Raw genomic sequence first — 57,091 nt, 5'->3', positions numbered from 1 at the left:
TAGCGTCAAAAAACGCACCACGTTCAAGCGTCTGCAGCAGCTTATGGCTGCCAAGCAGTGGGACGAGTTCGATCGTTTGCTCGACGGCAAACTCACCAGCATGCTGTACCCACGCTACAACCGCGACTACCTGCGCCTGAACTCCTATCTGCTGCGCGAGGACCACGAGCGTGCCAGCGAGATGTTCGACCTGCTGCTGGGGCTCAACCTCCCCAAGATGCAGCGCGTCGACCTGGTGATCAAAGCCTTTAACTACTATGTTGGCCAGGAGGACCGCAAAAAGTCCAAGGAGTTGCTGCACGAGATCAAGGGCTTTGAGGGCGGTCAGGCCGAGGCAGTTGCGCACGAGTGCCAGCTGATGTACGACACGATGATCCTCAAGCGCCACAACGACATTCCCGAGCTGGAGCGCATGCTCGAGGATGTCGGCGACGACCCGGTCAAGCGCTGCCGCTTGGAGTATCTGTTGGCTCTGCAGTACAAGAACAAGGGCGACGAAGCCAAGTTCCAGGAGTTCCTGGAGAAGTCGGGGCAACACTCGATGGCCGTCAACGCGTAACGGACGGCTTGTGCTAGACTTCTAGTCTCACGGGGGCGTGGCGGAATTGGCATACGCAGGAGACTTAAAATCTCTCGCCGCAAGGATTGTGGGTTCGAGTCCCACCGCCCCTACCATATGGAGCTTTCGAGCCCGTGTCCCCAAGGGATGCGGGCTCACTTCTTTTAGATGCCGGTGGGACTCGAACCCGCGAGGGGGGGGGCGAGCGTCAAGCGGACGCGCAGCGTCCGCAGCGAGCCGGCGAGGGCGCCAGCAGGCGTCCGAAGCCGGTGCGGATTTGCGCAGCAAATACGCAGACGTCCCACCGCCCCTACCATTTGGTTTTTACGAGCCCGCGTCCCCCAGGGATGCGGGCTCGTTTCTTTTACACGCCGGCGGGGCTCTAAGTTGCGGTGGAATAGATCCTGTTTATACCGTTTACCAGCTTATTTAGGAACTATTTCACCGCAACTCAGAGGAAGACGGTTAAAGAGCACTCAGGCTCGGGGTCCAGCCGATGGTGGGGGTCGCGCCGTCGAGGGTCTCGTTGATGGTGGCGGCCATACCGGCGAGCAGGCTGTTCTCGCTTACGGTGAGCGTCTTGTAGCCGCCGGCACGCATGAGTTCGCGGATCACCACGGCGCCAGCCAAGATCACGCCCGCGCGTTTGGGCTGTACACCCGGTAGCGCGGCGATGCCTTCCGCGTCCAACACAGACATGCGCTCGATAGCGGCCGAGATCTGCTCCAGCGACAGCTCGCGTAGGTGAACAAAGCTCGAATCGTACGGTTCCAGCTCGTGGACCAGAGCCACCAGCGTAGTCACCGTGCCACCCACCGCGACCAGACGCTCGGCGCGCTCAAAGTCGCTGGGCAGGCCTTCAAAATAGGCGGCGAACTGCTCGCCTGCCCACGCGGCAGCGGCAGCAAGCTCGCCGCGTGCGGGTGGCAGCGTCGAGAAAAACCGCTCCGTCACGCGGCGGCAGCCAATGTCCAGCGAGCGCGTCCCTTCTAGCGCAAAGACGCCACGCTCCGGCGCATAGACGCCCGTCGCGAGCTCCGTGGATCCGCCGCCCGAATCGGCAACAATGATGCGCTCGCCGGCAAAGTCGTGCGCCACGCCAAAAAACGTCAGGCGTGCCTCGACCTCGCCCGGAATCACCTGTGGCTCAAGCCCCAGATCGCGCAGGCCGTCCAGCAGCAGTGCTGCGTTGGACGCATCACGCGCGGCGCTCGTGCAGGTGGTGCAGATGCACGCGGCCCCAAAGGCACGAGCCTCGTCCACAAACATGCGGCACGCAGCGAGCACGCGCTCAACGGCCGCCTCGCAAAAGCGGCCCGTCGCGTCCACGCCCTCACCCAGATCGGTAATCTCGGTATGCTTGGACGATTCCACGATTGCCCCGCCCTCGACCTGGGCCAACACCAGTCGCGACGACACCGTTCCCAGGTCGATCGCGGCCACCTTATAGCGTTTGCAATTTGTCATTGCGAGCTCCCCTCCGGGCGCTATTTGCCGTTGGACACGACCGTCTGACCCTCGACGCCGTTAAACCCAAACAGCATGTCGAGCGCTTGGATGTACCACGGCGCGTCCTTACCGACTTCTTCGATTTCCTTGGCCACTTCGCTGGCCTTCTTGGCGTTTGAGGACTTTTTGCTCGACGAGGCATCCGAATCGTCGTCCAGGCCCTGCACTTCAATCCTCTTCTCGCCGGGCATCACCAGGCCCAGGTCCTCGGATGCCGCGTCCTTGATACCCTCCTCCGAGAGCAGCTTGTCGACGCTTTTTTGCAGGTCGTCGTTATATTGCTCGCGAATCTCGACCTGCTTGGCCAAGATGTCGCTCGAGCGTTTTGCCACATACAGGTCGCGCACGGGGAAATACAGGCTCACAAGCGCCAGGGCGACGACAATGCCAACAAACAGCCCCCGCTGGGGACCGTGGGTAAAGTCGTAGATTGCCTTGACCACCGCGTTATCGTTGGCGTAATGCATGAAGTCCGAGCCCGAAAGACGGTTCGAGGGCCTACTCGGCTTTTCATGCGTTTGAGCCGAGGAACGCTGAGCATGCTCCGAGTGCGCCGGGCGCACCGAACGTAGCGGGCGGTCCGTCGACGTATTCACTTGAGCACGGGAGTGTGAGGTACTTGTCGGGCGCTGCGTGGAGCGGTCGGCGCCGGCGTAGGCGGACCCACCGAGCTGCACCGTGCGCGCACGGCGAGGCGACGGCTCACGCGAACCGGCGGAATAGTACCTGTTGTCGTAAATCTGATCCATGTGCGCCTTGTGCGGTTGAGGTTTGTTTGCGCTAAGTATTCTAGTTATAGCACGAGCGCCCACGCCGCCTTCGCCAGCCTTTGCTCGACATAAAAAAGGCGCTGAGTCATATGGCCCAGCGCCCAATGGTGCTCAACAGCGCCCGGCTGGAGCAAGGCAAATCCGAGTCTTCCCCGCCCCCGCGACCTCCGCGTGCCTAGCGAATGTTGTAGAACGCGGCCTTGCCGGCGTAGCGCGCACTGCCCTCGAGCTCGTCCTCGATGCGGATGAGCTGGTTGTACTTGGCGATGCGATCGCTGCGGCACGGGGCGCCCGACTTGATCTGGCCGGCGTTGACGCCCACGACCAGGTCGGCGATCGTGGAGTCCTCGGTCTCGCCGGAGCGGTGACTCACGATGCAGGCGTAGCCGGCCTCCTTGGCGGTCTCGATGGCCTCGAGCGACTCGGTGAGCGTACCGATCTGGTTGACCTTGACCAGGATCGCGTTGGCGGCACCAAGCTCGATGCCCTTCTTGAGGCGCTCGGTGTTGGTGACGAACAGGTCGTCGCCTACGAGCTGCACCTTATTGCCAATGCGGCGGGTAAGCTCGACCCAGCCGTCCCAGTCCTCCTCGGCCATGCCGTCCTCGATGGAGATGATGGGATAAGTGTCGACGAGCTTCTCCCAGTAATCGACCATCTGGGCGCTCGTGTACTCAACGCCCTCGCCCTTGAGCTCGTACATACCGGTCTCAGCGTTGTAGAACTCGGTGGACGCCGGATCCATGGCGTACATAAAGTCGACGCCGGGCTTAAAGCCAGCCTTCTCGACGGCCTTGGTGATGTACTCGAACGGCTCGGCATTGGTCTTAAGGTTGGGGGCAAAGCCGCCCTCGTCGCCCACGCCGCCGCCCAGGCCGGCCTCGTGCAGCACGCCCTTGAGGGTGTGGTAGACCTCGGCGCACCAACGCAGGCCCTCTGCAAAGCTCGGGGCGCCCACCGGCATGATCATGAACTCCTGGAAGTCGACGTTATTGTCGGCATGCACGCCGCCGTTGAGGATGTTCATCATGGGCGTGGGCAGCAGATGGGCGTTGACGCCGCCCAGGTACTGGTACAGTGACAGGCCCGCCGACTCGGCAGCGGCGCGGGCGACGGCCAGCGACACGCCCAGGATGGCGTTGGCACCGAGCTTGGTCTTGTTGGGGGTACCGTCCGCGGCAATCAGCGCGGCATCGACGGCGCGCTGGTCGAAGGCGTCGAGGCCCACGACGGCGTTAGCGCACTCGTTGTTGACGTGCTCGACGGCCTGCAAAACACCCTTGCCCAGGTAGCGGCCCTTGTCGCCATCGCGCAGCTCGCAGGCCTCAAAGGCTCCGGTCGAAGCACCCGAAGGCACCATTGCGCGGCCAAAGCTGCCGTCCTCGAGCACGACCTCGACCTCGACGGTGGGATTGCCGCGGCTGTCGAGCACCTCGCGACCGTAGACGTCCAAAATATCGCTCATGTTGTCTCCCTCTCACTTGGAAACGGGTTGAATGCTTGGCGACGCGGCTTGCACGCTGTAGAGGCGCGCAGGTTCATAAGTTAGCCTTGTCGCACTTTTTGCATTATGCCCTAAGTTAGCCGAGGGATACACTTGATTTTCGAAAAATTTAGCGGGAACGGTGAGGCGTGTCAGCCCGTCGTTCCCGCAGTCTTACTCCCCTGCCTTTGCTGCGTCCCACAGGTCGTTGAGCCCATGGGTCGAAAGCTCGGCAAGATCAACGTGGGCATCGGCCGCCATCTGTTCCATCGCAGCCCAGCGACGGCGAAACTTGGCCGTGCTCGCGCGCAGGGCGCTCTCGGCGTCGATACCCTCCTTGCGCGCGACGTTGACCAGGGCAAAGAGCAGATCGCCAAACTCCATTTCGCGCTCGGGCGAGCCAGGGGCCTCGGCCTCAAACTCGGCACGCTCCTCGGCAACCTCGTCCCACACGTCCTGGACCGTCTCCCACTCAAAGCCCACGGCAGCCGCCTTGCGTGACACCTTCTGCGCCTGCATCAACGCCGGCAGATGCGTGGGCACGCCATCGAGCAGACCCTCGGGCGCGGCCTCGCCCGCCGCCACGGCCTTGTCCTTGGCGGCTTTCTCGGCAAGCTTGACCTCGTCCCAAATCTTGAGCACCTCGTCGGAGCTCTCGGCATCCGCATCGCCAAACACGTGCGGGTGGCGGCGAATGAGCTTGGCGTCGATATCGCGCGCCACGTCGGCCAGCGTAAACTCGCCGGCGTCGGCAGCAATCTGCGCATGCAGCACGACCTGCATGAGCACGTCACCCAGTTCCTCGCGCAGGTGAACCGCGTCGTCCGCCTCGATGCAGTCGAGCGCCTCGTAGGCCTCCTCGATCATGTTCTTGCCGATGCTGCGGTGCGTCTGCTCGCGGTCCCACGGGCAGCCATCGGGCTGACGCAGACGCCAGATGGTCTGCACCAGATGCTGCAGCTCGGCCGACGCGTCTATCAGCGTGGACAGATCGCGCGAGCCCTCGGCATTTTGCTGAGCCATATGCTGCGCCATGGTTAGTCCTCCTCCAGGATCACGTGGCGGAACGCTCCGCCCTCGTAGATGCCGTAGCTATGCGTGCCGTCCTTGGGGATGCTCACGCTGCCGGGGTTGAAGAGCCACAGGCCCGGGTGCGCGGCGCTTTCCTCGTTGACCTTGATGTGCGTGTGGCCGTAGACGAGCGCGGAGCCCTCGGGCAACGCGGGCGCGTGGTCGACGCTGTTGTGCATGCCGGCGCCAAAGACATGGCCGTGCGTCAGGAACAGCTCGCGGCCGGTCTCGTCGAACAGCGTGGCGTAGTCGGCCATGACGGGGAAGTCGAGCACCATCTGGTCGACCTCGGCGTCGCAGTTGCCGCGCACCGCGATGATGCGGTCGGCCAGGGCGTTGAGCAGCGGGATAACGCGCTTGGGAGCGTAATCGCGTGGCAGGTCGTTGCGTGGACCGTGGTAGAGCAGGTCGCCCAGCAGCACGACGCGGTCAGGCTGCTCGGACTCGATGGCGGCGCAGAGGCGCTCGGCCCAGTATGCCGAGCCGTGGATGTCGGAGGCGATGAGGTATTTCATGGGGAGATCCTTTCGAATGGGGTTGATATGGCTAGGCGCAGGATGTCGCCACCAGCCGCGTTATTCAAATCGCAGTGCCGCGCTCTGGGCCGCCCGCATCACGCGCTGGAGCGGCACATTATGCTCGCGAGCGAGACGGGCGCAGTCCTCGTACTCGGGCGCTGCACGCTCGCTGCCGTCGGGCAGGGTGGCCACTTTAACGGACACCTCGCCCCATGGCGTCGTTACGCGCTCAAAGCGGCGTGGCAGGCAAACGCGCTCCATGACCTGGCGACGAATGCCGTTGGTCGTGGTTTCCAAAAAGATAATCGTCTGCAGGCGCTCGATATCCTCGTGAGCACAGATTACCTGTAGCTGCCAGCTGGGGCGGCCTTTCTTGCAATAGAGGGGCAGCCAATGCACCTCGCGCGCACCCGCCCCGCGCAGACGGTCGGCGGCGTAGGCGAGCACCTCGGGCGACGCATCGTCGATGTCGCATTCCAGCTTGACGATGGTCTCGGGCGCATCGGTCTCGCGAAACAGCGGAGATGTGCTATCGCATTGCATACGGTCCGGATCCTTTCCGCGCGGGCTCGTTTTGTCCACCCAAACGCTAACACATCGCGGGCGGCGCGAATGTGGCGGAGCGCGATGAACGCGATTTTCCCTGGCCGCAAGAAACCGACACTCCAGCGCGCTCATCGCAGCGGGGATCGCGCCGTTACAATGGAGCGGATTCGCTTGACGCTAAGGAGCCGCCATGTCTGCCTGCCCGCTGATCGATTGCCACACCCACACCTCGTTTTCGGATGGCCATGCCTCGTTTGAGGACAACGTCTGCACTGCTGCCGCCGCCGGCTGCCGCGTCATGGTCTCGACTGACCATCTCACCCTGCCCGCCAGCATGGACGCCAACTGCGAAATGCAGGTTGTCGAGGGCGACTTACCGGCACATCGCCTGGCATTTGAGGACGCCCGCAAGCTCGCCGCGCAGATCGCGCCGGAACTCGAGCTTATCTATGGCTTTGAATGCGACTGGTACGAAGGTTGCGAGCCTTTGGTTGAGCGCTGGTCCGCGGGTGCCATAGTGCGCTTGGGCAGCGTGCACTGGATCGGCAACCCCGGCGATATCATGGCCGGTGCCGCGGGTACGGCGGGAACGGAAAACGTCGCGCGCCCCGATACGCCCGACTCACGCTGCGGCTGGATCGACGACGACACCAACCTGCATGTTTGGGAAAACTTAGGCGTGCGCGGCGTGTGGGAGCGCTACGTCGACGACTGGTGCCATGCTTGCGAAAGCTCACTCAACTTTGATGTGATGGCTCACCCCGACCTGGTCATGCGTTTTTCGAAGGAAGGCTTTGCGCCCGATTTTGACCCGGCGCCGTTTTGGGAGCAGATGGCCGAATGCGCCCACGATACGGGTCGCCGCATTGAGGTCTCGACGGCCGCATCGCGCAAGGGCCTCGACGACTATTACCCCTCGACGGGGCTGTTGCGTTGCTTCGCCCACGCCGAGGTACCCATCGCCTTTGGCTCGGACGCGCACCGCGCCTGCGACATCTGCTGGAATATCCGCGAAGCGCAAGCCCACGCCTACGACTGCGGCTATCGAACCTTCGACATCCCCCACCCTACCGGCGAATGGGAGTCCACGCCCCTCGCCTAAGACTAGTGACGGCGGGCGTTGAGTTCGCCGGCCAGTTCGTCGAGGGTGATGCCGTAGCGCTCGAGCGTCACGAGCAGGTGGTAGATCAGGTCGCCAGCCTCGTAGCGGATGTGATCGTGATCGTTATCCTTGCAGGCCATGATCACCTCGCTCGCCTCCTCGGCAAGCTTCTTGAGCAGCTCGTCCTCGACGTCGGTCAGCAGACGCGCGGTATAGCTCTCCTGCGGCGATGCATCACGACGACCGTGAATCACCTCGGCCAGACTTGTCAGCGTCTCTCCGATATTTCCATCCTGAACGTTTGCGGTGCGCACACCCATAGTTCAATCCTTTCTGGTGGCCGAGCGTCTAATCGAGCGCCCGCCCTACGCGAGTTTCTTAAAGAAGCAGGTACGGTTGCCGGTATGGCAGGCCGGACCCGGCGAGTCGACCTTGACCAGCAGCGTATCGCTATCGCAGTCGGCCCAGAGCTCCTTGACCTCCTGCATATTGCCGCTCGTCGCGCCCTTGTTCCAGAGCTCCTGACGGCTACGGCTCCAAAACCACGTGGTACCGGTCTTGAGCGTCAGCCCCACCGATTCCTCGTTCATCCAAGCAACCATAAGCACCTCGCCGGTGTCATACTGCTGAACCACACAAGGAATCAGCCCCTTGGCGTCGTATGTAAGCTTTGAAGGATCGGCTATCTCTTCCATTTCACTCCCCAAATTCAAACTTCGCAGGTCGGCGAGGGTTGTCCAGGTGCCCGAGATTCCGAGCGACAAGCCCGACGACGTGTACTTAAGTACGCGAGGAGGGTTGGAGCCGGAAGGTCGGGTGCCTGGGCAAGCCGCAGCATTAGAAGTCCAGCCTCACAGGAATACCTTGAGAGGCCATATACTCTTTGACTTCGCGAATGCTGAAGGTTCCAAAGTGAAAGACGCTCGCCGCCAGCACGGCATCGGCCTCGCCCTCAATCACACCCTCGGCAAAATGCTCGAGCGTACCCACACCGCCGCTCGCGATGACGGGAATCGGCACCGCACGCGCCACGGCGCGGGTGAGCGCCAGGTCAAAGCCGGACTTGGTGCCGTCGCGATCCATACTGGTCAGCAAGATCTCGCCGGCGCCGCGAAGAGCCGCTTCCTCGGCCCACGCCACCGCGTCGATACCCGTGGCGTTGCGGCCGCCCGCCGTGAAGACCTCCCACTTGTCGGCACCCGGCTCTCCGGGCAAACCGACGCGCTTGGCATCGATCGCCACGACCACGGCCTGACTGCCAAAAGCCGCGGCAGCCTGGCTAATCAGCGACGGGTCACGCACGGCCGCCGAGTTGAGCGACACCTTGTCGGCACCGGCGGCAACCATGGTCCGCATGCCCACCAAGTCGCGAAAGCCGCCGCCCACGGTATAGGGAATGGCGAGCTCCTCGGCCGCATGCGCCGCCATCTCGATGGTCGTCACACGGTTGTCACTCGTCGCGGTAATGTCCAAAAATACGACCTCGTCCGCACCTTCGCGGTCGTAGGCGCGCGCCAGCTCCACCGGATCGCCCGCATCGCGCAAGCTCACAAAGTTGACGCCCTTGACCACACGGCCGTCCTTGACGTCCAGGCAGGGAATCACACGTTTGGTAAGCATGGACTACTCCTCCCCTCGGGCGGCGGCCAGCGCCTGTACCAGCGTAAAGTTGCCCTCGTAGAGCGCGCGACCGGTAATAGCACCTTCAATCGCGCCCTCACCCACTGCGGCCAGCGCACGGATGTCGTCGAGCGTCGAGATGCCACCCGATGCCACGACGGGAAAGCCCGCGACCTCGGCCACATGGCGATACGCCGCCACATCGATGCCCGTCTGCATGCCGTCACGCGCGATGTCGGTGTAGACCAGGTGCTTAAAACCCAGCTCGGTGAGCTGTGCCACGGCATCGTCGAGTGCCACGCCCGCGCCATCACGCCAGCCGTTCACCTTGACCTGGCCGTCGTATGCGGCAATGTCGGCCACCAACAGCTCGCCAAAACCTTTGGCTGCCACCTCGGCAAAACCCGGCTCGGTCACCAGCACGGTGCCCAGCGCAATGCGGCGCGCACCGTAGCCGGCCAACTCGTCGATGCGCGCGAGCGAGCGGACGCCGCCGCCCACGTCCACGGACAGACCGTTGACGCCGCAGATGGCCTTAATCGCCGCCGAGTTGGCAGCGCATGTGTCCTCGTCCTCGCCAAAGGCAGCGGACAGGTCGACGACGTGCACCCAGCTTGCGCCCTGCTCGGCAAACGAGCGAGCAACGGCCACGGGGTCGTCGGAATATACCTTGCAGCGGCTGCGGTCGCCACGCTCCAGGCGCACGACCTTGCCGCCGATCAGATCGATTGCGGGAAACAGGATCATCGGCCAGCCTTCTCGACGATGTTGACGAAGTTCTTAAGGATGCGCTGACCCAGCGCGGAGGATTTCTCGGGATGGAACTGGCAGCCCCACACGTTGCCATGGCGCACGATGCACGGGAAGCTCCGCGTATAGTGCGTGCGCGCCAGCACATCGGCGGCATCGGCGTCGTCGGCCACCGCGTAGCTGTGGGTAAAGTACATGTTGGCACCCTCGGCAAAACCAGCAAGCAGCGGATCGGCCGCGCCGGCGGGCGTCATGTGCACCTGGTCCCAGCCCACGTGCGGCACCTTCAGGCGGCTCGACTCCAAGCGCGTGCACGAACCGCGCATAATGCCCTGGCCATCGACCCAGGGGCCGCCGGCCTGCTCGGAGGCATCGTCGTCCGCCGGCACACCCTCGTCGCCGCGCTCAAAAAATAGCTGAAGGCCCAGGCAGATGCCGAGCAGCGGAGTTCCGGCGGCAACGGCGTCGAGCACGGCCGCCGCCTCGCCGCTTTGGCGCATAAAGACAATCGCGTCATAGAACGCGCCCACGCCCGGGATGACCAGGCCGTCGGCGTTGCGGATCTGCTCCGGATCGTCCGATGTGCAGGCGGCGGCACCGGCGCGCGCAAGCCCGCGCACAACGCTCGACAAGTTGCCCTTGTGGTAGTCGACCACCACAATCTTCGGTTCGCCCACGCGACCCTCCCTTTTCCCATCATCCAAAACCACCACAAAGGGGACAGGCACCTTCGTGGTGGTTTTTACCCTTGTGGCGGTTACAGTGAACCCTTGGTGCTGGGGATGCCCTGCACGCGAGGGTCCAGCTCACAGGCTTGGCGCATCGTGCGGCCCACGGCCTTAAAGGCGGCCTCGATAATGTGATGCGAGTTGCCGCCCGCCAGCTCGCGCACGTGCAGCGTAAGTTTGGCATCGCGCGCAAAGGCATAGAAGAACTCAACAGCCAGCTCGGTATCGAAGCTGCCCACACGCTCGGTCGGCACGGGCAGCTCGCAGTAGGCCTGGCCGCGACCCGAAATGTCCACGGCGGCCATCACGAGCGTCTCGTCCATGGCGATCGCCGCATCGGCAAAGCGCGTAATACCCGCTTTGCCGCCCAGCGCCCGGCAAAACGCCTCGCCCAGCACAATGCCCGTGTCCTCGACGGTATGGTGCGCATCGACTTCCACATCGCCTACCGCATGCACCGTCAAATCGAACAGGCCATGGCGGCCAAAGGCGTTGAGCATGTGGTCGAAAAACGGCACGCCGGTCGAGATATCGCACGTACCGGTTCCATCCAGGTCGAGTTTGACGACAATGTCGGTCTCCCCCGTCTTGCGGGTCACCTCGGCATAACGGCCCATCTACATCTCCTCCTTCACCAGCACGGCAAACGCAGCCAGTACCTCATCGTTTTCCTGCGGCGTGCCCACGGTAATGCGCAGACAGTCCGCAAGCCCTGGCGCATAGCTAAAGTCGCGCACCAAAATCGAATACTCGTCGCGTAGGCGCTCGCGCACGCGCGTGGCATGCGGCGTACGCACGAGCACAAAGTTCGCCGCGCTCGGCCATGCCTCCACGGGCAGGCCCTCGGTAGCCATCGCGCGCAGGGCGCACAGCTCGCGCTCGCGCTCGGATGCGGCCTGTGCCACCACGGGCGTGTACGCATCGCGGGCACGCACGCAGGCAAGCGCCGCCGCCTGGCTCAGCACGTTGACCGAATAGATCTGGCGAATCGCCGCGAACACGTCGATGACCTCGGACGCCGCGATCACGTAGCCCAGACGCGTGCCGGCAGCGCCAAACGCCTTGGACAGCGTATGTAAAATCACCAGGTTGGGATGCTCGGCGATAAGGCCCTGCGCCGTGGTGGCCGCGCCAAACGAATCGTCGGCAAACTCAACGTAGGCCTCGTCGACCATCACCATGCCGGGGCACGCATCGCACAGCGCCGCGATAAAGTCGAGCGGCGCCACGTCGCCCGTGGGGTTATTGGGCGAGGTCACGATTGCCAGGTTGCACTCGGGCACTGCTGCGAGCACAGCCGCTTGGTCGAGCTCAAAGGTCGCCGGGTCGCGCCACACGTCACGCACCTCGGTCTGGCAGAGCGACGCAAAGAACGCGTACTCGCTAAAGCACGGCGGGCAGTTGAGCAGGGTCCGTCCCGCGCCGCCAAACGCCAACAGGTAGTTATAGAGCAGCTCGTCGCCGCCGTTTCCCACGCAGACATTCTCGCGCGCCACGCCATGCCAGGCAGCAAGCTCGTCGCGCAGGTCGTTCGACATGGGATCGGGATAGCGATTGAGCGGTGTGGCAGCCAGGGCAGCGTCGACCGCCTCGCGCACGCCGGTCGGCACGGGATAGGTGTTCTCGTTGGCCGAAAGGTTGATGCGCGTAGGCGTAAAGTTGGGATCGTAGGGCTCAATACCGGCCAGGTAAGGCTGGACGAGCTCCTTCATGTGGGGCGTCAGCTCGGCCATATTAGGCCTCCTTACCAGTCGCGCCAACGCCATCCGCGCCCGCAGCCGCCAGGTCAACGCCCTCGGCAACCGTCGCCACGGCGTCGCCCGGCCAGGCGACCTTGGTCAGGTCGGCCGCGGCCAGAGACTCGGCGCTCACGGCATCCTCGCCCTGCTCCAACACGCGGCGGCGCAGTGCGGCCGAAAGCGCGTGTGCCCACAGACCCTCGGCCTCGGCCAGGCGCTGCGTAGCGGGAGCATCGGAAAGCAAGCCCTCGGGCGTATAGCAAATGACACTCGAGCGCTTGACGAACTCCTCCACCGAAAGCGGGTTGGAGAACATAGCCGTACCGCCGGTCGGCAGCGTGTGATTGGGGCCGGCAACGTAATCGCCGAGCGGCTCGGAGCTCCAAGCGCCCACAAAGATGGCGCCGGCGTTGCGAATGCCGCCGAGCAGGCCCATCGCGTCCTTGCAGTGCAGCTCAAGGTGCTCGGGCGCCACGGTGTTCACCGCTTCGACGGCGGCAGCCATGTCGGCGGCCACCACGATGGTGCCCTCATTGTCGAGTGAGGCGCGCGTGATCTCGGTGCGTGGCGACTGCGCGACCAGAATATCGATACCCGCCTCGACCTCGCGCGCAAACTGCTCGTCGCAGGTCACCAGATAGCAGGCGGCCAGCGGATCGTGCTCGGCCTGGGCCATCAGGTCTGCCGCGACCACCATGGGCTTGGCCGTGGCATCGGCCAGCACGCAGACCTCGGACGGGCCAGCGACCATGTCGATTCCCACGTCGCCCGAGACAATCTGCTTGGCAGCGGCAACAAAAGCGTTGCCCGGACCGGTGATTTTATCGACACGCGGAATGCTCTCGGTACCGTACGCCAGCGCGGCCACGGCCTGGGCGCCGCCCACCATATAGATTTCGTCCACGCCGCCGAGTTTTGCCGCGGCGAGCGTGTAGGGGCTGATCAGGCCGTCTTTTTGCGGCGGGGTCACCATGACCACGCGCTTGACGCCGGCGACCTTGGCGGGAATGGCGTTCATGAGCACCGTGGAGGGATACTGCGCGCGACCGCCCGGCACGTAGATGCCGGCCGCCGCGAGCGGGGTCACCTTAACGCCGAGCATCGTGCCGTCCGGGCGCGTGGTAAACCAGCTCTGCTCGACCTCGCGCTGGTGGAATTCGCGAATCTGACGCGCGGCCTTTTCGAGCGCCGCGACAAAAGCGGGATCGAGGCCTTCGAACGCGGCATCAATCTGCTCTTGCGGCAGACGGAAGCCCTGCAGCTCAACGCCGTCAAAACGCTGACAGTATTCGCGCACCGCGGCATCGCCGTTGGCACGCACGTTTGCTACGATATCGCGGGCGGCGTCGACGATGTTTTGCGGCAGCACGCCCTTACGGTTGAGCTGGTTGGTAACGAGGCGCTCACCGGGAGCAAGCTTGATGGTCTTCATATCGGTATCCCCTATCGGTCGAGGTCTTGTTCAAAAAAACGAGAGACCGGGCGGCGGCGTCAGTCGGCCCGCAGCCCGGACGTTGAGGCGCCCGTGCGCGCTCGCGCTATTGTGCCGAGCCCGCGACGGGCTCAAAATGCTTGTCCTTCACGGCGACCGCCAGGCGATCGGCCAGGTTGCGAACGCGCGGATCCAGGCGCGCGGCACCCGGGTTGACGAAGAAGCGGGCCGTGCAGTCCATAATGCGGCCGGTGATGACCAGGTCGTTGTCGCGCAGCGTGGCACCCGTGGCGGTAATGTCCACGATGCGGTCGGTCATGCCAACGATGGGGCCCAACTCAATATTGCCGTGCAGCGAAACGATGTCGGCATTCACGCCGCGCTCGGCATACCAGGCACTCGCGATGCGCGGGTACTTGGTGGCCACGCGAAGAGAACCGCGGCGGGCATAGTTGCGCTCGGCCCGGCCAGCGCGCCATGCGGGCTCCGCCTCGATAAAGGTGCACAGGCCGTAGCCCAGATCGACCAGCTGCAGCAGGTTGAGGTCGGCCTCGATAAGCGAGTCCCAACCGCAGATGCCGCAGTCGGCGCCGCCGCAGCCCACAAAGGCGGGCGCGTCGCTGGGGCGCACAATGACAAACTCGATATCGCCGACCGTACCCTTGCCGGCACGCGTGTCGCGACCGCGCACAATCAGGTGACGGCCGGGGTCACGCAGCTCAGAGACGTCCAGCCCCGTTGCCTCGAGCACGTCAAGGGTGTCGGCCTTAAGCGAGCCCTTGGGCACGGCGATACGCAGCGGACCCTCGGCGCCACGGTCCGCGGCGTGATCGCCGTCGGAAGCGGCATCCTCGGCCGAGGTGCGCGCGGCCTCCAGGCGCTCGAGCGAAAAGGCGAAGCCCGCCGCCGGCACCTCGATACCGTCGCCAAATGCGCCGGTAAAGATGGAGTCATAGCGTCCGCCCGAACCGACCGGATCGGGCAGTCCGCCGGCATAAGCCTTAAAGACCAGGCCCGTGTAGTAATCGAAAGAGTTCATGATAGAGAAGTCAAACGACAGCACCTGGGCGTCCTCGGGTGCCAGGCCCTCGACCAGGGCACGCAGCTCGCGCGTCAGCGGCGCGACGATACCGGCAGCCTCCAGCAGCGCGTCCACGCGGTCGAGCACCTCGGCACCGCCGTGCAGACGCGGCAGCTCGCTAATGGCGGCCTTGACGGCATCGGACTCGGTGCTTGCCGCCACGCGGGCATCGAGGCCCACAAAGTCGTTGGCGTGCACGCAGCGCAGGGCCTCAGAGGCCAGCTCGCGATCCTCGCACGCCGCGAGCAGTTCCTTAAACGGACGCACGCTACCCGCGATAATGCGCGCATCGGGCAGTGCCAGCTTACGCACGGCCTCGGCCACGAGCGAGACGATTTCGACATCGCCCGCGGTATCGCCCGCACCGATAAGCTCAAAGCCCAGCTGTGTAAACTGACGCGAGCCACCGGCATTGCGCTGGCACTCGCGAACCACCGGCGCCTCGTAGCGAAGGCGTAGGGGCAGGTCGGCCGCGCGCATGCGGGTCGAAACCAGACGCACGATCGGCAATGTGTTGTCGGGACGGACCACCAGCAGGCGGCCATCATCGTCAAAGAGCTTAAACGGCGTGTCCGCAATGCGGCCGCCCTCCTCGAGCGAACCCTTGTCCTCGAGCAGTGGCGTCTCGACCGGAAGGTAATGATGCTCCCTAAAGCAGCCCTTCACCGTCAGCGCAATCTCCTCGCGCGCCTGAGCCTCCTCGGGCAATATGTCCCGGAATCCCCACGGTGTGGCCGTCATCTGGTGAGCCTCCTCATGCTGTGTTTCATATAGAGCAGAAGACCGGCATAGCTCCGCCGGTCTTCTGGGTACTTTAGCATACTAGAGTGTTTGCGGGGAGAATCGTCCTCCTCGGCTCACACCGTATTCATTTGGAAACATAGGGCAAGCGGTTAGCAGCAGTCTCTTGTCACAACGCAAAAAGGGCGCCCGCGCAATTGCGGACGCCCTTGTGCAGGATCGAGATATCAACCAGCCAAGATATCGGACCCGTGACCAGCTCTTAGTAGTCGAACTGGTGGTAGTAGCGGCGGTACTTGAGGTTGTGCTTGGTGACCAGCTCGTAGTTGCGCGAGAGGCGGTCGGTGGTCAGCACGGACAGGATCCACGGCGACACGATGACGCGGAAGTCGTCGTCCAGGCCCGGGATCGCGTACTCGGCGGTGTCGATGATGACGTAGTCCTCGTCGCCGGTCACGCCGCTGGTGAGGAAGGCGCGGACGCGCTCGTCGAGGGCGCGGCACTCGTCCTCTCCCATGAACAGGAACACCGGGACGCCGGGCTCGAGCAGCTCGAGCGTGCCGTGGAAGAAGTCGTGCGAGGTGATGTGGCGGATGCGCTTCCACTGCATCTCCTCGAGCAGGCACATGGAGTACAGGATGGTCTCGCCCCACAGCGCGCCCGAGCCGATGAACATGGTGTAGTCGGCCAGCGCGTACTTCCTGGCGAGCTCCTCGGCGCGCGGCTCGAAGCGCTTGCGGATGTCGAGCATGTCCTTCCAGACGTCCTTCGTCTGCTCGATGAACAGGTCGAACTTGGGGAAGCAGCCGCGGCGGTTGAGCAGGCGCAGGCCGAAGCAGTCGGCGAGGTAGTAGCCCTTCTCGCAGCCGCCGGCGCCGTGGTCGGAGGCCATCATGACGCAGTTCTCGGCGCCCACGGCCTGCCCGATCTTGCCCTCGGGGTTGGTCATGGCGAAGACGCGCACGCCCATCTCCCTCATCTTGCCGACGGCCTCGAGCACCTCGGGGGTGGTGCCGGACTCGGAGGCGGTCAGCACGACGGATTTGTCGGTCATGCGCTTGTGGCCCATGACGTTCCACTCGGCGGCGTGGATCAGGTAGACCTCGAGGTCGCGGTCGCCGAACTTGTTCATGAGGTACTCGAGCTGCATGAACTCGTCCCAGGTGCCGCCGACGCCCATCAGGAAGACGGCGTCGTAGCCCTCCTCGTGCACGCGGTCGGCCAGGGCGGTCATCTTCTTGCCGGCCTCGTAGACGTTCCTGCCGTCCTCGAGGTAGCCCTCCTGGTCGAAGTGCATGATCTCGATCTTCTCGGTCTCCTTCATGTGTGTCCTCCCATCACATGTGCGCAATTCTATACATCGCGCTTCTTGCTGATACCAATTATAGCCATACGATTGCTTGTTATTTAATACCAATCCAAACTCACGGGAATTTGCGGCGAACGGTCGGTTTCCTCGCCCGAGTGGTATTACAACGCCAATAGTTGTCTATTTCGAGCGCTACTGCCAACGGGCGCTCCACAACTCGCCAGCTATAAAAGCGTTGCGCCAGACCCGCCCAAGCGTTTCCGGCGCAACCGCGCAGTTTAGTTATTCGGCTTCCATCTCCGCTGTCACACGGCGATACATCTCGATAACCTGAGTCGTCGCCTTGGACGGATCCTGATAGTAGCGGCCATCACACGTCTCGGCCGAGACATAGCCCGTATAGCCGTGGCGCATGAGTGCCTCGAGGTCGGCACGCATATCACGCTCGCCGTCGCCCCAGGCAAGATGCGTCGTGCCACCGCCCACATCTACAAAGTGGGTGTGAACGATCTTGTCGCCCAAAACCTCAAAGTAGCCGTCGATTGTGTCGCCGGCAACTTCCATGGCGCCAAAGTCGATACAGGCCTTCAGGTTGGGACGATCGACCGCCTCGAGGATGCGCGCGACATCCTGTGCGGTGTTGACCAACACGGACTCCGACGGCTGCAGGGCCTCGAGCGCGACGCGAATACCGCACGTATCGGCGTAGTCGCACACCGAGCGCAGCATGGCAACGCTGCGGGCCCAGGCGTCCTCAGCCGGCTCGTCCAGATAGGCCCAACCACTCGTCACCAGAATCTGCGGCACGCCCAACTCAACGGCAACGTCGATCACATTCTTAAAGTACGAGAGGATGCGTTTTTGGCCCGCCTCACCGCGCACCGCGACGTTCCACGGCTTGGGGTTGTTCTGCTCGGGGCACACGCACACGATCTTGATACCGTATTGGGCGGCAAGATCGCGAATCTTATCCACCGAATCGTGCTCATGGCAATCCACATACAGGTGCATCGAGCCGGTCCACAGCTCGATATTGCGATAGCCGGCCTCACCTGCAGCCTTAAAAAACGTCTCGATGCTGTAGTAACGATGGTTGATGTTCATGAGCGAAAGCTCGGGTACGACCATAGCCCTCCCCTTTCGTACGGAGTTTTAAAAAACAGGGGGCCGCCGCAGATGCGACAAGCCCCCCAAAGATCGACGCAACCGTTAGACGCGATGGAAGCGCGATTCGAACATATTAGGCAAGCACGCCAAAGTAAGCGCCGATGATGCCCACGACCATGGTGCAGAGGATCAGGACCATCGGGTTGATCTTCTTGGAGAGCAGCCAGTAGTAGAGCCAGAAGGCGGCCATACCGAGCATACCGGGCATGATGCCGTCCAGGATGTCCTGGAGAGTCTGGGCGGAGTCGCCCTGACCGATGGCGATGGGCAACGAAGCCCAGAACATGTCCTTGCTCATGGCGCCGACGACCATAACGCCGACAATGCCGACGCAGGCCATGATCTTTTGCATCAGGCCGGTCTTCTGAGCCTCGTCGAGGAAGCCAATGCCTAGCTCATAACCCTTGATAGCGCCAAAGATACGAATCAGGAACGCCGGGATGTTGTAGACGAGCAGGAAGGCGATGGGGCCAAAGACGTTGCCGGCCTGGCACAGGCTGATGCCCACGGCAGCGGCGACGACGCGCAGGGTGGACAGGAAGAAGGAGTCACCCAGGCCGGAAAGCGGACCCATGAGGGCGGCCTTGATGTCGTTGACGCTCTCGGGCTCAACCTCGCCACGAGCGACCTTTTCTTCCATGGCCATCGCGATGCCACCCACGAAGGGAGCGAGCTGCGGGGTGATGTTGAAGAATGCGCTGTGACGGTGCAAGGCCTCGGCGTAATCATCGGGACGGCCGGCATAGATCTTCTTGAGCATGTTGGCGACCATCAGGCAGAAGGCAATGTTCATCTGCTTGTAGTAGGTCCAGGAGAATTCCATGCCCAGGGCGCCGGTGTTCACGGCGCTCTTAATGAGGTCGGAGCGAGTAATCTGGTTCTCGGAATTAGAAGTCATCGTCCTCATCCCCTTCCACAGAAAGCTGGGACTGGGCGCCACCAAGGCCCAGCAGGTCGTACTTGTCGATGCCGATGATGATTGCGATCAGGGCGACGCCGAGGACGGGCACGTTGGCATAGGAGCACAGCAGGAAGCCCAGGAAGTAGAACGGCACGAGCTGCTTGGTAAGCACCAGACGGCCGAGCATGGCGAAGCCCATGGCAGGCAGGATGTTGGCTGCGACGCCAAAGCCATCGAGGACGAACGTCGGGATGAAGTCGAGCAGGCCCTGAACGGCGTCGGCACCCAGATAGAAGGAGACCGAGCACAGGATAAAGGCCAGGACGACAATCACGAGACCGATAATCCAGTGCATAGCGTAGATACCCTTGAGGTTACCCTTGCTGGCAAAGACGTCGGCACGGTCGACCAGAAGGGGCATACCGGCGTTGACGACGTTCTTAATGGCCAGGCACAGAGTGGCGATGGGCATCGCGAGCGCGATAGCGGCCTCGGTGCTCTGACCCAGCTGAATAGCGAAGGCGCAGGCGAGCACACCGCCAATACACTCATCGGGCGGCACGTAAGCGCCGATGGAGATTGAACCCATGAAGAGCAGCTCGAGGCTCGCACCGATGGCGAGGCCGGACTGCAGGTCCCCGAGGACTATGCCGACGAGCGGGCACAGAACGATCGGGCGGAACGCATAGAGCGTACCGAGCTGATAATCGAGCTTACCGAAGGCAGCGATAAGTCCGATGAGGATCGCTTGAACAAGCATTGTTCCTCCCTTTGATCCCTCTTGGATCCGCGCGGCGATTCCCGACTTGTCAGCGCGCCCTTTTCCATGCCGACAATCGCCTAGACAGATCCAGCTTGTACCGGTGTGCTGTTAACACCTAAACCGGTGCAAATGATTTGATACCAATTATATAGTCATGAGAAAACTATTTAATACCAATCGCTCAACGGGCGTGTGCTCCCGGTGAACGGTAGATGGGGGTAACGGGTAAAGCGTTTATCCGGTACGCCCACGAATAGGGGCGGCGCCGTGCGCGCCGCCCGTGGTTCCCAATTAGAGGGCGCTTAGGGCATCGACCTTGGGGTCGTCGGCCAGAGCGCGAATCTCGACCTCGACACCACGGCCGACGAGCTCACGAATGTCCTCTTCTTCGGCAGCAGTCACAAAGATCTGGCGGGAGATCTTACGGGCATCGGGACGCTGCTCGTCCTTGGACTTGGTGTTGCCCAGGTTGATGGAGGTGATCTGCGGGCAGCCGTCGACAAGCTGCTTGGCCTCGGCGATGCTGGCGACGCAGATGATCATCTTGTACTTATCGGTAACACCGGAGTTGATGGCCTCGATGGCGTGCTCCATGTCCTTGATGACGAGCTTGACGTTGGCCGGCTTTCCCATCTTGAGCGTAGTCTTCCAGACGGGATCGTTGGCAACCTTGTCGCCAACGCAGAAGATGCAGTCAGAGCCCAAGCCCTGGACCCAAGAGACGGCCACCTGGCCATGAAGCAGACGATGGTCGACGCGAAGCAGTTGAATCATGATTGACCCCCAAAGGTCTCATGCCGGAAACCCGGCCCCATTAATAGCAGGCGGTGACTAGAACTCTTCCTCGTCATCCGCATCGGTCAGCAGGTCGTTGACAAACTTGACGCGCGTGTCGTCAGCCGCGAGGATCTCGCGGATAACCTGATCGGCGGGAGCCTCCTGGTCCGAAAAGAGCAGCTGGATCAGCAGCGGCAGATTCATGTTGGCAACCAGGTAGGTGTTGGGGCGCGTCTGGACGATCTTGGTGAACTCGTTGTTGACGCTGCCGCCAAACAGGTCGGTGCACACGATTACGTCGTCGGCGGGGTCGAAGGTCGCCAGGAGCTTGGCGGCCTCCTCGGCGACGTCGGTGCGGCCGTCGACAAACATCGACAGGTCGTGGACGTTATCGCGCGCGCCCGAGAGCAGCTCGGTGCTCTCCTTGATGCCGGTCGCAAAATGCGCGTGGCTGGCGAAGATGTATTGCCTCATTGCGGTTTCCCCCAAATGAAATTAGTAGTCGAACTGGTGGTAGTAGCGGCGGTACTTGAGGTTGTGCTTGGTGACCAGCTCGTAGTTGCGCGAGAGGCGGTCGGTGGTCAGCACGGACAGGATCCACGGCGACACGATGACGCGGAAGTCGTCGTCCAGGCCCGGGATCGCGTACTCGGCGGTGTCGATGATGACGTAGTCCTCGTCGCCGGTCACGCCGCTGGTGAGGAAGGCGCGGACGCGCTCGTCGAGGGCGCGGCACTCGTCCTCTCCCATGAACAGGAACACCGGGACGCCGGGCTCGAGCAGCTCGAGCGTGCCGTGGAAGAAGTCGTGCGAGGTGATGTGGCGGATGCGCTTCCACTGCATCTCCTCGAGCAGGCACATGGAGTACAGGATGGTCTCGCCCCACAGCGCGCCCGAGCCGATGAACATGGTGTAGTCGGCCAGCGCGTACTTCCTGGCGAGCTCCTCGGCGCGCGGCTCGAAGCGCTTGCGGATGTCGAGCATGTCCTTCCAGACGTCCTTCGTCTGCTCGATGAACAGGTCGAACTTGGGGAAGCAGCCGCGGCGGTTGAGCAGGCGCAGGCCGAAGCAGTCGGCGAGGTAGTAGCCCTTCTCGCAGCCGCCGGCGCCGTGGTCGGAGGCCATCATGACGCAGTTCTCGGCGCCCACGGCCTGCCCGATCTTGCCCTCGGGGTTGGTCATGGCGAAGACGCGCACGCCCATCTCCCTCATCTTGCCGACGGCCTCGAGCACCTCGGGGGTGGTGCCGGACTCGGAGGCGGTCAGCACGACGGATTTGTCGGTCATGCGCTTGTGGCCCATGACGTTCCACTCGGCGGCGTGGATCAGGTAGACCTCGAGGTCGCGGTCGCCGAACTTGTTCATGAGGTACTCGAGCTGCATGAACTCGTCCCAGGTGCCGCCGACGCCCATCAGGAAGACGGCGTCGTAGCCCTCCTCGTGCACGCGGTCGGCCAGGGCGGTCATCTTCTTGCCGGCCTCGTAGACGTTCCTGCCGTCCTCGAGGTAGCCCTCCTGGTCGAAGTGCATGATCTCGATCTTCTCGGTCTCCTTCATTCCCGCTCCTTTCACGAGCAGTTTGAATTGTCGCACGGAATGGACGGGCTTGCCGCCCCGTCGCACCGCTTAACCTTGTGGACATCTTGGCCCCAAGCTCAACAATTCAAAGGTTCTTAATACCAGTGAACGATTACAGGTTAGCCGTTTTTAATACCGATTTTTTGATTTCGTCCTCCCCTCTCGGTAGACGGTCAGTTTTTGCCGCTCATCGGTCAAGCGACATATATCCGTAAAAACGAGCGCCCCCGCCGTGCGCAGGGACGCTCTAGACGCTAGTAGTTGTAGGTATATCCGCCGGCATCGCCGCGGTTAAAAGACTTGGCATGCTCAATCGCCTGCCCACTCGAGTCATAGGTCAGGCATTCCAGTACGAGCGCCAGATCGCCCGGCTCAAGATTGAGCAAACTCGCATCGCGTGCGCCCAGCGCTTCAATATCGAGTTTCTCAATCGACTTGTCCGGCTTGCGCCCCAACATGTCATAGGTCTCAAACAGGCTGAAGACCGAAATGTCCACGTCTTCGATGCCCGGAAACAGCGGACACGGAATCAGCGTCATCTCGATCGATACGGGCTCACCATCAATGCAGTTGAGACGGCGCACCGAGTAAAGCAGATCGTCCTCGGCGATGCCAAACAGGTCGGCGTAATACGGGCCGGCGTAGCGTTTGGAGCGCGCCAGGATGCGCACCGACGGCGTCGCGCCCGACGCCAGAACCGACTGACGGAAGCCTCCCTTGCGTTCGTGCTCGTCAAACCACTTGTGTCCCACAAAGGCGCCTTTGCCCTGCACGCGACGAATCTGGCCACTTTTGACCAGCTCGTCCATGGCGCTTCGGATTGTCAGGCGCGTCGTGCCAAACTCCTCGGCCAGCTCGTTTTCGGACGGAATCATCGAGCCCGTCGGGTAGTCGCCGCGCTCGATTCGCTCCGCAATGCAGCGGCGAATTTGCTTGTAAACCGGCAAGTCTTCTACTGCATCAGCCATTCGACACCCACCTTCGTCGCAACGCCGTCTGCCTCGCCGTTATCGGCAAAACGATACTTGGTCGGCTGAATCACGGACTTGCAATACTCGACAAAGCCATCGGTCTCGTCGCGCTCGTGCGAAGCCTTGTAAAACACCGGCGTGCCCTCCTGAGCGCCCAGTAACTTGGCCTCGTCGGCGTTCAGACGGCTGATGGAAATATGCTCCTTGCCGTGCGCCACATGGACATTCCCCTCTTTGAGCAAAACGTCGTAGAGGCTCTCCTGCTCAAAATCATGATCGGGAAGCGAGGGGCACAAAGACAGATTGACGTAAGCCGTCTCGATCGATGCCGGAGAACCGTTGACCACACGCACACGCCGAATGCAGAAGAGCGGCATGCCCAGGTCAATCTGGGCTTTTTGGGCAAGATCGATATCGGCATACACGACCTTGGACCAAACCAGGCGTGCGGTCGACTTTGAGCCAACCCTCTCCACCGCCTGCGTATAGTTCCATGTTTCCTGAAAGATGTTCAGCGGTTTGGGAGGACACACATAGGTGCCCGAACCGCGGCGGCTTTCCAAAGTTCCGCACGAAATAAGGCGCGTGATCGCAGCACGCAACGCCGTGCGCGACACGCCCAGCTCTTCACAGAGCACACGCTCGGCGGGCAGCCGGTCGCCACTCTGCAGGTCATAATGTTTGATATACCAAAGAATGCCCTCAAAGGCGCGATCTTTGGGCGGAATCGCATATGGTTCACTCGACATGGGCAAGACTCCTCAACCGCTTGATGCTGCAGGAATCATTGCTCCGGACGCCCCATGGCGTCGAAGGCTTCTTTGATCTGCTCCGCAACGTTCCGATACGACCGATATAGGCCGGAGTCTCGCTTGACTTCGCCCGCGGTCACCGGAATCTCAAGCTTCGAAATCTCATCCTTGCCGGTTTGCACGACAACGATGACACCCATACCAAGGCACATATTACGCTTGGCAGCGTTGTTTTTGGTAGCCTGAGCTGGATTAATCAAAATCTGCTGAGCCAGTTCGCGTTTGCTGAGCTCCGGCACATCCTCGGGATTTCCGGTCTCGGCAATCTCGCACTGCAGCACATCCGCATAGTCAAAAATCTTCGGCTCGCCGCCGCGCTGATGCACGGCCCACTTGCGGCGCGTGGCATCCTGGTAGATAGCCGGCAAAAACGTAAACCGCGGTGGGTCCAAAATCGTATCCGTGATGGTAAACACATCGGGATCAAAGGCATCCTGCGGGTTTTTCTTCTTGAACAGCCCCATATCAGCCTCCCGTACTAGCATTAAACAACTTAAGCTGAATATAGCACCAATTTCAAGCCGCTGCCTTACCCTATCGGTGCGCGGCGTCTAAGGCTCGCCCAGCGGAAGAGTTAACGGACGAGGGCCGGGGTGCCTGCCGGCAAATAGCGGACACTCCGCATGCAATCTATGCAAACAAACAAGTACGCTTAGCTACATTCGGTAAGTTCGAGCACGCTGCCCTTAACGATAAGTGCCGGCTCCAGGACGACCTCTTCGGCACGCCTACCGCCCCTACCGGCAAGACGCTTGGACATGCAGCCAAAAGCATGCTCCGCAAGGACACCAGGATCCTGCTCAATCGCGGTCAGCGCCGGCTCAAAGAGAACGTCGGCCGCCGAGTTGTCATAGCTTACGACCGAAATATCGCACGGGATGCTCTTCCCCATCTCGTGCAGGCGCTTGAGCAGACCGAGGGCAATGTTATCCGAGCTTGCGAACACGGCGGTGGCATCAGTTGCGAGCACCGCCTCCGAGGCCTCGTAGGCACTCGGAATGTAGTACTCGCTCTCAAACTCCAAACGCGCGTCGATAGGCAAGCCAACCTCGCGCAGTGCGCGCTCATAGCCGGCAAGTCGTTTGCGACCCGTATTGGAGCGGCGTGCGTTAACCAGACAGGCAATACGGCGGTGGCCCTGCTCAATCAGATAGCGGGTGGCCATGTAGCCACCCATCTCGTGGTCGAACATCACCTTGTCGCACTCGAGCCCCTCAATGGCACGGTCGACCATCACGGCAGGGATGGGCAGATGGCTCACCTCCTCGCGCAGGGCACGATCGTCGGAGAACTCGTCACCCACTACCAGAAAGACGCCGTCGACGCCGCGCGTCACCAGCTGGCGCAGCAGTTCCAAATCGTCATCGGCGCTTCCACCCGAGCTGGTAATGAAGAGCGCATAGCCGTCCTCTCGGCAGCGCTTTTCCAAGCTGCCGGCGAGTGAGGCAAAAAAGCGGCTCTCGATGTTAGGGACGATAAGGCCCAGCGTGCGCGACTCGCGCATGACCAGACTACGCGCAATCTGATTAGGAACATAGTGGTTGCGCGCCGCGACCTCCTTGATGAGTTTGCGGTTTTCTTCCGAGATGCGACAGGGCCGATTATTGAGAACAAGCGAGACCGACGAGGGGGAAAGCCCCACCTCCTGGGCGATCTGCTTGAGGGTGACTTTGTTGGCCATCTCGCTCCTTCCGGGTTTACGCGCAATCTCTTGAAAGTATAGCGACTACCCCTCTACCTCGGTGATAAACACTTTACCAATCCGGTAGACGGCTGTTTTATCGCCGCCAGCGCACCAAATCCGTCCGGGTGGGGTATATTGCAATCGATTGATGACAACGACCACCAAAAGGCGGATATTCGTATGCACGAGAACGACTTTTTTAACGAGGACCTGCTGTGCGCGCTTGCTGGCGTTGCCGGCGAGGACAACGTGCTGATGAGCGAGCCCATGCGCGAGCACACCACGTTTAAGATCGGCGGCCCGGCCGACGTCTTTGTCACGCCCGATACCGAGCAGGGCCTCGTCGCCACGCTCGACACCTGTTATCGCTGCGACCTGCCCCTCACCATCGTGGGCAACGGCTCCGACCTACTCGTCGGCGACAAGGGCATCCGCGGCGTCGTCGTGGCGCTGAGCGAAGGCCTCTCCGACATTACGATCGACGGCACGCACGTCACGGCGGCAGCCGGCGCGCTGCTTTCCGATGTCGCAGCCGCGGCAGCCGAGGCCTGTCTCACCGGCATGGAGCCCATCTCGGGCATCCCCGGATCGGTCGGCGGCGCCTGCTACATGAACGCCGGTGCCTACGGTGCCTGCATGGCCGATGTGCTGGAGTCCGTGCGCGTCTACAAACCCGCTCGCCAGCTCGACGACGGCACCCGCGGCAGCGGCAATATCATCGAGTTCGATGTCGACGAGCTCAACCTGGGTTATCGAAAGAGCCGCATCGCCGATGACGGCTTTATCGTGCTTTCGGCCACCTTCAATCTCGCCCCGGGCAACGCCGCGATGATCAAGGCCGACATGGACGACTACCGCCAGCGCCGCGAGGACAAGCAGCCGCTCGACATGCCGAGTGCCGGCTCCACTTTCAAGCGCCCCGAGGGTTACTTTGCCGGCAAACTCATCATGGATGCCGGCCTGCGAGGACACGCCGTTGGCGGCGCGCAGGTGAGCGAGAAGCACTGCGGCTTCATCGTCAACGCCGACCACGCCACCGCCGCCGACGTCGACGAACTCATCCGCCACATCCAGGCAACCGTCAAAGACCAATTCAACGTAGACCTAGAACCCGAAGTCCACCGAGTCGGCGAATTCCTTTAACAAAGAAGGCCCCGAAAGGGGCCTTCACCATATTTATTCAGATAACCCAGTCCGGTGTGTCGCGCTCAGGACCCGAGAGGGCCGGGACAGTCCGAGAGGCATAAGGTTGATCGCGAGTTCCGCACGAGCCGGAGAGCACTTAATGTGCTCTCCGTGCGAGCAGGACTGCCCGAGCAGGCAACCTTATGCCTCTCGGACTGTCCCGGACCAAACCGCCGTTACGACAGTGCAATACCGCCAAGCCAGCCCCAGCGCACGCCAGAGCCAGTACCATAAAAGCTAATGAACGAATCGAGCGACTTCGATGTAATGGCACCCTCGTTGCTCATAACGATGCCGCCGCCAACGTAGATACCCACATGACCGTAGATAAGGCCCGGAGCACCCGTGCCGCTGTGCGAGGAATCGGCCACGATCATGCCCACCTGCAGCGCCGAGCGGTCGGAGCTATAGCACCAAGCGTTAAACATGTCGCACGCATTGCCTCCAAAGTAGCCAACGCCGGCGTTACGGAAGACATTGGTGACCCACGCCGCGCACCAGTTCTGACCCGGCGAAGGCGTGGAGTAGCACGCGTTGACGACAGCCTGCTGCTTGCCCGAGCCGGCATTCTGCTGCGGAGTTCCGGGCGCGTACGATCCACCACCCGAGCTCGAACCACCCGAGTAGGAATTGTTCTTGTTCGCGGCAGCCGCGGCAGCGGCAGCCTTCCTAGCGGCCTCCTCAGCCTGGGCAGCAGCGAGGATCTCGGAATCGCGCTGAGCCATGAGCTCCTTGACGTCGTCGGAAAGACCGTTCAGCACGGTCTGGACTTCTTGCTGCTTGGCCTGCATGTCCTGCATCTGGGCAGTCTGCTGGTCCTTGAGCTTCTCTAAGTCGGCCTTCTGCGACTCGAGCTCGGTCTTTTGCGCATCGAGCTCTTCCTGGATGGTCTGAATGTCCTCGATGGCGTCGCGGTCGCTCTTGTTGATCTTCTCAACGTAATGCGCGTTGGCGACGAGTTCCTCAAACGAGCCAGAGGCCAGCAGCAGCGACAGGATGTTCGTGCCGCCGGACTTGTAGCTGGCGGCCACGCGATCGGAAAGGTCGTTGCGCTTCTTCTTGAGCTCGGCCTTCTTTTCATCGATCTGGGCCTGCGTGTCGTCAATCTTGCCCTGGACATTCTCGATGTCGTTGAGGGTCTGGGCATTCTTGTTGGCCAGCGCCGCATACTCATTTGCGATGCTGTCGAGCTGGGCCTGAACCTCGTCGAGCTGGGCCTGGGCGGCATTCAGTTTATCGGTTGTTTCTTTGGAAGCCTCCGCCGCATGGGCGCGAGCGGGCAGACCAAAAAGAACTGCCGCAGAAGCGGCGCCGAACAGGGCCTTGAGGGCAGTGCGGCGCGAGAGCTCCTGGGAAAGGATGGAATCGCTGTTTGGTGACATATGTACTCCGTTACATGTTTATTTATATGTCGCTCAACTCATACATATTAGCGTACATATGGCGCGTCCCAACGATTTCCACGAACGGCAGGAAACTACAAGGTCAGCGGCTCGTAAGCAAATGTCGAAGATCAGGTTATGCGTACGCAAGCTCTTCTATGAGTACGTTGGCACAATCCTCCGCTTTTCCTACAGCGCACGATTTGGGCGTCCCTGCCTGCGCTATACTCCCCTGAAGAAGTGTTCCTGATTCGATAGGAGACTACATGTCCAAAGCACTCGACCCCAAAGACACCTGTGTCCTCGTTACCGGTGGCGCCGGCTTTATCGGCTCGCACACCGTCGTTCAGCTGCTCGAGGGTGGCTACCAGGTCGTCATCGTCGATGATCTCTCCAACTCCAGCGCCGTCGCCGTCGACCGCGTCAAGACCATCGTGGGCGACGAGGCCGCCAAGAACCTCACCTTCTACGAGGCCAACGTGCTCGACCGCGATGCGATGAACAAGATCTTCGATACCCATCAGATCGACCGCGTCATCCACTTTGCCGGCTTTAAGGCCGTTGGCGAGTCGGTGAGCAAGCCCGTCGAGTACTATCACAACAACATCGAGAACACCCTGGTGCTCATCGACGTCATGCGCAACCATGGCTGCAAGTCCATCATCTTCTCGAGCTCCTCGACCGTCTACGGCGACCCGGACAACCCGCCCGTCACCGAGGAGGATCCTAAGAAGCCCGCGACCAACCCCTATGGTTGGACCAAGTGGATGATCGAGCAGATCCTTATGGACGTCCACACCGCCGACCCCGAGTGGGACGTCGTGCTGCTCCGTTACTTCAACCCCATTGGCGCTCATCCGTCGGGCCTGATCGGCGAGGACCCCAAGGGCATCCCCAACAACCTGGTGCCCTATGTCGCCCAGGTTGCCGTGGGCAAGCTCGAGGCCGTTCAGGTCTTTGGCAACGACTACCCCACCCCCGACGGCACCGGCGTGCGCGACTACATCCACGTGTGCGATCTGGCCTCTGGTCACGTTGCCGCCCTTAATTGGATGAACGGCAAGACCGGCGTCGAGATCTTTAACCTGGGCACCGGCACCGGCACCTCGGTACTCGAGGTCGTCGCCGCCTTCTCCAAGGCTTGTGGCAAGGAGCTGCCCTACGTGATCCGCGAGCGCCGCGCCGGCGACATCGCTGCCAACTGGTGCGATGCCTCCAAGGCCGAGCGCATGATGGGCTGGAAGGCCCAGTACGACATCGCGGACATGTGCCGCGATAGCTGGAACTGGCAGAGCCACAACCCCAACGGCTTCGCCGACGCCGAGTAGCAAAAACCTACATACCGCTCTTGCCCCGATCTCACGTTGTGAGGTCGGGGCTTTTCATGGCATGTAACCATTCGCCGAAAATCGACCAACTTTTTTATCTTGCCTGTACATGTTTAAACAACATGTTTTACAATAGGCGTATCGAATCAGAACATCGGAGGCGGACTGCACACCCATCGGCAGGCCGACCCCACAACAAGAAGGTTGGTGAGCGCATTCATGGAGCGTGCAAGCGGCGTCCTCATGCCCGTCTCATCTCTGCCCGGACCATACGGAATCGGCGGCTTTGGTTGGAATGCCTACGACTTCGTCGATTTTCTCGCCTCGTGCAAACAACATTACTGGCAGATTCTGCCCCTTACGACGACCAGCTATGGCGATTCGCCCTATCAGTCGTTCTCGGCCCGCGCAGGCAACCCCAACTTTATCGACTTTGCCGAGCTTGTCGAGGCAGGGTATCTGGAGCAGCGCGATATCGATGACGTGTACCTGGGATCCGACCCCAGCAATGTCGACTACGGTGCTATCTTTGGCGGCCGCCGTCAGATTCTCGACCGCGCCGCCGAGCGCTTTGCTGCCGACAAGCCGGCCGATTTCGATGACTTTATCCAGGCCAACGAGGACTGGCTCATCCCCTATTGTGAGTTCATGACCGTGAAGGAGGAGTGCGGGCTCAAGGCCTTTTGGGAGTGGCCCGCAGAACTGCGCACCCGCGGCGAAGCATCTGCCAAGGTCTGCGCCGCCCATCCCGCGCGTATGCTCTACCACCAGATGACGCAGTATTTCTTCGACCGCCAATGGAGCCGCCTCAAGGCCTATGCCAACGAGCGCGACATTCTCATCATCGGCGACCTGCCCATCTATGTCTCGCGTGACTCCGTCGAGATGTGGGCGACGCCTGAGCTCTTTAAGATCGACGCCGCCGGCAATCCCGTGAGCGTCGCCGGCACGCCGCCCGACCAGTTCTCGGCCACCGGCCAGTACTGGGGCAACCCCATCTACGACTGGGACGCCATGGAGTCCGACGGCTTCTCCTGGTGGGAGGGCCGCATTCGCGCCGCCCTCGACATGTACGACGTCATCCGCCTGGATCACTTCCGCGGCTTCGAGGCCTATTGGGAGGTGCCGTTCTCCTCGCCCGATTCGTCCTACGGTTCGTGGACGCAGGGTCCCGGCCTCAAGTTCTTCAAGACGCTCGAGGAAAAGCTCGGCACGCTGCCCATCATCGCCGAGGACCTGGGCTTCCTCACCCCCGGCGTCATCGACATGCGCGACAACTCGGGCTTCCCCGGCATGAAGATCCTGCAGTTTGCCTTTGAGGGCACCAACTCGTACTACCTGCCGCATAACTACATCGCCAACACCGTCGCCTATGTGGGCACCCACGACAACGAGACGGCGCGCGGTTGGTTTGAGGGAACGGCTACCCCGCGTCAGCGCGAGCAGGCAGCCCTGTACACCCATCAGCAGGCCGGCGAACCCATGACAGATGCACTCAATCGCACCATCGCCGCCAGCGTGAGCGACACGTGCATCTACACCATGCAGGATTTGCTCAACTTGGGCAACGAGGCGCGCATCAACACCCCTGCCACGCTGGGCGGCAACTGGACCTGGCGCATGCTCGACGGCGCCATCACCCGCGAGCTCGAGCACAAGCTCACCGACTGGACCGAGACCTACTTCCGTATCCCGTCGGAAGCCGAAATCGAGCTTCCTCAATAGGAGCTACCGCGCCCGACCCCTCCCCACCGTGCGGACGCGCTTGCTTTTCCCGCGCGAGGCCACCCCAATCCCCTCGCGCGGGCTTCTTATGAATTGCAGACATGAAACAACCCATCACAGGAGAAAACATGCCCCGAATTAACCTCATGGAACTCGCCGAGCAGTCTTTTGGCACCTCGCTCGAGCAGCTCGACGACCGTCGCATTTACAAGCTGCTGGTCAAACTCGTGCAGGAGCGCTCCGCCGCCTGCCCGCTCAACAACGGCAAGAAAAAGCTCTATTACATTTCCGCCGAATTTTTGATCGGCAAGCTACTCATCAACAACATGATCGACCTTGGCATCTACGACGAGGTTAAGGACCAGCTCACCGCCGCAGGCCACGACCTCAACAAGATCGAGGAGTTCGAGGTCGAGCCGTCACTCGGCAACGGCGGCCTGGGCCGCTTGGCCGCATGCTTCCTGGATTCCATCGCCACGCTGGGCTTGACCGGCGATGGCGTGGGCCTCAACTATCACTACGGTCTGTTCCGTCAGCGCTTTGTCGACAACCAGCAGAAGGCCGTCCCCGACGAGTGGCTCGGTGAGCAGGACATCCTAGTCGACGATGACCGCTCCTACACCGTCGAGTTCGGCGATTTTGCCGTTACTTCCAAGCTCGTCAACATCGATGTGCCCGGTTACGGCCAGCCCACCAAGAACCGCCTGCGCCTGTTCGACCTGGCGAGCGTCGACGACGGCCTGGTCCCCGGCAGCTCCATCGACTTCGACAAGACCGAGATCGCCAAGAACCTCACCTTGTTCCTCTACCCCGACGATTCCGACGAGCAGGGCCGCCTACTTCGCATCTATCAGGAGTACTTCATGGTGAGCAACGCCGCCCAGCTCCTGATCGACGAGGCCGTCGAGCGCGGCAGCAACCTGCACGATCTGGCCGACTATGCCGTGGTCCAAATTAACGACACGCACCCCACCATGGTCATCCCCGAGCTCATTCGCTTGCTCACCACCGAGCATGGCATCGAGTTTGACGAGGCCGTGACCATCGTACGCTCCATGGTCGCCTACACTAACCACACGATTCTTGCCGAGGCGCTCGAGAAGTGGCCGCTCGCCAGCCTGCAGAAGGTCTCCCCTGCCATCGCCGACATTATCGTCAAGCTCGATGAGATCGCGAAAGCCGAGCACGATGACCCGCGCGTCGCCATCATCGACGAGCACGACACCGTCCACATGGCCCACATGGACATCCACTTTGGCTTCTCCATCAACGGCGTAGCCGCCCTCCACACCAAGATCCTGGAGGACACCGAGCTTCATCCGTTCTACGAGATCTATCCCGAGAAGTTCTCCAACAAGACCAACGGCATCACCTTCCGCCGCTGGATCCATGGGGCCAACCCCGCGCTCGCCAGCCTGCTCGACGATGTGATCGGCACCGACTGGCGCAGCACCGGCGATCTGAGCAAACTCGCCAAGTTCGCCGACGACAAGGACGTTCTTGAGCGCCTGGCCGCCACCAAGGTCGAGGCCAAGGCCATCATGCGCCAGTTCATGGCGCTCGAGCAGGGCGTGACCATTCCCTCCAACGCCATCATCGACGTCCAGGTCAAGCGTATCCACGAGTACAAGCGCCAGCAGATGCTCGCGCTCTACATCATCTGGAAGTACCTCGACATCAAGAACGGTAACAGACCTAAGCACCCCGTCACCATCATCTTTGGCGGCAAGGCAGCGCCTGCCTATACCATCGCTCAGGACATCATCCACCTAATCCTGACGCTTTCCCAGTGGATCGCCAACGACCCCGACGTGGCTCCCTACCTGCAGGTCGTTATGATCGAGAACTACAACGTCACCGCCGCCGAGCGCGTGATTCCCGCTGCCGACATCTCCGAGCAGATCAGCCTGGCCTCCAAAGAGGCGAGCGGCACTTCCAACATGAAGTTCATGCTCAACGGCGCTTTGACCCTGTGCACGCTCGACGGTGCCAACGTGGAGATTGCCGAGCTCGTGGGCGACGAGAACATCTATACCTTTGGCGCCTCGTCCAAACAGGTCGAGCAGCTCTACGCCGAAGGCACCTACAACGCCGGTGCGCTCTACCGCAAGCCCGGCATTAAACTGCTGGTGGACTTCATCACCAACCCGGCCTTTATGGCGACCGGCAACGTCGAGCGCCTGCAACGCCTGCACGATGACATTAAGGGCAAGGACTGGTTTATGGCCCTGCTCGACATCGAGGAGTACATCCAGACCAAGGAGCGCGTGTTGGCCGACTACGAGGACCAGGACGCCTGGATGCGCAAGACGCTCATCAATATCGCCAACGCCGGCACCTTCTCGTCTGACCGCACGATCTCCCAGTACAACGACGAGATTTGGCACCTGAGCTAATTTCGCTTCCCTTACCCATCCTCTTGAGAAACGGAGTCGTGGCAACACGGCTCCGTTTTTTGTGCCCGCACGTTACCCTGCGACCCAACTCGGCCAAACAATCTCGATCTGTAACAGCTACTCGGTAAAAACGGTCCCAGCTGTTACAGATTGAGACATACCGGCCCCTCCCCTTGGGTTTATCTCGATCTGTAACATCTAGCAGCTGAAATTCACCTTTGGTGTTACAGATTTAGATGAAATGGTTAGCTCAGCGGAACCGTCTCGATCTGTAACATCTAACGTCCGAAATCAGCCTCACCCGTTACAGATCGAGACAAACGACCGGTCAGACAGCCCCAACACAAAGAAAGGCTCCCCTCTCGCCCAGTGGACGGGAGGGGAGCCTTATATGTGACCGCGGCAAAAGGATGGCAATACCGCAGTCGCCCAAAGGAAGGGCCTGGATGCACCGGGCCTAGATAAGGTTCTTGCCAGAGACCTTATCGAAGAGGTGGGTCGCGTTCTTCTCGAACTTGAACCAGATGGTGTCGCCAGCCTTGAGCGCGCCCTTGGCCTCGAGGTCGACGACGGGGATAATCAGGACAAACTGGCCGTCGGGAGCGGTCACGTGGACATGCTCGGTCGAGCCCATGAGCTCGGTCACCTCGACGGTACCCTGGAGCGCGCCCTCCTCGCCCTTGTCGGCAAGCAGGATCTGCTCGGGACGCACGCCGGCCGTAATCTCCTTCACGTCGCCGCCGTCCCAGTTGAGGGCAAGCTGAGCGCAAGTCTCGGGGGCGAGCGCCACGTTCATATCCTCGGTCTTGACGGTAAAGCCGTTGCCCGAGCGCACCAGCTGGGCATCGAAGAAGTTCATCTGCGGCACGCCGATGAAGCCGGCGACGAAGATGTTCGCGGGATGGTTGAAGACCTCCTGCGGCGTGGCGATCTGCTGGACAACGCCGTCCTTCATGACCACGATACGGTCACCGAGGGTCATAGCCTCGGTCTGGTCGTGAGTAACATAAATGAACGTGCCCTTGATCTCGTGGCGCAGCTTAATGAGCTCGGCACGCATCTGGTTACGAAGCTTGGCGTCCAGGTTGGACAGCGGCTCGTCCATCAGGAAGACCTTGGGGTCACGCACGATGGCGCGGCCGATAGCGACACGCTGGCGCTGGCCGCCGGAGAGCGCCTTGGGCTTACGGTCGAGGTACTCGGTAATGCCCAGAATCTCGGCAGCAGAGCGAACCTTGCGGTCGATCTCGTCCTTGGGAACCTTCTTGAGCTCGAGCGTAAATGCCATGTTCTCGTACACCGTCATATTGGGGTACAGAGCGTAGCTCTGGAACACCATGGCGATGTCGCGGTCCTTGGGCGCCACGTCGTTGACACGCTTGCCGTCGATGAGCACATCGCCCGAGGTAATGTCCTCCAGGCCGGCGACCATGCGCATCGTCGTGGACTTACCGCAGCCAGAGGGGCCAACGAGGACGACGAACTCCTGGTCGTGAACGGTGAGGTTGAAGTCCTCTACAGCGAGCACACCGTCCTCGGTAACCTTGAGGTTGTGCTTCTTCTCCTCGGTCTTCTTCTTTTTGCCAAAGAAGCCTTTCTTTTTTGACTCGTTGTTGGGATACACCTTCTGAACATGTTTGAGAACGATCTCGGCCATGTCTCTACCTTTCGATATGCGGCGCCGCGCTGAGGGGCGCCGCAGAAACTTGCAAAACAGTTACGGCATTAGCCCTTGACGGCACCTGCCACCACGCCGTCGATGATGTACTTCTGACAGAGGATGTACATGATAACGATGGGGATAACGACCATCATGATGCAGGCCATCATGGGGCCGAGCTCGACGTGGCCGTAGCCGCCGCGGAAGTACTGGATCAAGATAGGAATGGTCTTGTACTTGGTGGAGTCGAGCGTAAGGTAGGGCAGCAGATAGTCGTTCCAGACCCACATGGTCTCGAGGATGCCGACCGAAAGATAGGTGGGCTTCATGATGGGAAGGACGATCTTAAAGAACACCTGGACCGGGTTGCAGCCATCAATCATGGCCGCCTCCTCGATCTCGAGCGGGATGTTCTTTACAAAACCGGCGAACATAAAGACCGCCAGGCCCGCGCCAAAGCCCAGATAGATAAAGCAGATGTTGAACGGCGTGTTAAAGCCGATGCGGTCCGCCAAATTGGACAGCGTGAACATGAGCATCTGGAACGGCACGACCATCGAGAACACGAACAGGTAATAGAAGAAGTTCGAGATCTTGTTGTTGACACGAACCACGTACCAAGCGCACATGGAGCAGCACACCAAGATCAGCACGACCGACGTGACCGTGATGATGAGCGAGTACATAAATGCCGAGGCAAAGCCCTGCTCGTTAAGGGCGTGCATGTAGTTTGCGAGGCCGTTGAACGTCTCGGGCGTGAGCAGATCGAATGCCGTGGTGGTGCTGATTGCAGTCGCTTTCTTAAAAGAATTAAGCGCAATCATGAACACGGGGTAGATCCACGCGAGCGACAGGATCGTAAAGAAAATCGAGAGCGCGCGGTTGATAACCTTATCGCGTTTCATTACTGCTGCACCTCCTTGGACCTCGTGGCCTTAAGCTGGATCATGGAGATGGCCACGACCAGGATGCAGAAGATAACCGCCTTGGCCTGACCAATGCCCTGCCATGCGATACCGGCACGCGAATAGAACGTGTTGTAGATGTTCAGGGCGAGCATCTCGGTGGAGTGCGCGGGGGCGCCGCCGGTAAGGGCGAGGTTCTGGTCGAACAGCTTAAAGCCGTTGGTGATGGACAGGAACAGGCAGATGGTGATGGTCGGCATCAGGTTAGGGATCTTAACCTTCCAAAACGTCTGCCATGCCGTAGCGCCGTCGACCTTGGCGGCCTCGATGTAGTCGGACGGAATGGACTGCAGACCAGCGATGTAGATGATCATCATGTAGCCGACCTGCTGCCACAGGGTCAGGATGATAAGGCCCCAGAAGCCAGCAGCAGAGTTAAGAGCGATGAGCTGGGCACCCACGTTGGAGAGCAGGCAGTTGATCAGAATCTGCCAAATGTAGCCCAGCACGATGCCGCCGATCAGGTTAGGCATAAAGAAGATCGTACGGAAGATGTTGGTGCCTTTGAGCGCCTTGCGGGTGAGCGCCTGCGCAATGGCCAGGGCGATCACGTTGATGAGCACCGTCGACAGGAAGGCAAACGCCACGGTAAAGAAGAACGACGTGGAGAACTGCGGATCGGACAGCGCGCGCACGTAGTTCTCGATACCGACAAAGTGCGCGTTACTAATGATAATAAACTGGCAGAACGAGAGATAGAAGCCCTGGATAAAAGGGATCACGAACCCGATCATAAACGCCAGGCACGTGGGCAGCATAAAGAGCGGCCACCAGCGCTTGAGTGCTTTGCCCATAAAAGGGTCCTTTCAATATGCAGGGGGCGGGCAAACCAACGTCTGCCCGCCCCCTGTCGCTAATCAGATAGCTTGGGCAGCAACTGCTTACTCGGAAGCGGCCTTCTCGGTCTTCCAGCCATCGACGAAGGCGTTCTTGACGCCGTCCCACTTGCTGTTATCGGCAGCGTAGGCAATCAGAGCCTGCTTGAGGTTCTTCTTCCACTCCTCGGAGGGAATGTAGACGAAGTCCCAAGCGACGGTCTTCTTGCCGTCCTTGGCCATGGCAACGGCCTGCTGCGAGAAGACGTTGGTGGTCTCCTTGGCGCTCTTGAACGGAGCGGTCAGACCCATCTTGTCGGCGATGATGCTGGTCGGGGTGTCAGCGGTGACGCACCAATACATGAAGTCCTCGGTGGCCTTCTGGGCATCCTCGGAAGCCTGGGAACTGACGCACCAGTAGTTCTCGCCGCCGGAGCACAGGCCCTGGTTCTCCTCGCCGTCAACACCGATGTAGATCGGCATCATGCCAATCTGATCGTCGGTCATGCCGGCCTTGACGAGGTCAGAGTAGGCCCAAGAGCCGTTCTGGTAGAAGACGGCCTTGCCGGTTGCGAACTCGTTGGTGGCGTCGTCGCCGGTCTTGGAAGCAAGCTGCGAAGGATCGCAGGTGGAGTCGGTGATGTACAGGTCGAAGATCTGCTTGTAGTTGTCGAGGAACTCACCCTTGATCTCGTCGTCCTCCTGGTTGTGCTCCTTCTCAAACTCGTAGTAGAGCGGCATGTTGGCAAGGTGGGTGGTGTAGCGCCAGCTGGAGGAGTCGTCCATGCCGGCGGAAGTGAAGGCACCCTCGACACCAAGCTCGTCCTTGCGGGCCTGGATGTCGTCGGCACAAGCCTTCAGCTTGTCGAAGGAGTTGATGTCCTCGGCCTTGTAGCCAGCCTTCTCGAGCAGCTGCTTGTTGTAAATAATGCCGAAGCTCTCCTGGACCCAGTCGATGCACACATCCTTGCCGTCGGACTGCAGAGCCAGGGAGTCGTCAATGAGCTCACCGCGGAGCTTGGTATCGGACAGGTCGGCGCAGTAATCCTTCCAGTTCTTAAGACCGGTGGGGCCGTTGACCTGGAACAGGGTCGGAGCGGAGCTCTTGGACATCTCGGACTTGAGCTTCTCCTCGTAGGTGTTGGAGGCAGCGGTCACGATCTTGACCTCGACGCCCTTCTCCTTCTTATAGGCCTTGGCGATCTCCTTCCACTCCTTGTCGACCTCGGGCTTGAATTGGAGGAAGTAGACCTCGGCAGCGTCACCAGAAGCAGAGGAGCCGGAGCCGGCAGAACCACCGCAACCCACGAGGCCCAGACCAAGAACTGCAGCCGCGGAACCAGCAAAGCCCAGGAACTGCCTTCTGCTCATTTCGTTCTTCATTACAATCCACCCTTTCACACCGTGGCGGCACCCTTTGCCGCCGCCTTCGGAGATTGGCTCGGGGACTTTGCCCCTTTTGCTGATTTGAACGATACGCTATTTGGCTAGTTGTTTGAACAAGTATTACTAGAGCGGTAGAAAAACTTCGGTGAACGGTAATTTCAACTTGATACTTGACAAGTTTTGTATAAACAATTATTTGTTATCTAATGCAGAGAAAACGCCCGGTCAAGCCGATGTACCGTCGGTTTGACCGGGCGTTTTCTCTTTGAGGCCATGAGTCTCGTCAGGCTGGGAGCTAGCCGGCTATCGCTTGGAATTGACGCGGTAATGGAAGATCTCGGGGTGTGTGCGAGTGTGCGTCACCTCAAACAAGATGCCATCCGAGGTGTACGACTGACTCTCCATGACGGCAACGCAGTTGTATTTGCCGAGGTCAAGATAGCTGCAGTCCTCATCGTTGGCGAGCTCGACACTCACCGTACGACGGCTCGCCATCACTTTGACACCGCGCTTGTGCTCCAGATAGCCGTAAATAGAATCTGCCGCGATCTCGGGAGTCAGGCCCTTGGCGATCGACGCCAAAAAATAGCCATGGTCCACTTGGCGCGCGTTGCCGTTGAGGCTTCGGACACGCACTACGCGAATCAACTCCTCGCCCACCTTAAAGCCCAGGTGACGAGAGAGTTGCTCGGTGCAAACCAGATGTTCGAAAGACTTAACGTCCGTCGATGCAACGGCATTGTTGCGCTTTGCAAACTCGCCAAACGACTCAACCTCTTCGAGTGCGCCCAACATGTCGGTTTCGCCCTTAAGCCAAATAACGCGCACGCCCTTGCCGTGTATGGGCTGCACAAACATCCCGTCGGCCAGCATACCCAAGGCGCGACGGACGGTATTGCGAGTGCATCCGAACTCCGCGGTCAGCTCGGCTTCGGTTGGCAGCATCTCCTGAAACGCATAGGTCCCATTAATGATGCGCGAGCGTATTTCTCGGTAGATTCCTTCGTATATCGCTTTTGGCATTGTTTCACCTCTACATTATTCATTTCCGGCTAGGCACGATAGCATTTCTTAAAGTTGTTTAAACCGAATATCGGTAAAGCGACAGGATTTAACCGTTGACGGTTTCTGTCATGCCCAAATCGGTTTCGCTCAAAACTGCCGGTACGACAATCGTCTGGTCCTCTACAATGAATCCATTGTTTAAACGTTTCCCCACGCGCAACGCGCCTCGATATTCGGAAGGCAGAACATGCTGCAAAAAATCCAACGCTTTGGCGGGGCAATGTTCGCGCCCGCCATGCTGTTTTCTATATCAGGCCTCATGGTCGGCGTCTCCGCTCTCGCAACGACTGCGGACATCGTCGGCGATCTCGCCGTATACGGAACCCCTTGGTACGTTTTCTGGGCTATCATCCAGCGCGGCTCGTGGACGGTCTTTAAACGCCTCCCGCTCCTTTTTGCCGTAGCGCTGCCCATCGGTCTTGCCCAAAAACAACCGGCTCGTTGCTGCCTCGAGGCTCTCGTCGCCTATTTTGCCTACTGCTTCTTTTTGAGCGAGATCATTAAGCTGAGCGGAGACAACCTTGGACTTGAGTACCCGTCATCTTTGACCTCCGCCAGCGGTATCACCGTCATCGACGGCATCAAGACGCTCGACACCGGCATTATCGGCCCGCTGGCGGTATCGGCAACCGTCGTCGCCATCCATGACCGCTTCTACGATGCCAAAATTCCCGATTGGCTCGGCACCTTCTCGGGCTCCTCGCTGGTCTACCTCATCAGCTTTTTTGCCGTGTTTGCCCTTGCCGCTATCTCGGCCGCCATCGTGCCCTACGTATACGATGTAACTGATACGCTGCGTCACGCGCTTGCAGGCGTCGGTCCCTTTGGCGTGGGCATCTTTGTCTTTTTAGAACGAGCACTCGAGCCCTTTGGCCTGCACCACCTGCTCTACATGCCGATCTACTACGACAACCTGGTCATTAACGACGGCATCTACGCCACGTGGAGCAGTTTGCTCCCCATCCTCTCCCATAGCACGCGCCCCCTTAATGAACTTGCGCCGTGGGCCGGTTTTACCGCCACCGGCTGGGTCAAGCTCTTTGGCCTTCCCGCCATCGCAGCCGCGTTCTACTCCACCGCAAAACCCGAGCGCCGCGCCGGCCTCAGGGTCATCCTTGCTCCCGCCATCATCGCCTCGGTGGTTTGCGGCGTTACCGAGCCACTCGAGTTTCTCTTTATGTTCACCCACCCCGGGCTCTTTTTGCTCTACGCCGTCTTATCGTCTTGCCTTGCCACAACCATGAATCTCTTTGGCATCGTCGGCATCTTCTCGGGCGGCCTGATGGAGATGGCAGCCTTCAACTTTATTCCGCTCATGCGCACGCATGCCGGTGCCTATCTTTTGGCGCTCGGTATCGGCCTTGCCTTTAGCCTCATCTTTTTTGTTAGTTTTCGAGCACTCATCTTGGTCTATGACCTTAAGACACCGGGCCGCGAGGATCATGTTGCCAATCGCGCGGCAATCGATTGTTTAACGGGAAGCGACTTTGCCAAAGAGCAATCCCCCAATGACGAGGTCGACAGTCGATCCGATCAAGATCACGTCCTCGCTGAGCGGGTAATTCAGCTTTTAGGTGGCGTTGGCAATATCGTGGGCGCAACCAACTGCACCACGCGCCTGCGCGTCGAGGTCGCAGACCCTTCCATCGTTGCAGATAACGCGTCGTTTGTCGCGGTGGGCGCCAAGGGCCTCATCATTACGGGCAAGACCGCCCAGGTGATCATCGGCATCTCCGTTCCCCGCGTTAAAGAGCATTTTGACCAGATCATGGGCCTCGAGCCGGAATTTGTGCCCACCACCTCGGCCTCCCCTGCCGCCAGCGCAGCCCATAAGCGCGGCGATATTTGCTTCTTCGATATCGACGGAACGCTCGCCTGGCAAGACCCCAGGCTCGCCCAAGACCTTCCCGAAGACGAGCGGGACCTCTCCCCCTATCCCAACGAGGCGGTTTCGCAGGCAATCCGCGAGTTTGTCGCCAACGGCAACATGGCCTTTATCTGCACGGGACGTACCCTCAGCTGCATCCACCCCAAACTTCTTGAGCTGCCTTGGACCGGCATCGTCTGTCTTGCGGGCGGTTACGCCGAGATCAACGGACACGCAATTCGCGATCTGTCGATGACGCCCAGCATGCTGCAGCATCTTGCCCCCTATCTTGAGCAATCGGGCGAGGTCATCCGCTTTGAGGGCCTCAACGGCGTCGTGCGCATGAGTGCCGATGCCCCCGATGCCCCCGGATACGCGCGCACCCTGGGCGACGCAGTCACGCAGCTGCAACATTACAGTGTCTACAAGATCTTGATGTCTACATCGCTCGCCAACCACATCGCTCAAGATAAGGCACTTGAGCCGCTGCTGTGCTTTAACGAGCTCGAACTCGAGGTAACCGAAATCTCGCCCCGCGAATGCACGAAGCGCGGGGGCATCCAGTCTGTACTCGACGCCCTCGACCCCCACCACGGAACCGTATACGGCATTGGCGACGCCAGCAATGACGTCTCGCTGATGAACGCCGTCGATGTCGGTATCGCCATGGGCAATGCGCCGGACTATCTCAAGGATAAGGCCGATTACGTGACCGACACCGTCGATCACGACGGTGTCGTTGCGGCGCTCGAGCATTTTGGGCTGATTTAGGCGCGCTCCATCAAACGCACGCCCGTTGTCCCAAATCGCCAAAACTGCCGCGCCAAACGCCCTAATGTGGCAATATGTTGTCTGCATATTGCATCAACGCAACCTCAGAAAGAATGCGAGAACCCGTGTCCAGTCCGTTTACCAGCTTTTTAGCCCAGCACTTTGACCAGATTAACGACTATCTGGCCACGTTCTTTGACGGACAGGCGACCTCTGCCGATATCGAGCGCTACCTGTATGCGCCGCTCTCGGCTTTTACGGCCAACGCCGGCAAGCGCCACCGCCCGCTTATCTGCATGCTCGCCGCAACCGCAGTGGGCGGTAGCTTTGAGAGCGCCCGCAGCGCCGCGGCAGCCATCGAGCATTTCCAGTCGGGCGCGCTGATCCACGACGACATCGCCGACAACGGACAGCTTCGTCGAGGCAAGCCCTGCATGCACCTTACCGAGGGCACGGGCCTTGCCATCAATTGCGGCGACCTGGCGCTCACCATGGTCACCAAGACGGTTCTCGACGACCCCACGCTGGAGTCCGACGTGAAGCTGCGCGTGCTCCACGAGCTTACCGAGATGATCGTCCGCACCATCGAGGGTCAAGCGCTCGACCTGGGTTGGGTCCGTGACGGGCGCTTTGATATCTCGGTTGATGACTACCTGGACATGGCGACGCACAAGACCGCGTTTTACAGCGGAGCCACGCCGCTTGCCGCCGGAGCCATTATCGGCGGCGGCAGCGATGAGCAAATCGAAGCGCTGCGCGCCTTTGGCCTACACACAGGCCTCGCCTTTCAGATTCAGGACGACCTGCTCAACCTTGTCGGCACTAAGGAAGCCGCCAACAAGGACTTCCGCACCGACATCACCGAGGGCAAGCGCACGCTTGTCGCCGTACACGCCCTCTCTGATGAGCGCCACCACGACGAGGTCGAGGCGATTCTTTCCTCGGGCACCGATGATCCCGCGCAGCTCGCACGCGCCGTGGAGATCTTCCAGGAGACCGGCTCCATCGATTACGCCCACACTTACGCGCTCGACCTGACCGCTAAGGCCAAAGCGGCCATCGAGAACGTTGAGCTTGATCCGCACGCACGCGAGCTGTTCCTCTCCATGGCAGATTTCTTTGTGGAGCGCCTTAACTAACGGGGGTTATAAAACCTGTCAGCAGCGTATTTAGGCACAACTTGCTACACTGTTGAGTGCATGTTTATGCATCCCTTTGCGTTGTCTATCCGACAGACGCTCAAATAGTACGAATGGTACGCCGAAAGGGGTTCGTTCATGGAACCTATTACAACGGGCATGCAAGGAGCAGCCGTCGAAGACGTGCAGTCCCGTCTCCTGCAGCTCGGCTACACGATTGATGCCGTCGAAGTCACCGACAAGTACTTTGGAGCCACCACTGAGCAGGCCGTCAGCACCTTCAGGCTCGACAGCGGCCTTGCTGCCGGTCATGCCGTCGATATCCCCTGCTGGAGCGCCCTTGTAGACGCTTCGTATAAGCTGGGCGACCGCACCCTCTATCTGCGCATGCCCAATTTCCATGGCGCCGATGTGCAGGCCCTGCAGCGCGCTCTCAACGTTTTGGGCTTTGCCTGTGGCGAAGACGACGGCTACTTTGGTCCGCATACCGAGGCCGCCCTGCAGCAGTTCCAGGAAAATGTCGGCCTGTTTGCCGACGGCATGGCCTTCCAGGACACCTACGCCTACATCAACCGCCTGCACCATGTGTGGGAGGGCAAGCCCTCGGTCACCGAAGCCGAGTCCCGTATCGGTTTTGCTCGCGCCGCCAACGTGCTCGAGCGCTTCCAGATTGCCGTTATCGGCGAGGACCCCATCGCACGCAGCGTTGCGTCGCGCATGTGGAATATCGCCACGGCAACGACCGACAACAGCGGCATGATGCTCTGCGACTCCGAGGTCCCAACCGACGTTGACCTAGTGCTCGAGATCGCAAGCGATGAGCTGCCCGCAGATGCAGCGCCGCGCGCCACGATCGCCCTCGCCGAGTGCCACAACCTGGCCCAGCGCATCCGCACTGCCAATGTCGCCGCGCAGCAGAAGCCGGCACGCATTCGCATTGAGCTCACGGGCATGACGCGCTACAACGGCACCTTCACGGCCAGCGACGCGCAGACACTCGCCGTACGCCTGCTCGACGGCGTTTGCGATGCCCTCGCAGATTAGGTAAACTAAACGAGTTGCTTTTGGGCAACACCACACATTGGGACGTAGTTCAACGGTAGAACTCCGGTTTTTGGTGCCGGCTGTTGGGGGTTCGAATCCCTCCGTCCCAGCCCTTAAGAACACAGCGCTGCAGGCCCTTATGAACCTGGAGCGCTTTCTTGTGGGCAAGCGGAGGAATTCGAACCCGCAAGGGTGCGGAGCTGAGGAAACGCGAAGCGTTTTCCAGCGCAGCACGCAAGGAGCGAAGCGACGCAGCGGGGCGCGGCCGCCGAAAAGGCGGACGCGGAATCCCTCCGTCCCATACCAGCCATAAGCTCCCCGCATCCCAACTTTCCAGCCAAGGGCAACAAGCGGAGGAATTCGAACCGGCAACGCAACACAACTTCTCGTCCAGCACGAGAAGATAAAGGTAGATTTTCAGGCATGTCCCAAAAATCTACCTTCAGAAGACAGGCGCCCCAAGCCCATTAGGACCAAGAGCGCCTAACATCAAGAAAATATCAGCCCAGTTCCGAAAAGCGAGCCGCATGCAACAACCAGGTAACCACAGGCCCCGGGAGAGCGGGGACACCGGCTTAGGTTTATCGCGAGTTCCGCACGAACAGGAGGCCACTTAATGTGGCCTCCGTCGTGAGCAGGACTGTAGAGCAGGAAACCTAAGCCGGTGTCCCCGCTCTCCCGGGGCCGAACGCCCTAGTTGTTGAGCATGCGGTCGAAGCTTCCCGAGTCGCCATCCCGATAGTCGGCGGTCATCAGAATCTCCTGCGGAATGCGCCCGCCCTCGCGCAGCACGTTGCGGAACTGCACGCGCGTAACCATGGGCAGATCCTTGATCGTCGCCGCCAGATTCTGCGGCACGCCCTGGTTGGCAGCCGCGGGCTCGCACTCGCCGCCGGCCTTCATGCGACGCTTATGCTCGGCGAGCATGGCGCGGTACATGCCGGCATGCAGGCGAATCTCAACCACATTGGCATTGCGAGCCTGCTCGACGATGCGCGCGCCCTCGCGATCGATATCGCCCACGTAGTAGACGTAGTTAAAGCGATAGCCAATCTCGGCCAGATAATCATCCAGTGCGTGCGAGACGCTCGCCTTGCAGCCGCCGCCAAAAATCACGCCGCCCACCTTGATGCCAAAGAGCTTGGCATGTTTGCGTCCGCGCAGGAGCTTGACGATCTCGTCATAGGTATCCAGGTTCTCGACCATAATGAACGGCTTGTCGGCGCCCAGCGTAAAGAAACCCGTAAAGTGCACGGGGCGATTGGGATCGACCTTGATCGCCTGCATGCTGATACCCTTTTCGGTCATACGCCTGATCAGACGCTCACCGTGCTTGCCGTCAAAAGCCTTCTCGTCGTTAAAGATCTGGTAGGCACGCTGGCGGCGCGAGGCAACCGGCGTATCGGCACCTCGGTTCTGCTCGATCCAAGCCTGGATGATTGCGATTTCCTCGGCAATCTTGCGGTTGGACATCTCGTTGTGCTGAGTGCGCTGCGGAGCCTTTTTGCCGTCCTTGCCCTCAACCTTTACGATCTGTGTCTGCTGCTCCTTGATCTTAGAGAGCGCCGTAGGCGTAGGGACAACTTTGAGCAGCTGCCTGCCTAAAACGCGGGCAAGGGCAAACGCCGAGACCTCGCCGTGAACGGCCGATTTGGGCTGCTGGGCAGCAGTATCTGCTGCGGTAGACTCCGGCTTCTTCTGAGACTTGCGCTTAGAATCGCCTTGGGAATTGCGCTCGCGCTTCGGCATAGGCGCCTGCTTCTGCGGACGATCGGACTTGCTCTCCTTCGCCGGCTGGCGCTTAGGCTGCCCCGAAGAAACCTCGACCTTCGCATCCTCGTCCTGCGGCGTGGTCTTCTCGGCTGCAGTCTCGGCATGGGAACTGCGGCCCCCACGATGGCGACGGCGGCGAGGCTTGCTCGACGCGCCCTGCTCCGCCTGCTCATCAGTAGGCTGCTGGCCCTTGGCCCCGGCATCAACCTCAAGCTGCGGCTCAACAGGCTTCTGCTCGCGAGCCGCCGGCTCAACGGTCTTCTCGTCCTGGGTGGTCGAAACCGACTCGCCCTTCTCCTGACGCTTTACGGGATATGCACGTCCCGCAAAACCGCGACCAGGACGACACGAACCCGGAGCCTTCTTGGCAGACTCCTCAACATCGTCTGCAACCTCAGAAGACTCTTCAACCTCACGCGCGGCATCCTGCTGTGCAGTCTTAAAGTGAGCACCGCGACGACGCTTGGGCTCTTGGGCCTTCACGGGCTTTTGCTCCCTCGCGGGCTTCTGCGACTCGGCAGCAACCTCGGTCTCAACAGCCTCAGCATCCGTCTCACCCTTTTGAGCAACGGCGCGACGGAAGCGCTCCTGCTGGGCGCGGCGCTGCGCATCGCGCTTGCCACTCCCGCCAAAACCGCCGCGGCCGGCCTTGGCCGTAAAGGCACGCACGACGTTCTCATCGAGCAACTCATCGGTATCGACATGCTCACGCGGAGCAGCTTCTTCCACAGCAGGCACGTCAGCGGAATCCTCGACGACAAAATCTTCGACGGACTCGGCAGGCTGCTCCTGGACATCGCGGATCTCGGCATTGATGGCATAGAACGCCGGGCGCCCGTTAATGCCGCTACCCTCGATCTTGGTCACGATCTTTGCCGCGATAAGCTCATCGCGCATCGCCTTGGTGTCGCACTCCTTATCGACGGAACGGAAAATCTGCGCCAGCGCACTCGACTTAATCTTAAGCGCCTTGCGGCAGAGCAGGTCGTAGGCAACCAGCTTGGCACGCTCGGCAGAAAGCGACGTCTGGCTGCTCAGGCGCTCAGCCAGGGCATCGACATTATTTTGGTTATCGGAATATACCGTCTTGGCCACGGGGCCCCTTTCATATGTACACATATACGTCTATATGGTACAACGCGCGCCCTTATCCACGCAAAACATCTGCGAGAACACTCGAGCGTCACCCGCTTTCGCATGAAAAAAGGACCGAGCCCGCTAAGTCGCGGACCCGGTCTTTCCGAGTCATATGGATGGAACGGTTAGTCCATCAAGCTGACTAGGCCTTGGCGGCCTCGGCGTCGGCGGGAGCCTCGGCGGCAGCGGCGCGGCCGTACTCGGCCTTGCCCATCTCGGACCACTCGGGCTCCTCGTCGGGCATGGAGCCAGCCTCCTTGCCGAAGAACTCCTTGAGGCAGTTGACGGCGACGATGAGGCCCAGGACCATCAGCAGGACGGCAAAGACGAGCTGCAGGCCCTTGGTGGCGGCGACGGAGACAGCGGCCGTGGTGGCGGTAGCCGGGATGGTGCCGAAGAAGCCGTAGGCCTGGACGGCGGTCATGCAGCCCATGGCGCTCTGGACCAGCGAGGTGAAGGTGCAGCAGAGCAGGAAGGCGACGGGCACGTAGAGCATCCAGCCCTTGCGGCCGGTGCACTTGCAGAACACGGCGAGGGTGATCATGGTCATGCCGCCGAGCAGCTGGTTGGAAGCACCAAAGAGCGGCCAGATGTTGGCATAGCCACCAAAAGCGAGGGCGAGACCGGGAAGCAGGGTAACGACCGTGGCGAACCAGGGGTTGCCGAGAACCTTCATGTAGCCGGCCTTGGACTCGATGGCCAGGGCATCGTTGGTCTGGGCAAAGAACTCGGAGAACGAAGTGCGGGCGATGCGGGCGACGGCGTCGAGCGAGGTCAGGGCCAGAGCGGAGACGTTCATGGTCATAAAGACGGTAGCGAGCGTGCCGTCAACACCGAAGGCCTGCATACCGCGGGAGATGCCAGCGGCGAAGATCTGGAACGGGGTGGAAGCGACACCGGCGTTGAGGGCGCCAGTACCGGCGGTGTTCATATCGGAGAACATGATGCCGGCGACGATGATGGCAAGGATGCCGACGAAGGACTCAACGATCATGGCGCCGTAACCGACCTTGACGGCGTCCTGCTCCTTCTCGACCTGCTTAGAAGAGGTGCCGGAAGAAACGAGGCTGTGGAAACCGGAGAGAGCACCGCAAGCGACGGAGACGAACAGGACCGGGAACATCATGCCGGAGGCAGTGGAGAAGCCGGTGAAGACCGGAGCGGTGATAGTGGCCTGACCGTTGACGCCCAGGACGACGATGCCAAGGACAGCGCAGACGATCATGACGATCATCATGATGGAAGTGAGGTAGTCACGCGGGGTCTTGAGCATCTGGATGGGCATAGCGCCAGCGAAGACCAGGTAGACCATGACGACGGCGAACCACTGGAACTTATCCAGGTAGACCGGGAACTGCATACCGACGGCGAACATGAGAACCATGAGGACCACGCCGGTGACGAACTCGGCAGCGCCGGTGAGGTTGAACTTCTTCTGGGCCCAACCAAAGGCGATAGCGACGAAGGTGAACAGGATGGAGATGGTACCAGCGCAGCCGGCGGCATAGGACTTGGTGAAGTCGATGGCACCGGTAGCAGCACCAGAAGCGTCAACGGCCGGGGTGAACATGAACGTCTTGCAGACCATGTCGGTGAAAGCGGCGATGACGATGATGCAGAACAGCCAGCAGAACAGCAGGAACAGGCGACGGCCGGTCTTGCCGATATACTTCTCGATGAGCTGAGCGAGTGACTTGCCGTTGTTCTTCATCGAAGCGTACAGGGCACCAAAGTCGTGGACGGCGCCAAAGAAGATGCCGCCGACGAGGACCCAGAGCACGACGGGCAGCCAGCCAAAGGCCATGGCGACGATCGTACCCGTGACAGGGCCAGCACCGCAGATCGAGCTGAACTGGTGCGAAAACGCAGTGAAGGCGGAGACGGGCGAGAAGCTGTTGCCGTCCTTCATGCGCTTGGCCGGCGTGAGGGCCTCTTTGTCAACGCCCCACTTGTTGGCCAGCCAGCGGCCGTAGCCCAGATAGCCGCAGGCGAGCACCGCCGCGGCCACAACCATGAGCAAAACTCCGTTCATTACATTTCCTCCTCTAAAAAGAACTTCCCAGACATAAAAAATGAGGGCCGTCGGTTGCGCTCGACGGCCCTCATCTTCATCAGCCGCCCGTTATCGTACGGGCTAGCTGCATGTGCTAACCCGCATCAGATAATTACTACGCTGATAATGTTTAGCTGATGCGTGAACATGTCTAAGAAATCCTCTTCAATCATGATGCGAACGATCCGTGCGTGTTCACATCCCCCAGTGGTTGAAAAGGAGTATGAAACTTTAGTTACCTAAAGTCAACGCAAATTTGTAATGAATTTTCAACTTTTTTTGAATTTCTCGGTATAAAACGCCATTGACCTCGGACTTTACCCCACGACAGTTTTTGCATGAGAGATGCCCCTGAGAGCCGCGGGAGCCGGGCGGCGCATATGAACTTTCCTGCTCTACAGTCCTACGCAAGACGGAAAGCACATTAAGTGCTTTCCTTTACGTGCGGAACTCGCGATAAAGTTCATATGCGCCGCCCGGCTCCCGCGGCTCTCAGGGGCTCCCATCCCAAATGCGGAGCAAAGCTCCGCACACCATCTTTTTCTTTCAGCTAAAGCACGCCGGAAATTCGACGCTAGCTTGTTAACCTTGCTGGACATTGTCGACGCCGATCCAACTCAGAAGCTATATCGATACAGAAAGGTCCCCGGACGGAGGGGCCGGATATAAGGTTTATCGCGAGTTCCGCACGCAAAGAAGGCCACTTAATGTGGCCTTCGTCTTGCGCAGGACTGTAGAGCAGGAAACCTTATATCCGGCCCCTCCGTCCGGGGACCGCGCCGTACCAGCTACAGCGTCATGTTTGGATCGGCGTCGACGTCGAACGGCGAGATTTCACCTCGGTCGAATTTACGGCGAGCGACCTCCGCGATCATGGCTGCGTTATCGGTACAGGCAGACAAGGGCGGCACCGTTACGCGAATCCCCTGACGTCCAAGCTTCTTGATCATCATCTCGCGCAGATGCGGGTTGGCCGAGACGCCGCCGCCGATGCAGTATTCCTTACATCCGGTAGCGTGCAATGCGTTTTTGGCCTTCTTGTACTGCACGTCAAAGACAGCCGCCTCAAACGAAGCCGCCAGATCGGGCAGGTGAATCGTGCGCCCGGCTTTGGTCTCTTGCTCGATGTAGAGCGTCACCGCCGTCTTGAGGCCCGAAAGCGAGAAACGATAGTCTCCCCTGCTGTTAAGCGCGCGGGGAAAATCGATCGCCTTGGGGTTGCCTGTCTCGGCCAGCTTGGAGATGATGGGGCCACCGGGATAGCCCAGACCCAACGCCTTGGCTACCTTGTCGAAGGCCTCGCCCACAGCATCGTCGAGTGTCTCACCAAGCACCTCGTAGTCGCCCCATGCCTTCACGTGCACGAGCATGGTGTGCCCGCCCGAGACAAGCGTGAAGATGAACGGCGGCTTGAGGTCGGGCTGCGCCAGCAAGTTGGCAAACAGGTGCCCCTCCAGATGGTTGACGCATACGAGCGGCTTACCGGCAGCGTAGGCAAAGCCTTTGGCAAAGGCAACGCCCACCACGAGGGCGCCCACCAGGCCCGGACCCTGTGTCACGCCCACGGCGGCAAGCTCGCTGGGGGCAATGGCTCCACCCTCAAGACCAAGCGATGCTGCGGCATCCTCGAGCGCCGCATCCACGACACTCACAATCACCTCAACGTGTTTGCGCGAGGCGATCTCGGGCACCACGCCGCCAAAGCGGGCATGAAAATCAATCTGTGTCGACACCTGGTTGGCCAGCATATTGCCATCCGAATCGATAATCGCCACGGCCGTCTCGTCGCAGGAACTCTCGATAGCGAGCACTAGGCGGCGGCGCTCAATTTCGGCACGCTCCACCTCGGAGCGCCCAGGCGCAGGCAGCGGCCATACGCGCTGCTCTGCCGCCGTCGGCTCGGGCGAAGCATTGTCGACCGGAAGCACCAGGGGCAGCGGAGCCGTCATGACGATGGCATCCTTGCCGACACCGTAGTAGCCGCGGCGACGGCCAGCCTCGGTAAAGCCCAGAGCGTTATAAAGCGCGATCGCCCCCTCGTTACCGTCCTCGACCTCGAGCGAAGCCGTGGTGCAGCCGAGCATCTGGGCATCATAGCTCACGTGCGACAGCAGCTTGCGGGCAATGCCCTCGCGGCGATGTGCCGGGTCGACGGCGACATCCAGAATCTGCACATCACCGTCCACGACCATACCGCCGGCAAGGCCCAGCAGCTTGCCGTCGTCGTGTGCCACCCACCAACTACGCGGCGCAGCGACGTCCTCGCCCAGTTCGGACAGGAACATGCCCGGCGTCCACGCCTCGTGTCCGGCACCTTCAAAGCAGGCAGCCTCCAGCGCGCTCGTGCCCTCGGCATCCGCCGCGCCCATGGGACGGAACTGCAGATGACGACCGGCGAGCTCATCGGCAACACCCGTAATTTCGCTCTGCGCACTCTCGGCAAGACCAAGACGCTTGCGCTCGTTTTCCTCGGCATCAGAAAGGCGCGTGTAAATCGGCAGGACGCGAGCCGGATCGCCGTCACCCGCAGCGTGCGCGAGCAGCAAGCCCTCGCCCGAAGGCCACCACAGGTCGCGCTCCACGCAGCGGGCGGTCTCGTCCTCACCCAGCAGCTTGCCATAGCGCACGAGACCGTCACCGGTCAGCTGAACCTGGTCCCAGTCCGCTGCTTGGCGCCACTCATCGAGCGCCACGGCGGCCTTGACCACGTGTTCGCGCTCAAATTGACGCTCGGGACCCTCATCGACCAGCATATACAGCGCCGGATATACCTCACCGCGCATAGCATCGGCCAAGATACCAAGCTTGCCGCGCACGCCAGCCTTCCACGCCGTCCAAGCGCAAGCGTCGAGCGTCGACACGCCCAGCAGCGGAACATTGGCACCGCGCGCGAGACCCTTGGCAGTGGAGATGCCGATGCGCACACCCGTAAACGACCCCGGGCCGCGGCCGACCACGTAGTAACCAACATCGCTGCGATCCAGACCGGCTTGAGCCAGCACGCCATCAACGGTATTCACGAGCTCAACGTTGGCGTGACGGCGACACATGTGGTCGCCACTCACGAGCTTCGTCTCGCCCGTCTGCCCATCAATCCAGCTTGCCGCGCAGGCAAGCATGTCGGTCGAAGTATCGAGCGCCACCACCAGCGCGTTGTCGTTATGCAAGCTCATCTTGTACAGCCTTATCAATCAAATGGGAAAGCTCCATTGCGCGGTCACCGTGCGCCTCGAGCGTTATCGTTCGCACATCGCTGTCGCCCTCATCACGCTTGAGCGTCACCGAAAGATACTCATCCGTCAGCTCGTCTTGGAATTGTTCGCCCCATTCCAGCAGGCAAGCACCCTCATAGCCCAGCACATCGAAAATGCCCGTATCCTCGAGCTCGTAGGCATGCTCCAGGCGGTATAGATCAAAGTGAAACAGCGGAATACGGCCTTGATCGTGAACGGCCATGAGCGCAAACGTAGGGCTCGTAACCATATGCCCATCGCCCAGCCCGCGCGAGACGCCCTTGGTAAAGTGAGTTTTGCCCACTCCCAGGCCACCGGTCAGGATAAGCACATCGCCGTCCTCAAGGCACGGTGCAATTAGCTCGCCAAAGTACTCCGTATCGGCAGCGCAAGTCGTTTTGTAAGTACCTACCCCCAGGCGCTCCAGGGACATATATGCTCCTTATTATTCCGAGGCGTCCTCTGGTGCGGGATGTCGCTCCAGATAATCGCCCAGCATCTTAAAGTCTTCCTCCAGCAGCTCCTGCCACGCCGGATTGCGTAGCGCTGCTGCCGGATGGAAAGTGGGCATTACTACAAAATGCCCCATCTGGTGGAACCTGCCGCGCAGCTTAGTAATGCCAATCTCGGTCTTAAGCACAAAGTGCGTCGCGGGGTTGCCGAGCGTCACGATAATATCGGGCCAGATGCTTCGAATCTGCTCACGCAAAAACGGCGAGCAAGCCAGCACTTCCTCGGGACGTGGATTGCGGTTTCCCGGCGGGCGGCACTTAAGCACGTTGGCAATGTAGACGTCTTCGCGTTTGAGCCCCGCCAGCGACAAAATGCCGTTGAGGTCCTCGCCTGCCGCCCCCACAAAGGGCTCGCCCTGCAAATCCTCATTGCGGCCCGGCGCCTCGCCAATAAACATCACACGAGCGCGGGGGTTTCCCACGCCAAACACGATATTGTGACGCGACTGGTAGAGCTGGCAGAGGTGACAATCGCCCAGAACGGCCTCAATTTCCTCGAGTGCGACCTCACGTGGTGCCTGATGGGTATGGCCGGGGATGTGCATGACGCCCATGGCGACTCCTACACGTAGACCTTGTCGAGGCGCATGCCAAAGCCGCAGGCGACCTCGTAGTTAATCGTTCCGCGCAGTCGGGCCATCTCGTCCATAGTGATCTCGGCATCGCCATCGCGGCCGACAATAATCATCTCGTCACCATACTCGGCCTCGGGAATCTCGTGTGCCGGGTTGGACTGAATGGCGACCATAAACTGGTCCATGCAGATATTGCCAACCTGATGCACGCGCTCGCCGCGATACAGCACATCCATACGATTGGAAAGCGTACGCGATAGGCCGTCGGCATAACCGATCGGCAGCGTGCAGATCTGAACGCGCGTGCGCGGTACGCGGTAGGTAAAACCGTAGCCCACGCCCTCACCCATCGCAGGGTGTGCCACGCGCGTCACGCGCGCATGGACGCTCATAACGGGATCAAGCTGCATCACGCGGCCACTCAGCTCGCACGGCTGCATGCCATACAAGCCAACGCCGGCGCGAATCATATCAAAATGCATCGAGGGGTCGAGCATCGAGGACGGCGTGTTGGCGCAGTGCACGATACCGCACTCAAAACCCGCATCCTTAATGGCTTGAACGGCCTCGGTAAAGCGCTGACACTGCAGCTTGTAGTCCCAGCCCGAAGGTTCATCGGCCGTGGCGAAGTGCGTAAATACGCCGTCGCACTGAATACCGCGATGGAAATTAATACCGCGGACAAAGTCGAGCACCTGTGTGTAGTGTACGCCGATACGATTCATACCTGTCTCGATGGCGAGATGATACTTGCCCACCTTGCCCGCCGCGACGGCACATTCGCCATACGCAAGAGCAAAGTCAGACGTATAGACCGAGGGCATGATATCAAACTCGAGCAACGTCGGAATGGCCTCGATAGGCGGCTCGCTTAGGATGAGGATGGGTTTCGTAATCCCGCCCTGTCGGAGCTCAACGCCCTCGTTAACCGTCGCCACGGCAAACATGTCGGCACCGGCCGAATACATGATCTTGGCGCACTCAACAGCTCCATGACCATAAGCATCGGCCTTGACCACGCAGCACAGGCGCTGACGTGGATTCAACAAGTTCTTATAGGCCCTCGTGTTGCGACGGAGCGCCCCGCGGTCGATCTCGACCCAGGACCAGCGCGTCAAATCGGCTTTATTCATGATTAGTCATCCGACCCTTCGTCCATGATTCCCAGATCTTCGAGCGCATCCTTTGCTGCCAGCTCCATGGCAGGACCAATCAAGTCGATAAGATCGGTCGCGATAACGCTCTTCTCACCATACTCCGTCGCCGCGGCAAAACCGGCGTAGCTGTGAAGTGCGACGGCGTACGAATACAGCAACTCCCAACGATCCATCTCGTCGCGCATGGTGGCAAGCGTGCCGGCCAAAATACCCGCGAGAACATCACCCGAACCGGCAGTTGCCAGAGAAGCCGGACCCGAAAGTGGCAGCAGCACACGCTCAACGCCACAGATAGCCGTCGTCGGCCCCTTGGCAATGACCACCAGATTGTCGGAGCCTGCAGCCCAGACAACCTTCTGCGCGGCTGCAATCGCGGTACCAAGGTCGTTCACCTCGTCACCGGCAACCAGACGCGAAAGCTCACGATAGTGCGGCGTCATAACCAACGGCTGCTCGCGACGATACATCTCGGGGTTACTATCAATACCGTCAATGGCAATCTTAGCAAGGCAGTTGAGTGCATCGGCATCCAAAATAAGCGGTACATCAAGCTCGAGCAAGCCCGAAACCACCTGCATAGCGCCGGCAGACGTCGTCATACCGGGACCGCACAGTACGCAGCTGTACTTCTTTGCAATCTCGCACACCGTCATGCGCGCAGCGGCGCCAAAGGAGCCGCGGGAATCAGACGGAATAGCAAAGACGGGAATCGAAGGAAGTGCCATGCGAATAAGATTAGCGCAGGCGTCAGGAGCCGCGACTGCCACGTAACCAGCACCCGCGCGAGCTGCAGACTTGGCCGCCATAATGGCAGCACCAGGATATTGCGCAGATCCGGCGACAATAAGCACAGAGCCACGGGAATACTTATCGATATTCGTAGGAAGTGGAGCAAAGAAATCAACTAAGTCACCGGGCTCGACAATCTCGGCGGCGTGGTCGACATCATCGATGACCTCGTCAAGACGGTCGTAAAGATTGCCGCAGATCAAATCGCCAGCATACTCAGGGCCATCGGCGCTATACAAACCAATCTTGGGCGCAATCATCGTCACCGTATGTTCGGCACGAATGCAGTCGTCATCAACAACGCCCGTCTCGGCATTCAGGCCCGAGGGGACATCAATGGATACGACACAATCGGCGCATTCATTGACCGTAGGAATCCAGATGGAGAACGGCGCACGCAGATTCCCGTGAAAACCGGTACCAAAAATGGCATCGACAACAACATCGGCCTTATCGATCAAAACCTCGAGTTCGTCACGCGAAGGGCCGACGCAAACGTGCACATCGCGGCCGGCAGTACGACGAGCAACATGACGTGCCAGAGCAGCAGGAATCTCATCCGGTTCAACCGGAGAAACGATATCCACGTCCACACCCTTATGGCTCAGGATATCGGCGGCAACCCAACCGTCGCCGCCATTATTACCAAAACCGACCAGAAAGAGAACCCGATCGGGATTGAGCTTCAAGACCTCGTTGGCGGCAAACTCACCCGCTAGCTCCATAAGCTCGGCCTTCGAAGTCCCTTCGCGTTCGATGATATCCTCGAGACGAACGACTTCTTCGGTACTCAAAACCGGTTTCATCTATGCTCCTAGCGTATCTTGCGAAGCATCGCCCAGGTGCTCCGTCAATGCTGAATTCTGCAGCTGCTCAAGCTCATCTAAAACAGAGCGAGCCTCTTTAAATGTCTGCGCAACGCGTTTCTTAGTGCTCACCTTTTCATCTTTTGGCTTAGGCCGAGCATCTTCGGTAATCGCGATGGCATTCGCAACGGCTAAGTCTCCTGTAAGGGTAATGGAAAGAGCGACCTCAACAACACCCAGCTCATGAGCGATCTCGAGTGCACGGCCCGAAAGCAGCGCCTTCGGTTTGCCGAGTTTATCACGCGTTACCGAAACATCCTTGCGACCCACGCCTTGACTAAAACCCGTGCCGAGAGCTTTAAGCACCGCCTCGCGCGAAGCAAAGCGGCTCGCATAGTGAGCAGCGGGACGCGATGATGCATCGCAATACGCACGCTCTTCTTCGGTAAACACACGCCGAGCAAACGACGGCGTCTTTTCAAGAATTGATTTCATACGGGAAATCTCGACGATATCAACGCCGATACCAGCTTCAGCCATGTTCACCTCCATATCGCACAGACTAAGTTATTGTAGCCCGTTCACAGAAGATGCGACAAACGAGGGTTATAAAACACAGCTACTATGTGAGACAAAAGCCCGTAAACGCAAAAAAGGGGGAGGCCGCGAGGCCTCCCCCTTCTCAGTTCAAGCGTACGGCTCGGTGCCGTCCACCGG

At 60.4% G+C, this 57,091-nt stretch carries 49 protein-coding genes and 2 tRNA genes (1 of these 51 cut by a window edge); 11 read left to right on the top strand and 40 right to left on the bottom strand.

What is annotated here, in order from left to right; all coding sequences use genetic code 11:
- Positions 1–559 carry the 3' portion of a hypothetical protein gene (locus tag ACESUZ_RS04875; RefSeq protein ID WP_271740251.1) on the top strand. Its footprint begins 65 nt before the window's first position, so the window shows 559 of its 624 coding nt (coding positions 66–624); its start codon lies beyond the left edge, outside the window; it ends in the stop codon at positions 557–559.
- A gap of 31 nt (positions 560–590) precedes the next feature.
- Positions 591–675 (top strand) — tRNA-Leu (locus tag ACESUZ_RS04870).
- A gap of 349 nt (positions 676–1,024) precedes the next feature.
- Here the strand turns inward: ACESUZ_RS04870 and ACESUZ_RS04865 are convergent.
- From ACESUZ_RS04865 to larC2, 6 genes are all read right to left on the bottom strand, one after another.
- A complete protein-coding gene (locus ACESUZ_RS04865) occupies positions 1,025–2,026 on the bottom strand; it encodes a Ppx/GppA phosphatase family protein (RefSeq protein ID WP_373198776.1) in 1,002 nt (333 codons plus the stop codon).
- A gap of 20 nt (positions 2,027–2,046) precedes the next feature.
- Positions 2,047–2,817 (bottom strand): hypothetical protein, encoded by a 771-nt coding sequence (locus ACESUZ_RS04860; RefSeq protein WP_373198775.1) that lies wholly within the window; start codon positions 2,815–2,817, stop codon positions 2,047–2,049.
- A gap of 196 nt (positions 2,818–3,013) precedes the next feature.
- Positions 3,014–4,303 carry a phosphopyruvate hydratase gene (eno, locus tag ACESUZ_RS04855; RefSeq protein ID WP_195503585.1) on the bottom strand — a complete coding sequence of 430 codons (1,290 nt, stop codon included), beginning with the start codon at positions 4,301–4,303 and terminating at the stop codon, positions 3,014–3,016.
- A gap of 192 nt (positions 4,304–4,495) precedes the next feature.
- Positions 4,496–5,356 (bottom strand): nucleoside triphosphate pyrophosphohydrolase, encoded by an 861-nt coding sequence (gene mazG / locus ACESUZ_RS04850; RefSeq protein WP_195521176.1) that lies wholly within the window; start codon positions 5,354–5,356, stop codon positions 4,496–4,498.
- Between the two features lie 2 nt (positions 5,357–5,358).
- Positions 5,359–5,907 carry a phosphodiesterase gene (gene yfcE, locus ACESUZ_RS04845; protein WP_022094918.1) on the bottom strand — a complete coding sequence of 183 codons (549 nt, stop codon included), beginning with the start codon at positions 5,905–5,907 and terminating at the stop codon, positions 5,359–5,361.
- A 60-nt stretch (positions 5,908–5,967) separates the two neighbouring features.
- The gene (gene larC2, locus ACESUZ_RS04840) at positions 5,968–6,453 is read right to left on the bottom strand and encodes a nickel pincer cofactor biosynthesis protein LarC2 (protein ID WP_373198772.1); all 486 of its coding nucleotides are present in this window, start codon (positions 6,451–6,453) and stop codon (positions 5,968–5,970) included.
- A 193-nt stretch (positions 6,454–6,646) separates the two neighbouring features.
- Between larC2 and ACESUZ_RS04835 the strand changes: the two genes are divergently transcribed.
- Positions 6,647–7,558: a PHP domain-containing protein gene (locus ACESUZ_RS04835; RefSeq protein WP_373198770.1), complete on the top strand. Its 912-nt coding sequence runs from the start codon at positions 6,647–6,649 to the stop codon at positions 7,556–7,558.
- A 2-nt stretch (positions 7,559–7,560) separates the two neighbouring features.
- Here ACESUZ_RS04835 and hisE read toward each other — a convergent pair whose 3' ends face one another.
- From hisE to ACESUZ_RS04735, 20 genes are all read right to left on the bottom strand, one after another.
- Positions 7,561–7,878, bottom strand: coding sequence for a phosphoribosyl-ATP diphosphatase (hisE, locus tag ACESUZ_RS04830; RefSeq protein ID WP_195363443.1), 318 nt, complete (start codon positions 7,876–7,878; stop codon positions 7,561–7,563).
- A gap of 45 nt (positions 7,879–7,923) precedes the next feature.
- On the bottom strand, positions 7,924–8,253 hold the full coding sequence (hisI, locus tag ACESUZ_RS04825) for a phosphoribosyl-AMP cyclohydrolase (RefSeq protein ID WP_195363444.1): 330 nt from the start codon (positions 8,251–8,253) through the stop codon (positions 7,924–7,926).
- A 142-nt stretch (positions 8,254–8,395) separates the two neighbouring features.
- Positions 8,396–9,178 carry an imidazole glycerol phosphate synthase subunit HisF gene (hisF, locus tag ACESUZ_RS04820; RefSeq protein ID WP_373198767.1) on the bottom strand — a complete coding sequence of 261 codons (783 nt, stop codon included), beginning with the start codon at positions 9,176–9,178 and terminating at the stop codon, positions 8,396–8,398.
- Positions 9,179–9,181: 3 nt separating this feature from the next.
- Positions 9,182–9,925 carry a 1-(5-phosphoribosyl)-5-[(5-phosphoribosylamino)methylideneamino]imidazole-4-carboxamide isomerase gene (locus tag ACESUZ_RS04815; protein WP_117769950.1) on the bottom strand — a complete coding sequence of 248 codons (744 nt, stop codon included), beginning with the start codon at positions 9,923–9,925 and terminating at the stop codon, positions 9,182–9,184.
- Positions 9,922–10,605, bottom strand: coding sequence for an imidazole glycerol phosphate synthase subunit HisH (gene hisH, locus ACESUZ_RS04810; RefSeq protein ID WP_373198765.1), 684 nt, complete (start codon positions 10,603–10,605; stop codon positions 9,922–9,924). The genes ACESUZ_RS04815 and hisH overlap by 4 nt, the downstream gene beginning before the upstream one ends.
- Positions 10,606–10,685: 80 nt before the next feature.
- Positions 10,686–11,273: an imidazoleglycerol-phosphate dehydratase HisB gene (hisB, locus tag ACESUZ_RS04805; protein ID WP_373198763.1), complete on the bottom strand. Its 588-nt coding sequence runs from the start codon at positions 11,271–11,273 to the stop codon at positions 10,686–10,688.
- Positions 11,274–12,389: a histidinol-phosphate transaminase gene (gene hisC, locus ACESUZ_RS04800; protein WP_373198761.1), complete on the bottom strand. Its 1,116-nt coding sequence runs from the start codon at positions 12,387–12,389 to the stop codon at positions 11,274–11,276.
- Between the two features lies 1 nt (position 12,390).
- A complete protein-coding gene (gene hisD, locus ACESUZ_RS04795) occupies positions 12,391–13,827 on the bottom strand; it encodes a histidinol dehydrogenase (RefSeq protein WP_195240760.1) in 1,437 nt (478 codons plus the stop codon).
- 106 nt (positions 13,828–13,933) lie between these two features.
- Complete coding sequence (gene hisG / locus ACESUZ_RS04790; protein WP_373198759.1) at positions 13,934–15,649, bottom strand: ATP phosphoribosyltransferase; 1,716 nt, start codon at positions 15,647–15,649, stop codon at positions 13,934–13,936.
- 262 nt (positions 15,650–15,911) lie between these two features.
- Positions 15,912–16,973: an SIS domain-containing protein gene (locus ACESUZ_RS04785; RefSeq protein WP_373198753.1), complete on the bottom strand. Its 1,062-nt coding sequence runs from the start codon at positions 16,971–16,973 to the stop codon at positions 15,912–15,914.
- Between the two features lie 267 nt (positions 16,974–17,240).
- Positions 17,241–18,086 (bottom strand): sugar phosphate isomerase/epimerase family protein, encoded by an 846-nt coding sequence (locus tag ACESUZ_RS04780; protein ID WP_373198756.1) that lies wholly within the window; start codon positions 18,084–18,086, stop codon positions 17,241–17,243.
- Positions 18,087–18,198: 112 nt separating this feature from the next.
- Positions 18,199–19,032 carry a PTS system mannose/fructose/sorbose family transporter subunit IID gene (locus tag ACESUZ_RS04775; RefSeq protein ID WP_006235883.1) on the bottom strand — a complete coding sequence of 278 codons (834 nt, stop codon included), beginning with the start codon at positions 19,030–19,032 and terminating at the stop codon, positions 18,199–18,201.
- Positions 19,013–19,786, bottom strand: coding sequence for a PTS mannose/fructose/sorbose/N-acetylgalactosamine transporter subunit IIC (locus ACESUZ_RS04770; RefSeq protein WP_006235882.1), 774 nt, complete (start codon positions 19,784–19,786; stop codon positions 19,013–19,015). The genes ACESUZ_RS04775 and ACESUZ_RS04770 overlap by 20 nt, the downstream gene beginning before the upstream one ends.
- Positions 19,787–20,080: 294 nt before the next feature.
- Positions 20,081–20,563, bottom strand: a complete 483-nt coding sequence (locus tag ACESUZ_RS04765; protein ID WP_055252644.1) for a PTS sugar transporter subunit IIB — start codon at positions 20,561–20,563, stop codon at positions 20,081–20,083.
- A gap of 57 nt (positions 20,564–20,620) precedes the next feature.
- Entirely contained in the window at positions 20,621–21,040 is a 420-nt protein-coding gene (locus ACESUZ_RS04760) for a PTS sugar transporter subunit IIA (protein ID WP_006235880.1), read from the bottom strand.
- A 21-nt stretch (positions 21,041–21,061) separates the two neighbouring features.
- Entirely contained in the window at positions 21,062–22,123 is a 1,062-nt protein-coding gene (locus tag ACESUZ_RS04755) for an SIS domain-containing protein (RefSeq protein WP_373198753.1), read from the bottom strand.
- 275 nt (positions 22,124–22,398) lie between these two features.
- Entirely contained in the window at positions 22,399–23,112 is a 714-nt protein-coding gene (locus tag ACESUZ_RS04750; RefSeq protein ID WP_373198751.1) for a GntR family transcriptional regulator, read from the bottom strand.
- Positions 23,097–23,864, bottom strand: a complete 768-nt coding sequence (locus ACESUZ_RS04745) for a GntR family transcriptional regulator (RefSeq protein WP_373198749.1) — start codon at positions 23,862–23,864, stop codon at positions 23,097–23,099. The genes ACESUZ_RS04750 and ACESUZ_RS04745 overlap by 16 nt, the downstream gene beginning before the upstream one ends.
- A 35-nt stretch (positions 23,865–23,899) precedes the next feature.
- Positions 23,900–24,391: a hypothetical protein gene (locus tag ACESUZ_RS04740; RefSeq protein WP_271740414.1), complete on the bottom strand. Its 492-nt coding sequence runs from the start codon at positions 24,389–24,391 to the stop codon at positions 23,900–23,902.
- Between the two features lie 188 nt (positions 24,392–24,579).
- On the bottom strand, positions 24,580–25,608 hold the full coding sequence (locus tag ACESUZ_RS04735) for a LacI family DNA-binding transcriptional regulator (RefSeq protein ID WP_373198747.1): 1,029 nt from the start codon (positions 25,606–25,608) through the stop codon (positions 24,580–24,582).
- Between the two features lie 183 nt (positions 25,609–25,791).
- Here ACESUZ_RS04735 and murB point away from each other — a divergent pair, with 183 nt between their 5' ends.
- Positions 25,792–26,754, top strand: a complete 963-nt coding sequence (murB, locus tag ACESUZ_RS04730) for a UDP-N-acetylmuramate dehydrogenase (RefSeq protein WP_373198745.1) — start codon at positions 25,792–25,794, stop codon at positions 26,752–26,754.
- Positions 26,755–26,972: 218 nt separating this feature from the next.
- Here the strand turns inward: murB and ACESUZ_RS04725 are convergent, their stop codons facing one another.
- A complete protein-coding gene (locus ACESUZ_RS04725; RefSeq protein WP_006235871.1) occupies positions 26,973–28,178 on the bottom strand; it encodes a coiled-coil domain-containing protein in 1,206 nt (401 codons plus the stop codon).
- A gap of 266 nt (positions 28,179–28,444) precedes the next feature.
- Here ACESUZ_RS04725 and galE point away from each other — a divergent pair, with 266 nt between their 5' ends.
- From galE to glgP, 3 genes are all read left to right on the top strand, one after another.
- Positions 28,445–29,506 carry a UDP-glucose 4-epimerase GalE gene (gene galE / locus ACESUZ_RS04720; protein ID WP_006235870.1) on the top strand — a complete coding sequence of 354 codons (1,062 nt, stop codon included), beginning with the start codon at positions 28,445–28,447 and terminating at the stop codon, positions 29,504–29,506.
- Between the two features lie 219 nt (positions 29,507–29,725).
- The gene (gene malQ / locus ACESUZ_RS04715) at positions 29,726–31,231 is read left to right on the top strand and encodes a 4-alpha-glucanotransferase (protein ID WP_373198742.1); all 1,506 of its coding nucleotides are present in this window, start codon (positions 29,726–29,728) and stop codon (positions 31,229–31,231) included.
- A 128-nt stretch (positions 31,232–31,359) separates the two neighbouring features.
- The gene (gene glgP / locus ACESUZ_RS04710) at positions 31,360–33,627 is read left to right on the top strand and encodes a glycogen/starch/alpha-glucan family phosphorylase (RefSeq protein ID WP_373198741.1); all 2,268 of its coding nucleotides are present in this window, start codon (positions 31,360–31,362) and stop codon (positions 33,625–33,627) included.
- A 457-nt stretch (positions 33,628–34,084) separates the two neighbouring features.
- Here glgP and ACESUZ_RS04705 read toward each other — a convergent pair whose 3' ends face one another.
- The 5 genes from ACESUZ_RS04705 to ACESUZ_RS04685 form a co-directional block, all read right to left on the bottom strand.
- Positions 34,085–35,284, bottom strand: a complete 1,200-nt coding sequence (locus tag ACESUZ_RS04705; RefSeq protein ID WP_035137764.1) for an ABC transporter ATP-binding protein — start codon at positions 35,282–35,284, stop codon at positions 34,085–34,087.
- A gap of 68 nt (positions 35,285–35,352) precedes the next feature.
- Positions 35,353–36,192: a carbohydrate ABC transporter permease gene (locus ACESUZ_RS04700; RefSeq protein ID WP_022095055.1), complete on the bottom strand. Its 840-nt coding sequence runs from the start codon at positions 36,190–36,192 to the stop codon at positions 35,353–35,355.
- Positions 36,192–37,046, bottom strand: a complete 855-nt coding sequence (locus tag ACESUZ_RS04695) for a carbohydrate ABC transporter permease (protein ID WP_006235864.1) — start codon at positions 37,044–37,046, stop codon at positions 36,192–36,194. Before ACESUZ_RS04695 ends, ACESUZ_RS04700 begins: the two co-directional genes overlap by 1 nt.
- Before the next feature lie 87 nt (positions 37,047–37,133).
- Positions 37,134–38,450 (bottom strand): ABC transporter substrate-binding protein, encoded by a 1,317-nt coding sequence (locus tag ACESUZ_RS04690; protein ID WP_006235863.1) that lies wholly within the window; start codon positions 38,448–38,450, stop codon positions 37,134–37,136.
- 306 nt (positions 38,451–38,756) lie between these two features.
- On the bottom strand, positions 38,757–39,476 hold the full coding sequence (locus tag ACESUZ_RS04685; RefSeq protein ID WP_035137765.1) for a GntR family transcriptional regulator: 720 nt from the start codon (positions 39,474–39,476) through the stop codon (positions 38,757–38,759).
- Positions 39,477–39,705: 229 nt separating this feature from the next.
- On the opposite strand from ACESUZ_RS04685, the gene ACESUZ_RS04680 reads away from it, so the two are divergent.
- From ACESUZ_RS04680 to ACESUZ_RS04665, 4 genes are all read left to right on the top strand, one after another.
- Positions 39,706–42,156: a PTS transporter subunit EIIC gene (locus ACESUZ_RS04680; RefSeq protein ID WP_373198738.1), complete on the top strand. Its 2,451-nt coding sequence runs from the start codon at positions 39,706–39,708 to the stop codon at positions 42,154–42,156.
- A gap of 125 nt (positions 42,157–42,281) precedes the next feature.
- The gene (locus ACESUZ_RS04675; RefSeq protein WP_260699342.1) at positions 42,282–43,295 is read left to right on the top strand and encodes a polyprenyl synthetase family protein; all 1,014 of its coding nucleotides are present in this window, start codon (positions 42,282–42,284) and stop codon (positions 43,293–43,295) included.
- 138 nt (positions 43,296–43,433) lie between these two features.
- Positions 43,434–44,339 carry a peptidoglycan-binding domain-containing protein gene (locus ACESUZ_RS04670; protein ID WP_373198736.1) on the top strand — a complete coding sequence of 302 codons (906 nt, stop codon included), beginning with the start codon at positions 43,434–43,436 and terminating at the stop codon, positions 44,337–44,339.
- Positions 44,340–44,377: 38 nt separating this feature from the next.
- Positions 44,378–44,449, top strand: a tRNA-Gln gene (locus ACESUZ_RS04665).
- A gap of 583 nt (positions 44,450–45,032) precedes the next feature.
- On the opposite strand, the gene ACESUZ_RS04660 is transcribed toward ACESUZ_RS04665, so the two are convergent.
- The 8 genes from ACESUZ_RS04660 to acpS form a co-directional block, all read right to left on the bottom strand.
- A complete protein-coding gene (locus ACESUZ_RS04660; RefSeq protein WP_373198734.1) occupies positions 45,033–47,207 on the bottom strand; it encodes a hypothetical protein in 2,175 nt (724 codons plus the stop codon).
- 184 nt (positions 47,208–47,391) lie between these two features.
- Entirely contained in the window at positions 47,392–49,281 is a 1,890-nt protein-coding gene (locus tag ACESUZ_RS04655; protein WP_373198732.1) for a carbon starvation CstA family protein, read from the bottom strand.
- 809 nt (positions 49,282–50,090) lie between these two features.
- The gene (gene tsaD, locus ACESUZ_RS04650) at positions 50,091–52,475 is read right to left on the bottom strand and encodes a tRNA (adenosine(37)-N6)-threonylcarbamoyltransferase complex transferase subunit TsaD (protein WP_373198730.1); all 2,385 of its coding nucleotides are present in this window, start codon (positions 52,473–52,475) and stop codon (positions 50,091–50,093) included.
- Positions 52,462–52,968 (bottom strand): tRNA (adenosine(37)-N6)-threonylcarbamoyltransferase complex ATPase subunit type 1 TsaE, encoded by a 507-nt coding sequence (tsaE, locus tag ACESUZ_RS04645; protein WP_006235849.1) that lies wholly within the window; start codon positions 52,966–52,968, stop codon positions 52,462–52,464. The genes tsaD and tsaE overlap by 14 nt, the downstream gene beginning before the upstream one ends.
- 12 nt (positions 52,969–52,980) lie before the next feature.
- Positions 52,981–53,601: a uracil-DNA glycosylase gene (locus ACESUZ_RS04640; RefSeq protein ID WP_006235848.1), complete on the bottom strand. Its 621-nt coding sequence runs from the start codon at positions 53,599–53,601 to the stop codon at positions 52,981–52,983.
- Between the two features lie 8 nt (positions 53,602–53,609).
- A complete protein-coding gene (alr, locus tag ACESUZ_RS04635; RefSeq protein WP_035137770.1) occupies positions 53,610–54,755 on the bottom strand; it encodes an alanine racemase in 1,146 nt (381 codons plus the stop codon).
- A 2-nt stretch (positions 54,756–54,757) separates the two neighbouring features.
- Positions 54,758–56,374: an NAD(P)H-hydrate dehydratase gene (locus ACESUZ_RS04630; RefSeq protein ID WP_270226400.1), complete on the bottom strand. Its 1,617-nt coding sequence runs from the start codon at positions 56,372–56,374 to the stop codon at positions 54,758–54,760.
- Positions 56,375–56,914 (bottom strand): holo-ACP synthase, encoded by a 540-nt coding sequence (gene acpS, locus ACESUZ_RS04625; protein ID WP_117630072.1) that lies wholly within the window; start codon positions 56,912–56,914, stop codon positions 56,375–56,377.
- Between the last annotated feature and the right edge of the window lie 177 nt (positions 56,915–57,091).

This window comes from Collinsella aerofaciens ATCC 25986 (assembly GCF_964239575.1).
GTDB lineage: Bacteria > Actinomycetota > Coriobacteriia > Coriobacteriales > Coriobacteriaceae > Collinsella > Collinsella aerofaciens_BQ.
This window is presented reverse-complemented; position numbering and strand designations above follow the sequence as displayed.

What these genes read in the sequence shown, in the direction of transcription:
- ACESUZ_RS04815 (WP_117769950.1), bottom strand. Translation starts at nt 9,925, where the DNA reads ATGATCCTGTTTCCCGCAATCGATCTGATCGGCGGCAAGGTCGTGCGC.
- galE (WP_006235870.1), top strand. Translation starts at nt 28,445, where the DNA reads ATGTCCAAAGCACTCGACCCCAAAGACACCTGTGTCCTCGTTACCGGT.
- ACESUZ_RS04630 (WP_270226400.1), bottom strand. Translation starts at nt 56,374, where the DNA reads ATGAAACCGGTTTTGAGTACCGAAGAAGTCGTTCGTCTCGAGGATATC.
- eno (WP_195503585.1), bottom strand. Translation starts at nt 4,303, where the DNA reads ATGAGCGATATTTTGGACGTCTACGGTCGCGAGGTGCTCGACAGCCGC.
- malQ (WP_373198742.1), top strand. Translation starts at nt 29,726, where the DNA reads ATGGAGCGTGCAAGCGGCGTCCTCATGCCCGTCTCATCTCTGCCCGGA.
- ACESUZ_RS04680 (WP_373198738.1), top strand. Translation starts at nt 39,706, where the DNA reads ATGCTGCAAAAAATCCAACGCTTTGGCGGGGCAATGTTCGCGCCCGCC.
- ACESUZ_RS04640 (WP_006235848.1), bottom strand. Translation starts at nt 53,601, where the DNA reads ATGGGCGTCATGCACATCCCCGGCCATACCCATCAGGCACCACGTGAG.
- glgP (WP_373198741.1), top strand. Translation starts at nt 31,360, where the DNA reads ATGCCCCGAATTAACCTCATGGAACTCGCCGAGCAGTCTTTTGGCACC.
- ACESUZ_RS04780 (WP_373198756.1), bottom strand. Translation starts at nt 18,086, where the DNA reads ATGGTCGTACCCGAGCTTTCGCTCATGAACATCAACCATCGTTACTAC.
- murB (WP_373198745.1), top strand. Translation starts at nt 25,792, where the DNA reads ATGCACGAGAACGACTTTTTTAACGAGGACCTGCTGTGCGCGCTTGCT.
- yfcE (WP_022094918.1), bottom strand. Translation starts at nt 5,907, where the DNA reads ATGAAATACCTCATCGCCTCCGACATCCACGGCTCGGCATACTGGGCC.
- hisB (WP_373198763.1), bottom strand. Translation starts at nt 11,273, where the DNA reads ATGGGCCGTTATGCCGAGGTGACCCGCAAGACGGGGGAGACCGACATT.
- ACESUZ_RS04750 (WP_373198751.1), bottom strand. Translation starts at nt 23,112, where the DNA reads ATGGCTGATGCAGTAGAAGACTTGCCGGTTTACAAGCAAATTCGCCGC.
- ACESUZ_RS04755 (WP_373198753.1), bottom strand. Translation starts at nt 22,123, where the DNA reads ATGAAGGAGACCGAGAAGATCGAGATCATGCACTTCGACCAGGAGGGC.
- ACESUZ_RS04735 (WP_373198747.1), bottom strand. Translation starts at nt 25,608, where the DNA reads ATGGCCAACAAAGTCACCCTCAAGCAGATCGCCCAGGAGGTGGGGCTT.
- tsaE (WP_006235849.1), bottom strand. Translation starts at nt 52,968, where the DNA reads ATGTCCCTGGAGCGCCTGGGGGTAGGTACTTACAAAACGACTTGCGCT.
- tsaD (WP_373198730.1), bottom strand. Translation starts at nt 52,475, where the DNA reads ATGAGCTTGCATAACGACAACGCGCTGGTGGTGGCGCTCGATACTTCG.
- ACESUZ_RS04690 (WP_006235863.1), bottom strand. Translation starts at nt 38,450, where the DNA reads ATGAAGAACGAAATGAGCAGAAGGCAGTTCCTGGGCTTTGCTGGTTCC.
- ACESUZ_RS04760 (WP_006235880.1), bottom strand. Translation starts at nt 21,040, where the DNA reads ATGAGGCAATACATCTTCGCCAGCCACGCGCATTTTGCGACCGGCATC.
- ACESUZ_RS04765 (WP_055252644.1), bottom strand. Translation starts at nt 20,563, where the DNA reads ATGATTCAACTGCTTCGCGTCGACCATCGTCTGCTTCATGGCCAGGTG.
- hisF (WP_373198767.1), bottom strand. Translation starts at nt 9,178, where the DNA reads ATGCTTACCAAACGTGTGATTCCCTGCCTGGACGTCAAGGACGGCCGT.
- ACESUZ_RS04670 (WP_373198736.1), top strand. Translation starts at nt 43,434, where the DNA reads ATGGAACCTATTACAACGGGCATGCAAGGAGCAGCCGTCGAAGACGTG.
- hisG (WP_373198759.1), bottom strand. Translation starts at nt 15,649, where the DNA reads ATGACGGCCACACCGTGGGGATTCCGGGACATATTGCCCGAGGAGGCT.
- hisI (WP_195363444.1), bottom strand. Translation starts at nt 8,253, where the DNA reads ATGGAAGAGATAGCCGATCCTTCAAAGCTTACATACGACGCCAAGGGG.
- alr (WP_035137770.1), bottom strand. Translation starts at nt 54,755, where the DNA reads ATGAATAAAGCCGATTTGACGCGCTGGTCCTGGGTCGAGATCGACCGC.
- larC2 (WP_373198772.1), bottom strand. Translation starts at nt 6,453, where the DNA reads ATGCAATGCGATAGCACATCTCCGCTGTTTCGCGAGACCGATGCGCCC.
- ACESUZ_RS04860 (WP_373198775.1), bottom strand. Translation starts at nt 2,817, where the DNA reads ATGGATCAGATTTACGACAACAGGTACTATTCCGCCGGTTCGCGTGAG.
- ACESUZ_RS04770 (WP_006235882.1), bottom strand. Translation starts at nt 19,786, where the DNA reads ATGCTTGTTCAAGCGATCCTCATCGGACTTATCGCTGCCTTCGGTAAG.
- hisD (WP_195240760.1), bottom strand. Translation starts at nt 13,827, where the DNA reads ATGAAGACCATCAAGCTTGCTCCCGGTGAGCGCCTCGTTACCAACCAG.
- ACESUZ_RS04745 (WP_373198749.1), bottom strand. Translation starts at nt 23,864, where the DNA reads ATGTCGAGTGAACCATATGCGATTCCGCCCAAAGATCGCGCCTTTGAG.
- ACESUZ_RS04695 (WP_006235864.1), bottom strand. Translation starts at nt 37,046, where the DNA reads ATGGGCAAAGCACTCAAGCGCTGGTGGCCGCTCTTTATGCTGCCCACG.
- ACESUZ_RS04835 (WP_373198770.1), top strand. Translation starts at nt 6,647, where the DNA reads ATGTCTGCCTGCCCGCTGATCGATTGCCACACCCACACCTCGTTTTCG.
- ACESUZ_RS04655 (WP_373198732.1), bottom strand. Translation starts at nt 49,281, where the DNA reads ATGAACGGAGTTTTGCTCATGGTTGTGGCCGCGGCGGTGCTCGCCTGC.
- acpS (WP_117630072.1), bottom strand. Translation starts at nt 56,914, where the DNA reads ATGGCTGAAGCTGGTATCGGCGTTGATATCGTCGAGATTTCCCGTATG.
- hisE (WP_195363443.1), bottom strand. Translation starts at nt 7,878, where the DNA reads ATGGGTGTGCGCACCGCAAACGTTCAGGATGGAAATATCGGAGAGACG.
- hisC (WP_373198761.1), bottom strand. Translation starts at nt 12,389, where the DNA reads ATGGCCGAGCTGACGCCCCACATGAAGGAGCTCGTCCAGCCTTACCTG.
- ACESUZ_RS04785 (WP_373198753.1), bottom strand. Translation starts at nt 16,973, where the DNA reads ATGAAGGAGACCGAGAAGATCGAGATCATGCACTTCGACCAGGAGGGC.
- ACESUZ_RS04725 (WP_006235871.1), bottom strand. Translation starts at nt 28,178, where the DNA reads ATGTCACCAAACAGCGATTCCATCCTTTCCCAGGAGCTCTCGCGCCGC.
- mazG (WP_195521176.1), bottom strand. Translation starts at nt 5,356, where the DNA reads ATGGCGCAGCATATGGCTCAGCAAAATGCCGAGGGCTCGCGCGATCTG.
- ACESUZ_RS04740 (WP_271740414.1), bottom strand. Translation starts at nt 24,391, where the DNA reads ATGGGGCTGTTCAAGAAGAAAAACCCGCAGGATGCCTTTGATCCCGAT.
- ACESUZ_RS04775 (WP_006235883.1), bottom strand. Translation starts at nt 19,032, where the DNA reads ATGAGGACGATGACTTCTAATTCCGAGAACCAGATTACTCGCTCCGAC.
- ACESUZ_RS04700 (WP_022095055.1), bottom strand. Translation starts at nt 36,192, where the DNA reads ATGAAACGCGATAAGGTTATCAACCGCGCGCTCTCGATTTTCTTTACG.
- ACESUZ_RS04865 (WP_373198776.1), bottom strand. Translation starts at nt 2,026, where the DNA reads ATGACAAATTGCAAACGCTATAAGGTGGCCGCGATCGACCTGGGAACG.
- ACESUZ_RS04705 (WP_035137764.1), bottom strand. Translation starts at nt 35,284, where the DNA reads ATGGCCGAGATCGTTCTCAAACATGTTCAGAAGGTGTATCCCAACAAC.
- ACESUZ_RS04685 (WP_035137765.1), bottom strand. Translation starts at nt 39,476, where the DNA reads ATGCCAAAAGCGATATACGAAGGAATCTACCGAGAAATACGCTCGCGC.